The 53631-nt window shown below is 58.1% G+C and carries 75 protein-coding genes and 1 pseudogene (2 of these 76 cut by a window edge); 46 read left to right on the top strand and 30 right to left on the bottom strand.

What is annotated here, in order from left to right; all coding sequences use genetic code 11:
• From AC6H34_RS27250 to AC6H34_RS27225, 6 genes are all read left to right on the top strand, one after another.
• On the top strand, positions 1-1386 hold the final stretch of the coding sequence (locus AC6H34_RS27250; RefSeq protein WP_497540922.1) for an endonuclease toxin domain-containing protein. Its footprint begins 3063 nt before the window's first position; 1386 of the gene's 4449 nt are visible here — the last part of the coding sequence; its start codon lies off the left edge, out of view; its stop codon occupies positions 1384-1386.
• Positions 1387-1395: 9 nt separating this feature from the next.
• Positions 1396-1827 (top strand): hypothetical protein, encoded by a 432-nt coding sequence (locus tag AC6H34_RS27245; RefSeq protein WP_497540921.1) that lies wholly within the window; start codon positions 1396-1398, stop codon positions 1825-1827.
• Positions 1828-2185: 358 nt separating this feature from the next.
• Positions 2186-2764, top strand: a complete 579-nt coding sequence (locus tag AC6H34_RS27240) for an RHS domain-containing protein (RefSeq protein ID WP_497540920.1) — start codon at positions 2186-2188, stop codon at positions 2762-2764.
• Positions 2765-2826: 62 nt separating this feature from the next.
• Positions 2827-3228, top strand: a complete 402-nt coding sequence (locus AC6H34_RS27235) for an RHS repeat-associated core domain-containing protein (RefSeq protein ID WP_497540919.1) — start codon at positions 2827-2829, stop codon at positions 3226-3228.
• Positions 3229-3435: 207 nt separating this feature from the next.
• The gene (locus AC6H34_RS27230; protein WP_497540918.1) at positions 3436-3783 is read left to right on the top strand and encodes a DUF7668 domain-containing protein; all 348 of its coding nucleotides are present in this window, start codon (positions 3436-3438) and stop codon (positions 3781-3783) included.
• A 347-nt stretch (positions 3784-4130) separates the two neighbouring features.
• A complete protein-coding gene (locus tag AC6H34_RS27225; RefSeq protein WP_497540917.1) occupies positions 4131-4643 on the top strand; it encodes a hypothetical protein in 513 nt (170 codons plus the stop codon).
• Between the two features lie 78 nt (positions 4644-4721).
• Here the strand turns inward: AC6H34_RS27225 and AC6H34_RS27220 are convergent, their stop codons facing one another.
• Both AC6H34_RS27220 and AC6H34_RS27215 read right to left on the bottom strand, forming a co-directional pair.
• Positions 4722-8477 (bottom strand): vitamin B12-dependent ribonucleotide reductase, encoded by a 3756-nt coding sequence (locus AC6H34_RS27220; protein WP_497540916.1) that lies wholly within the window; start codon positions 8475-8477, stop codon positions 4722-4724.
• Between the two features lie 520 nt (positions 8478-8997).
• Positions 8998-10278: an NAD(P)/FAD-dependent oxidoreductase gene (locus AC6H34_RS27215; protein WP_497540915.1), complete on the bottom strand. Its 1281-nt coding sequence runs from the start codon at positions 10276-10278 to the stop codon at positions 8998-9000.
• On the opposite strand from AC6H34_RS27215, the gene AC6H34_RS27210 reads away from it, so the two are divergent.
• The 4 genes and pseudogenes from AC6H34_RS27210 to AC6H34_RS27195 form a co-directional block, all read left to right on the top strand.
• On the top strand, positions 10277-10888 hold the full coding sequence (locus AC6H34_RS27210; RefSeq protein WP_497540914.1) for a DUF1003 domain-containing protein: 612 nt from the start codon (positions 10277-10279) through the stop codon (positions 10886-10888). The genes AC6H34_RS27215 and AC6H34_RS27210 overlap by 2 nt on opposite strands.
• Positions 10889-10969: 81 nt before the next feature.
• Positions 10970-11908 carry a nucleoside hydrolase gene (locus tag AC6H34_RS27205; RefSeq protein WP_448147886.1) on the top strand — a complete coding sequence of 313 codons (939 nt, stop codon included), beginning with the start codon at positions 10970-10972 and terminating at the stop codon, positions 11906-11908.
• 89 nt (positions 11909-11997) lie between these two features.
• Complete coding sequence (locus AC6H34_RS27200) at positions 11998-12405, top strand: NADH:ubiquinone oxidoreductase subunit NDUFA12 (RefSeq protein ID WP_448147885.1); 408 nt, start codon at positions 11998-12000, stop codon at positions 12403-12405.
• Positions 12406-12488: 83 nt separating this feature from the next.
• Positions 12489-12932 (top strand): annotated as a pseudogene (locus AC6H34_RS27195) (DUF2155 domain-containing protein); the annotation flags it as partial.
• A 254-nt stretch (positions 12933-13186) separates the two neighbouring features.
• Here the strand turns inward: AC6H34_RS27195 and AC6H34_RS27190 are convergent.
• Both AC6H34_RS27190 and AC6H34_RS27185 read right to left on the bottom strand, forming a co-directional pair.
• Entirely contained in the window at positions 13187-14044 is an 858-nt protein-coding gene (locus AC6H34_RS27190) for a helix-turn-helix domain-containing protein (protein WP_448147884.1), read from the bottom strand.
• A 326-nt stretch (positions 14045-14370) separates the two neighbouring features.
• Positions 14371-15204 (bottom strand): helix-turn-helix domain-containing protein, encoded by an 834-nt coding sequence (locus AC6H34_RS27185; protein ID WP_497540913.1) that lies wholly within the window; start codon positions 15202-15204, stop codon positions 14371-14373.
• Positions 15205-15968: 764 nt separating this feature from the next.
• Here AC6H34_RS27185 and AC6H34_RS27180 point away from each other — a divergent pair.
• Positions 15969-16193, top strand: coding sequence for a hypothetical protein (locus AC6H34_RS27180; RefSeq protein WP_448147882.1), 225 nt, complete (start codon positions 15969-15971; stop codon positions 16191-16193).
• Positions 16194-16289: 96 nt separating this feature from the next.
• Here the strand turns inward: AC6H34_RS27180 and AC6H34_RS27175 are convergent, their stop codons facing one another.
• The 23 genes from AC6H34_RS27175 to AC6H34_RS27065 all read right to left on the bottom strand — a co-directional run bounded on the left by AC6H34_RS27175 (position 16290) and on the right by AC6H34_RS27065 (position 32978).
• Positions 16290-16955: a helix-turn-helix domain-containing protein gene (locus AC6H34_RS27175; protein ID WP_497540912.1), complete on the bottom strand. Its 666-nt coding sequence runs from the start codon at positions 16953-16955 to the stop codon at positions 16290-16292.
• Between the two features lie 872 nt (positions 16956-17827).
• The gene (locus AC6H34_RS27170) at positions 17828-18091 is read right to left on the bottom strand and encodes a hypothetical protein (RefSeq protein WP_497540911.1); all 264 of its coding nucleotides are present in this window, start codon (positions 18089-18091) and stop codon (positions 17828-17830) included.
• Positions 18091-19716: a hypothetical protein gene (locus AC6H34_RS27165; RefSeq protein ID WP_497540910.1), complete on the bottom strand. Its 1626-nt coding sequence runs from the start codon at positions 19714-19716 to the stop codon at positions 18091-18093. The genes AC6H34_RS27170 and AC6H34_RS27165 overlap by 1 nt, the downstream gene beginning before the upstream one ends.
• 2 nt (positions 19717-19718) lie before the next feature.
• Positions 19719-19970, bottom strand: coding sequence for a spike base protein, RCAP_Rcc01079 family (locus tag AC6H34_RS27160; protein ID WP_497540909.1), 252 nt, complete (start codon positions 19968-19970; stop codon positions 19719-19721).
• Positions 19971-20024: 54 nt separating this feature from the next.
• A complete protein-coding gene (locus AC6H34_RS27155; RefSeq protein ID WP_497540908.1) occupies positions 20025-20279 on the bottom strand; it encodes a hypothetical protein in 255 nt (84 codons plus the stop codon).
• A complete protein-coding gene (locus tag AC6H34_RS27150; protein WP_497540907.1) occupies positions 20276-20728 on the bottom strand; it encodes a hypothetical protein in 453 nt (150 codons plus the stop codon). Before AC6H34_RS27150 ends, AC6H34_RS27155 begins: the two co-directional genes overlap by 4 nt.
• Positions 20725-20946, bottom strand: coding sequence for a hypothetical protein (locus AC6H34_RS27145; RefSeq protein ID WP_497540906.1), 222 nt, complete (start codon positions 20944-20946; stop codon positions 20725-20727). The genes AC6H34_RS27150 and AC6H34_RS27145 overlap by 4 nt, the downstream gene beginning before the upstream one ends.
• A gap of 3 nt (positions 20947-20949) precedes the next feature.
• Positions 20950-21150: a hypothetical protein gene (locus tag AC6H34_RS27140; RefSeq protein WP_497540905.1), complete on the bottom strand. Its 201-nt coding sequence runs from the start codon at positions 21148-21150 to the stop codon at positions 20950-20952.
• Positions 21147-21851: a DUF7168 domain-containing protein gene (locus AC6H34_RS27135; RefSeq protein WP_497540904.1), complete on the bottom strand. Its 705-nt coding sequence runs from the start codon at positions 21849-21851 to the stop codon at positions 21147-21149. Before AC6H34_RS27135 ends, AC6H34_RS27140 begins: the two co-directional genes overlap by 4 nt.
• 62 nt (positions 21852-21913) lie before the next feature.
• Positions 21914-22597: a helix-turn-helix domain-containing protein gene (locus AC6H34_RS27130; protein WP_497540903.1), complete on the bottom strand. Its 684-nt coding sequence runs from the start codon at positions 22595-22597 to the stop codon at positions 21914-21916.
• Positions 22598-22740: 143 nt separating this feature from the next.
• Entirely contained in the window at positions 22741-24312 is a 1572-nt protein-coding gene (locus tag AC6H34_RS27125) for an SNF2-related protein (protein WP_497540902.1), read from the bottom strand.
• 7 nt (positions 24313-24319) lie between these two features.
• Positions 24320-24589, bottom strand: a complete 270-nt coding sequence (locus tag AC6H34_RS27120; protein ID WP_497540901.1) for a PDDEXK family nuclease — start codon at positions 24587-24589, stop codon at positions 24320-24322.
• Positions 24580-24831, bottom strand: coding sequence for a hypothetical protein (locus AC6H34_RS27115; protein WP_497540900.1), 252 nt, complete (start codon positions 24829-24831; stop codon positions 24580-24582). The genes AC6H34_RS27120 and AC6H34_RS27115 overlap by 10 nt, the downstream gene beginning before the upstream one ends.
• Positions 24828-24998 carry a hypothetical protein gene (locus AC6H34_RS27110; RefSeq protein ID WP_497540899.1) on the bottom strand — a complete coding sequence of 57 codons (171 nt, stop codon included), beginning with the start codon at positions 24996-24998 and terminating at the stop codon, positions 24828-24830. The genes AC6H34_RS27115 and AC6H34_RS27110 overlap by 4 nt, the downstream gene beginning before the upstream one ends.
• Positions 24999-25077: 79 nt before the next feature.
• Positions 25078-26427 (bottom strand): DNA cytosine methyltransferase, encoded by a 1350-nt coding sequence (locus AC6H34_RS27105; protein ID WP_497540898.1) that lies wholly within the window; start codon positions 26425-26427, stop codon positions 25078-25080.
• Positions 26424-26888: a hypothetical protein gene (locus AC6H34_RS27100; RefSeq protein WP_497540897.1), complete on the bottom strand. Its 465-nt coding sequence runs from the start codon at positions 26886-26888 to the stop codon at positions 26424-26426. The genes AC6H34_RS27105 and AC6H34_RS27100 overlap by 4 nt, the downstream gene beginning before the upstream one ends.
• Before the next feature lie 56 nt (positions 26889-26944).
• Positions 26945-28912, bottom strand: a complete 1968-nt coding sequence (locus AC6H34_RS27095; protein WP_497540896.1) for a hypothetical protein — start codon at positions 28910-28912, stop codon at positions 26945-26947.
• Between the two features lie 11 nt (positions 28913-28923).
• Positions 28924-29220: a hypothetical protein gene (locus AC6H34_RS27090; RefSeq protein WP_497540895.1), complete on the bottom strand. Its 297-nt coding sequence runs from the start codon at positions 29218-29220 to the stop codon at positions 28924-28926.
• 74 nt (positions 29221-29294) lie between these two features.
• Positions 29295-30014, bottom strand: a complete 720-nt coding sequence (locus AC6H34_RS27085; protein WP_497540894.1) for an ssDNA-binding protein — start codon at positions 30012-30014, stop codon at positions 29295-29297.
• 17 nt (positions 30015-30031) lie between these two features.
• Positions 30032-31282 carry a DUF2800 domain-containing protein gene (locus AC6H34_RS27080; protein WP_497540893.1) on the bottom strand — a complete coding sequence of 417 codons (1251 nt, stop codon included), beginning with the start codon at positions 31280-31282 and terminating at the stop codon, positions 30032-30034.
• Positions 31249-31677 carry a hypothetical protein gene (locus AC6H34_RS27075; protein WP_497540892.1) on the bottom strand — a complete coding sequence of 143 codons (429 nt, stop codon included), beginning with the start codon at positions 31675-31677 and terminating at the stop codon, positions 31249-31251. Before AC6H34_RS27075 ends, AC6H34_RS27080 begins: the two co-directional genes overlap by 34 nt.
• Before the next feature lie 236 nt (positions 31678-31913).
• Positions 31914-32129, bottom strand: a complete 216-nt coding sequence (locus AC6H34_RS27070; RefSeq protein ID WP_497540891.1) for a hypothetical protein — start codon at positions 32127-32129, stop codon at positions 31914-31916.
• A 399-nt stretch (positions 32130-32528) separates the two neighbouring features.
• Positions 32529-32978 (bottom strand): hypothetical protein, encoded by a 450-nt coding sequence (locus AC6H34_RS27065; protein WP_497540890.1) that lies wholly within the window; start codon positions 32976-32978, stop codon positions 32529-32531.
• Positions 32979-33124: 146 nt separating this feature from the next.
• Between AC6H34_RS27065 and AC6H34_RS27060 the strand changes: the two genes are divergently transcribed.
• From AC6H34_RS27060 to AC6H34_RS26920, 29 genes are all read left to right on the top strand, one after another.
• Positions 33125-33460: a hypothetical protein gene (locus AC6H34_RS27060; protein ID WP_497540889.1), complete on the top strand. Its 336-nt coding sequence runs from the start codon at positions 33125-33127 to the stop codon at positions 33458-33460.
• 88 nt (positions 33461-33548) lie between these two features.
• On the top strand, positions 33549-36158 hold the full coding sequence (locus tag AC6H34_RS27055; RefSeq protein ID WP_497540888.1) for a virulence-associated E family protein: 2610 nt from the start codon (positions 33549-33551) through the stop codon (positions 36156-36158).
• Positions 36159-37250: 1092 nt separating this feature from the next.
• Positions 37251-37436, top strand: coding sequence for a hypothetical protein (locus AC6H34_RS27050; protein WP_497540887.1), 186 nt, complete (start codon positions 37251-37253; stop codon positions 37434-37436).
• 85 nt (positions 37437-37521) lie between these two features.
• Entirely contained in the window at positions 37522-37665 is a 144-nt protein-coding gene (locus tag AC6H34_RS27045) for a hypothetical protein (protein ID WP_497540886.1), read from the top strand.
• 40 nt (positions 37666-37705) lie between these two features.
• A complete protein-coding gene (locus tag AC6H34_RS27040) occupies positions 37706-37972 on the top strand; it encodes a hypothetical protein (protein WP_497540885.1) in 267 nt (88 codons plus the stop codon).
• A 5-nt stretch (positions 37973-37977) separates the two neighbouring features.
• Positions 37978-38244, top strand: a complete 267-nt coding sequence (locus AC6H34_RS27035) for a hypothetical protein (protein WP_497540884.1) — start codon at positions 37978-37980, stop codon at positions 38242-38244.
• 66 nt (positions 38245-38310) lie between these two features.
• Positions 38311-38508 (top strand): hypothetical protein, encoded by a 198-nt coding sequence (locus AC6H34_RS27030; RefSeq protein WP_497540883.1) that lies wholly within the window; start codon positions 38311-38313, stop codon positions 38506-38508.
• A 2-nt stretch (positions 38509-38510) separates the two neighbouring features.
• Positions 38511-38795, top strand: a complete 285-nt coding sequence (locus tag AC6H34_RS27025; protein ID WP_497540882.1) for a hypothetical protein — start codon at positions 38511-38513, stop codon at positions 38793-38795.
• 2 nt (positions 38796-38797) lie between these two features.
• Positions 38798-39046: a hypothetical protein gene (locus AC6H34_RS27020; RefSeq protein WP_497540881.1), complete on the top strand. Its 249-nt coding sequence runs from the start codon at positions 38798-38800 to the stop codon at positions 39044-39046.
• A gap of 89 nt (positions 39047-39135) precedes the next feature.
• On the top strand, positions 39136-39417 hold the full coding sequence (locus tag AC6H34_RS27015; RefSeq protein ID WP_497540880.1) for a hypothetical protein: 282 nt from the start codon (positions 39136-39138) through the stop codon (positions 39415-39417).
• A 33-nt stretch (positions 39418-39450) separates the two neighbouring features.
• Positions 39451-39843, top strand: coding sequence for a hypothetical protein (locus tag AC6H34_RS27010; protein ID WP_497540879.1), 393 nt, complete (start codon positions 39451-39453; stop codon positions 39841-39843).
• 50 nt (positions 39844-39893) lie between these two features.
• On the top strand, positions 39894-40337 hold the full coding sequence (locus tag AC6H34_RS27005) for a hypothetical protein (RefSeq protein WP_497540878.1): 444 nt from the start codon (positions 39894-39896) through the stop codon (positions 40335-40337).
• Positions 40338-40341: 4 nt separating this feature from the next.
• Positions 40342-40635: a hypothetical protein gene (locus AC6H34_RS27000; protein WP_497540877.1), complete on the top strand. Its 294-nt coding sequence runs from the start codon at positions 40342-40344 to the stop codon at positions 40633-40635.
• A 6-nt stretch (positions 40636-40641) separates the two neighbouring features.
• Positions 40642-40791: a hypothetical protein gene (locus AC6H34_RS26995; protein ID WP_497540876.1), complete on the top strand. Its 150-nt coding sequence runs from the start codon at positions 40642-40644 to the stop codon at positions 40789-40791.
• Positions 40792-40852: 61 nt separating this feature from the next.
• On the top strand, positions 40853-41164 hold the full coding sequence (locus AC6H34_RS26990) for a hypothetical protein (RefSeq protein WP_497540875.1): 312 nt from the start codon (positions 40853-40855) through the stop codon (positions 41162-41164).
• Positions 41161-42390: a helicase HerA-like domain-containing protein gene (locus AC6H34_RS26985; protein WP_497540874.1), complete on the top strand. Its 1230-nt coding sequence runs from the start codon at positions 41161-41163 to the stop codon at positions 42388-42390. The genes AC6H34_RS26990 and AC6H34_RS26985 overlap by 4 nt, the downstream gene beginning before the upstream one ends.
• Before the next feature lie 68 nt (positions 42391-42458).
• Positions 42459-42746, top strand: a complete 288-nt coding sequence (locus AC6H34_RS26980; protein WP_497540873.1) for a hypothetical protein — start codon at positions 42459-42461, stop codon at positions 42744-42746.
• A gap of 390 nt (positions 42747-43136) precedes the next feature.
• A complete protein-coding gene (locus AC6H34_RS26975) occupies positions 43137-43331 on the top strand; it encodes a hypothetical protein (RefSeq protein WP_497540872.1) in 195 nt (64 codons plus the stop codon).
• Complete coding sequence (locus AC6H34_RS26970; protein ID WP_497540871.1) at positions 43328-43531, top strand: hypothetical protein; 204 nt, start codon at positions 43328-43330, stop codon at positions 43529-43531. Before AC6H34_RS26975 ends, AC6H34_RS26970 begins: the two co-directional genes overlap by 4 nt.
• Positions 43528-43845, top strand: coding sequence for a hypothetical protein (locus AC6H34_RS26965; RefSeq protein WP_497540870.1), 318 nt, complete (start codon positions 43528-43530; stop codon positions 43843-43845). Before AC6H34_RS26970 ends, AC6H34_RS26965 begins: the two co-directional genes overlap by 4 nt.
• A 163-nt stretch (positions 43846-44008) precedes the next feature.
• Positions 44009-44212: a hypothetical protein gene (locus AC6H34_RS26960; protein WP_497540869.1), complete on the top strand. Its 204-nt coding sequence runs from the start codon at positions 44009-44011 to the stop codon at positions 44210-44212.
• Positions 44212-44379 carry a hypothetical protein gene (locus AC6H34_RS26955; protein WP_497540868.1) on the top strand — a complete coding sequence of 56 codons (168 nt, stop codon included), beginning with the start codon at positions 44212-44214 and terminating at the stop codon, positions 44377-44379. The genes AC6H34_RS26960 and AC6H34_RS26955 overlap by 1 nt, the downstream gene beginning before the upstream one ends.
• A gap of 68 nt (positions 44380-44447) precedes the next feature.
• Positions 44448-44780: a hypothetical protein gene (locus AC6H34_RS26950; RefSeq protein ID WP_497540867.1), complete on the top strand. Its 333-nt coding sequence runs from the start codon at positions 44448-44450 to the stop codon at positions 44778-44780.
• A gap of 18 nt (positions 44781-44798) precedes the next feature.
• The gene (locus AC6H34_RS26945; RefSeq protein ID WP_497540866.1) at positions 44799-45581 is read left to right on the top strand and encodes a hypothetical protein; all 783 of its coding nucleotides are present in this window, start codon (positions 44799-44801) and stop codon (positions 45579-45581) included.
• A gap of 133 nt (positions 45582-45714) precedes the next feature.
• A complete protein-coding gene (locus tag AC6H34_RS26940; RefSeq protein ID WP_497540865.1) occupies positions 45715-46173 on the top strand; it encodes a hypothetical protein in 459 nt (152 codons plus the stop codon).
• Between the two features lie 63 nt (positions 46174-46236).
• The gene (locus AC6H34_RS26935; protein ID WP_497540864.1) at positions 46237-46635 is read left to right on the top strand and encodes a hypothetical protein; all 399 of its coding nucleotides are present in this window, start codon (positions 46237-46239) and stop codon (positions 46633-46635) included.
• Between the two features lie 353 nt (positions 46636-46988).
• Positions 46989-47942 (top strand): hypothetical protein, encoded by a 954-nt coding sequence (locus AC6H34_RS26930; protein WP_497540863.1) that lies wholly within the window; start codon positions 46989-46991, stop codon positions 47940-47942.
• The gene (locus AC6H34_RS26925) at positions 47932-48534 is read left to right on the top strand and encodes a hypothetical protein (RefSeq protein WP_497540862.1); all 603 of its coding nucleotides are present in this window, start codon (positions 47932-47934) and stop codon (positions 48532-48534) included. The genes AC6H34_RS26930 and AC6H34_RS26925 overlap by 11 nt, the downstream gene beginning before the upstream one ends.
• Positions 48531-48800: a Y16D family protein gene (locus AC6H34_RS26920; protein ID WP_497540861.1), complete on the top strand. Its 270-nt coding sequence runs from the start codon at positions 48531-48533 to the stop codon at positions 48798-48800. Before AC6H34_RS26925 ends, AC6H34_RS26920 begins: the two co-directional genes overlap by 4 nt.
• 6 nt (positions 48801-48806) lie before the next feature.
• On the opposite strand, the gene AC6H34_RS26915 is transcribed toward AC6H34_RS26920, so the two are convergent.
• From AC6H34_RS26915 to AC6H34_RS26905, 3 genes are read right to left on the bottom strand one after another with little or no spacing between them, the layout of a single operon-like run.
• The gene (locus AC6H34_RS26915) at positions 48807-49052 is read right to left on the bottom strand and encodes a DUF982 domain-containing protein (protein WP_497540860.1); all 246 of its coding nucleotides are present in this window, start codon (positions 49050-49052) and stop codon (positions 48807-48809) included.
• Positions 49053-49101: 49 nt separating this feature from the next.
• Positions 49102-49380 carry a hypothetical protein gene (locus AC6H34_RS26910; RefSeq protein WP_497540859.1) on the bottom strand — a complete coding sequence of 93 codons (279 nt, stop codon included), beginning with the start codon at positions 49378-49380 and terminating at the stop codon, positions 49102-49104.
• Between the two features lie 50 nt (positions 49381-49430).
• On the bottom strand, positions 49431-50690 hold the full coding sequence (locus AC6H34_RS26905; RefSeq protein ID WP_497540858.1) for an ISL3 family transposase: 1260 nt from the start codon (positions 50688-50690) through the stop codon (positions 49431-49433).
• A gap of 266 nt (positions 50691-50956) precedes the next feature.
• On the opposite strand from AC6H34_RS26905, the gene AC6H34_RS26900 reads away from it, so the two are divergent.
• From AC6H34_RS26900 to AC6H34_RS26875, 6 genes are all read left to right on the top strand, one after another.
• Positions 50957-51193, top strand: a complete 237-nt coding sequence (locus AC6H34_RS26900; RefSeq protein WP_497540857.1) for a hypothetical protein — start codon at positions 50957-50959, stop codon at positions 51191-51193.
• A gap of 170 nt (positions 51194-51363) precedes the next feature.
• Positions 51364-51786 carry a deoxycytidylate deaminase gene (locus tag AC6H34_RS26895; protein WP_497540856.1) on the top strand — a complete coding sequence of 141 codons (423 nt, stop codon included), beginning with the start codon at positions 51364-51366 and terminating at the stop codon, positions 51784-51786.
• Between the two features lie 13 nt (positions 51787-51799).
• Complete coding sequence (locus tag AC6H34_RS26890) at positions 51800-52456, top strand: hypothetical protein (protein WP_497540855.1); 657 nt, start codon at positions 51800-51802, stop codon at positions 52454-52456.
• Positions 52457-52489: 33 nt separating this feature from the next.
• Positions 52490-52738, top strand: a complete 249-nt coding sequence (locus AC6H34_RS26885) for a hypothetical protein (protein ID WP_497540854.1) — start codon at positions 52490-52492, stop codon at positions 52736-52738.
• Positions 52735-53043, top strand: a complete 309-nt coding sequence (locus AC6H34_RS26880) for a hypothetical protein (RefSeq protein WP_497540853.1) — start codon at positions 52735-52737, stop codon at positions 53041-53043. The genes AC6H34_RS26885 and AC6H34_RS26880 overlap by 4 nt, the downstream gene beginning before the upstream one ends.
• A gap of 226 nt (positions 53044-53269) precedes the next feature.
• Positions 53270-53631: the 5' portion of a DUF3310 domain-containing protein gene (locus AC6H34_RS26875; protein WP_497540852.1), read on the top strand. Its footprint extends 58 nt past the window's final position; only the first 362 of its 420 coding nucleotides appear in the window; its start codon is at positions 53270-53272; its stop codon lies beyond the right edge, outside the window.

Here is a 53631-nt window from a genome sequence, read left to right as displayed (position 1 = left end):
GTCGCCTGGAAGTCGACGCCCGGCGGTGTGGTGCAGACGGCGCGAGGCCCGCGCGGCGAGAGGCTGACGCTCACCCACGACAAATGCGGCCGTGTGATCGAGCGCCGGGTGGAGCGCGACGGCTTCCGGACGAAGGTGTGGCGCTACGAATGGGATGCGCATGACCGGCTGATCCGCTGCGTCACGCCGAAGCGGGAAGCCTGGCGCTATGGCTACGATCCGTTCGGGCGGCGGGTGTGGAAGGTCAAGGAGTTCAGCGAGGCCGAAGCACGGGGCTATGTCCACAGGTTCCCGAGCCTGATCGATCCCAAGCGTTTGCCGGATCGGGGCGCCACGCTGGCAGAGGCACAGCGTTCCCGCCTCGACAGCGGCAACCACAATAGCCCGGACAAGTCGCCCATCGTCGGCACGCATTACCTCTGGGAGGGCGATGTACTGGCCGAGGAGGCTCCGCTTCGGCTCGACGGCAGTGTCGATTGGCACAAGGCCACGCGCTGGCACTATGAGCCCGGCAGCTTCCGGCCGCTGGCGAAGGAAACGCCCGAGGGCGACCTCCTCTACATCGTCACCGACCATCTCGGCACGCCGAGGGAGATGTTCGACGAGAAAGGCGCTGTGTGCTGGGTGGCGAGTTACACCACCTGGGGGCTGATCAGGGGCATCCGCGAGGCGGTCCCGCAGGCAGCGAACGACGATCATGCCGCCATCGGCTGGGCACCGGGAAGGGGCGGCGGAGGCAATAGTCGTAGCACCTCCGGCAATCTGGCGCTCAAGCCGGTAGCGGAGGACTCACTGCAAGCCTATGCCTGCCCCATCCGCTTCCAGGGTCAATGGCAGGATGAGGAGACGGGATTATACTACAACCGCTACCGGCATTATGATGCGCTGGCGGGTCAGTATATTAGTCCCGATCCAATTGGATTGAAGGGGGGAGATAGGCCGCAGGGATACGTTGAGTGCCCGTCCATTTGGTGCGATAGTCTTGGTTTAGAAGGAAGCGTTTGGAATAAAGGAATAGGGCCGAGAGGAACTGAAATAGAGCAAAATTTCGGTCAAAATTTACCTCAGAATTTTCCTATTATAGATAAATTTTCTAACGGAAAAGCAACAAGTATTAAAAGCATAGATCTGAATGCGCCAACGTATTCAGACATTGTAGTTCTTGCACGAAAAATTAAGGGATACATTGATAAGGTATCTAAATACAAGGGAACGGGTCCAAACGGATGGGCTGGTGTAAAGATTGATCCAACCCAGATAACGTCACGTGGCCTCGATTTGGTTATACCTAACGCTGGGACTCCAATGCAGCAGGCTGTAATTAATTTGGCTGTAAAATATGGCACAAATGTAGGTGTTGAAGTAAATCCTATTGTTCATCCATAAGGTATCGCTATGAAGATGGCTTCTACTTATCTCATTCGAGGAAAAGTGTTTATGCAAGCATACTCTCAAACAACGGAAGGTATTTGGATTTCTGATGGGCCTGTTTGTACCGTCGATGCAACCGAATTCAACGAACTATCAAAACTTATTCGTTCGACACTTCGTAATTCTAGGCAAAATATACCTCATCCTGGAAGTTCGCAATGGAAAATAATACAGCAGCCTCTGTTGGCTGCAGTGGGCGCGCGATCATGGAAGGCTATGGCCAAATCTGCGCTGGCCGTTGGTGTTAAATGTAACGATGATATTGTTACGTTTACGCCAGTTTTAAATTACAAGCATGAAGGAGGTGAAAGTTATTCGGAAGATTTTGTGTGCCCATTATATGATGAAAATATTGGAAGCATTCTCATAGATGCGTACAAAAAGGCAAGTTTATGATTGTTGTATTGTGTATTTTTGGTTAAATTTTCTTATCAATAGAGTTTTGGTGGCGGATAAAAATTGTTTGGCGGGAAGGTGGAGTCTGTGAATTGAAATGTGCCTTTGGACGGTATTTTAAACGATCTACGCTTCGAGCATGATGAGCGGGCGTGTATCGCCTGCGGTATTGGAATGAATTGCGGTTGCCTGCTCGGCTCTGCTGCTGACCTATCTTTTTTTGCGCAATGTCTGGTGGAAGAGTCGAGCCCTAGCGGTGTGGTGCAGAGGGCCGGGTAGGGAGCGTCTTGCCCTCACCCACGACAAATGCGGGCGTGTGATCGAGCGCCGGGTGGAGCGCGACGGCTTCCGGACGTAGGTGTGGTGCTACGAATGGGATGCCTTCGACCGCCTCGTCCGCTGCGTCACGCCGAAGCGGGAAGCCTGGCGCTATGGCTACGATCCGTTCGGGCGGCGGGTGTGGAAGGTCAAGGAGTTCAGCGAGGCCGAAGCACGGGGCTATGTCCACAGGTTCCCGAGCCCGATCGATGCAAGCCGCCTGCCGGACAGGGGTGCGACGCTGGCTGAAACACGGCACTCTCGGCTTGATTGCAGCGCGCAGGAGGAAGCGGATAGATCCCCCATCGTCGGAACGCACTTCTTGTGGGATGGTGATGTGCTGGCCGAGGAAGCCCCGCTTCGGCTGGATGGCAGTGTCGATTGGCGTAAGGCAACCCGTTGGCACTACGGGCCCGGCAGCTTCCGGCCGCTGGCGAAAGAGACGCCCGAGGGCGACCTCCTCTACATCGTCACCGACCATCTCGGCACGCCGAGGGAGATGGTGGATGAGGCGGGCGATGTGCGCTGGGCGGCAAGCTATACCACCTGGGGGCTGATCAGGGGCATCCACGGGGCGGTCCCGCAGGCGGCGAACGACGACGAGGTCGACATTGGTTGAGTCCTCGGGGATCCGGTGGAGGTGGGGGCTGCGCCACCTTCGGTAATCTGGCGCTTAAGCCGGTGGCGGAGGATTCTCCGCAAGCCTATGCGTGCCCGATCCGCTTCCAAGGGCAATGGCAGGATGAAGAGACGGGGCTGTATTACAACCGCCACCGGCACTACGAGCCGTTGGCGGGGCAGTATGTCAGCCCAGATCCGATCAAACTTGAGGGTGGAGATAGGCCGCAAGGGTACGTAGAAAGACCGGTAACATGGGCTGATCCGATTGGACTACGTGTATACGGGCCAACAATCACTCAACCCTATGGAACACTCCGGGCGGCGGGTCTCAAGGATGCTCATCATGGTATACAAGATGCAGATGTTCGCGATCTACCAGGGTACAGTACCAAAGATGCCCCTGCGATTCGTATAGACGAGCCGTCAACAAAAATAGGATCTCCTCACTACAAAGCAACGTAGGCTCAGAGGGTTTCTGAAGGAGGCACCTATGGCGCAGAGAAAGGGGTAGCCGCAGATGCTTTGCGCGCAGCAGGGCTGAATGAGGGACAAATAAACCAAGCCCTTAAAGAAATAGACCGATATTTTAATAATATAGACGAAAATAACTGTATAGTTACCAGGATACCCGGGAATCGAACAATCGCCCCATAGTCAGGATGTGTGCGGATGCCGAATCACGAAGTTTATCTCAGCGAAATAGTCTGGAATGTTGTGCGTTTTCTATCAGGAGAAGGGCAGGATGACTATGATATATACCGTGAGGCTCGCGTACAATCAGCAGACTTCGATAGAGCTATTCGAGAATATGGAAGAAATTTAACGATCCCCCCATTTGAGGCATATAAAGCTTTGGATTTTATACCCATTCAAAACGATATCTTATATTCTTGGGCAGTTGCTGCTCCGTTATGGACAAAAGAGGAGGGTCGATCTGATTTGTCCGTGGAGTTAACTATATCTATAATAAATGAAGTTAATGTAAAAGTATATCTTGATGATTGTAGGGTCATGTAAATAGTTTATATTTTAGATTTATTCGTAATTATCTTGTAAAAATCGTAAATGACGCCACAGTGGCGAAACATATTTTAATATAATGGCAATAGTTTCGGGGAAATACCATTTTAATTCAAACTTTTGGTACTTTGTTGGCGGTATTTCTCCTGCTTTGGCCGAAGATTATGCTTCCCGTGCAAGAGAAACTTTGCCGGATGATGAGTCTAGACTTTCTAAAAATTTTAAATGATGAATAGAATACATTTTTTGCAACGCCGCCTGATGTTGCCTCTTTGTTAACTAGAGTAGAACCAAAATATAAATTAGTGCGCTAATTCGTTCGAGTGCTGTGACGCCTACGGCAGGTGAGCGAGGCCCGCTTCGGCGACCAGCTTGTCGAGAAGTTCGCCTATGATGCCGCCCGCAACATGGCGGGCGCTTCCTCCTCCGGGCCGCAGGCGATCTCGGGGCTGGGGGAGGACATCGGCAAGTTCGTCGCCTGGAAGTCGAGCCCTGGCGGTGTGGTGCAGACGGCGCGAGGCCCGCGCGGCGAGAGGCTGACGCTCACCCACGACAAATGCGGCCGTGTCATCGAGCGCCGGGTGGAGCGCGACGGCTTCCGGACGAAGGTGTGGCGCTACGAATGGGATGCCTTCGACCGCCTCGTCCGCTGCGTCACACCGGATCGGGAAGCCTGGCGCTATGGCTACGATCCGTTCGGGCGGCGGGTGTGGAAGGTCAAGGAGTTCAGCGAGGCCGAAGCACGGGGCTATGTCCACAGGTTCCCGGGCCTGATCGATCCCAAGCGTTTGCCGGATCGGGGCGCCACGCTGGCAGAGACGCAACGCTCCAGAAGGCACCCGAAGGGTGCCTTCTGACTCTTTGTTTCAATGTGCTTTTCTGGCAGCGGGGCAGGGTAGGCGAGGGCCTGCGCTACAAATGCGCCCAGCCGCTTCTCAACTGCAGCCCGTCGTGCCGCCGCAGGTGTCGCATTTCAGGCAGGTGCCGTTGCGCACCAAGGTGAAGTTGGCGCATTCGGGGCAGGCTTCGCCTTCGTAGCCGCGGAGTTTCGCTTCCTTCCGGCGCTCGGAAGCCGGCTTCACGGCCGGGGCGGGAGCGCTCCAGGCGAGGCTGTCCAGCGCTTCCTCCTCCTTGAGGGCCGTGGCGCCGACGGTGGCACCAGGGCCCGCCACCACGCCGCGAGCGAGGCCCGCACCGGCGACGGCGGACGAGAGGGCGGAGATGGCCCCGCGCGCTTCGCCCGAGACGGGAGCGAGCGAGTTGCTGGCAGCGGCGACGCCGCCCGGCATCACCACGAAGCGCTCGGTCTTGGAACGCACGAGGCCCTTCGAGATCGGCGCCGCGACCGGTGCGCCCGCGGGAGAGCGGCTCTCGCCGCCGCCGAGCGTCGCATGGCTGTCCTCGTCGGGGACGACATGGGCGAGGTCGTAGCGGCCGAGATAGGAGATGGCGAGCTCGCGGAACACATAGTCGAGGATCGACGTGGCGTTCTTGATCGAGTCGTTGCCCTGCACGAAACCGGCCGGCTCAAAGCGCGTGAAGGTGAAGGCCTCCACATACTCTTCCAGCGGCACGCCATATTGCAGGCCGAGCGAGATCGCGATGGCGAAATTGTTCATCATGGCGCGGAAGGCGGCGCCTTCCTTGTGCATGTCGATGAAGATCTCGCCGAGGCGCCCGTCGTCATACTCGCCGGTGCGCAGATAGATCTTGTGGCCGCCCACCGTCGCCTTCTGGGTGTAGCCCTTGCGGCGATCCGGCATCTTCTCGCGCTCACGGGCCACTTCCACCCGCTCGATGATGCGTTCGACGATCTTCTCGGCGACCTGCACGGCGCGGGCCGGCACGGAGCGTTCGAGATGCTCCTCCACCGCATCCTGCTCGTCCTCGTCGGCCAGAAGCTGCGAGTTGAGCGGCTGCGAAAGCTTGGAGCCGTCGCGGTAGAGCGCATTCGCCTTGAGGGCCAGGCGCCAGGAGAGCTGGTAGGCCGCCTTGCAATCCTCGACGGAAGCATCGTTCGGCATGTTGATGGTCTTGGAGATCGCGCCCGAGATGAAAGGCTGCGCGGCCGCCATCATGCGGATATGGCTGTCGACCGAGAGGTAGCGCTTGCCGAGGCGTCCGCACGGATTGGCGCAGTCGAATACCGGCAGGTGCTCGGCCTTCAGATGCGGTGCGCCTTCCAGCGTCATCGCACCGCAGACATGGACGTTGGCCTTCTCGATGTCGGACTTGGCGAAGCCGAGATGGGCGAGAAGGTCGAAGGCGGGATCGTTCAGCTTCTCGGTGGATACGCCGAGCTTGCCGGTGATGAAGTCCTCGCCCAGCGTCCACTTGTTGAAGACGAACTTGATGTCGAAGGCGGAGGCGAGGGCCTTTTCCACCTGAGCCAGCTTCTCCTCGGTGAAACCGCGGGCGAGCAGCGAGGTGTGGTTGATCACCGGAGCCTGACGCAGCGAGGCATGGCCCACCGCATAGGCTTCCATCTCCGCGATCTCGGCTTCCGAATAGCCGAGCGTGCGCAAGGCCGAGGGAACGGCGCGGTTGATGATCTTGAAGTAGCCGCCGCCGGCCAGCTTCTTGAACTTCACCAGGGCGAAATCGGGCTCGATGCCGGTGGTGTCGCAATCCATGACGAGGCCGATCGTGCCGGTGGGAGCGATCACGGTGGCCTGCGCGTTGCGATAGCCGTGCTTCTCGCCGAGGGCCAGGGCTTCGTCCCAGGCCTTCCCGGCGTGTTCGGCGATGGCCGCCCCGTTCTCGCCGAGGCCGACGAGGGTGGCGAGATCCAGCGCGACGGGGGCGGTGGCGAGCGCCTCGTAGCCCGTGTCCTCGCCGTGAGCGGCGCGGCGGTGGTTGCGGATGACGCGCAGCATCGATTCACGGTTCGGCTCGAAGCCGGGGAAGGCGCCGAGCTCGCGGGCCATCTCGGCGGAGGTCGCGTAGGCAACGCCGGTCATGATCGCCGAGAAGGCGCCGCCCAGCGCGCGGCCGGCATCGGAGTCATAGGGAATGCCCGAGGTCATCAGCAGGCCGCCGATATTGGCGTAGCCCAGGCCCAGCGTGCGGTAGCGGTAGGACAGTTCCGCGATCGCGCGGGAGGGAAACTGCGCCATCATCACCGAGATTTCGAGCACGATGGTCCACAGGCGCACGGCGTGTTCGTAGGAAGCGAGATTGAACGAGCCGTCTGCATTGCGGAACTGGAGCAGGTTCAGCGACGCCAGGTTGCAGGCCGTGTCGTCGAGGAACATGTATTCCGAGCATGGATTCGAAGCCCGGATCGGGCCGGAGGCCGCGCAGGTGTGCCAGTCGTTGATGGTGGTGTGGAACTGGATGCCGGGATCGGCCGAGGCCCAGGCGGCATAGCCGATCTTCTCCCAGAGATCCCGGGCCTTGAGTGTCTTCACCGTCTTGCCGGTGATACGGGCCTTGAGCTCCCAGTCGCCGTCCTTCTCGACGGCATTGAGGAAGGCATCGTCCACGCGCACCGAATTGTTCGAGTTCTGGCCGGAGACCGTCAGATAGGCTTCGGAGTCCCAGTCGGTGTCGTAGGTCTCGAAGGAAATGTCCTTGTAGCCCTGCTTGGCGAACTGGATGACGCGCTTGATGTAGTTGTCGGACACCAGCGCCCGGCGGGCGGCCTTGATCTCGCGCTTGAGGGCAGGGTTGCGCTCCGGGTCGAAGCAATCCTCGCCAGGGCCCTCGCACTGCACGCAGGCGCGCATCACCGCCTTCAGGTGCTTCTGCACGATCTTGGATCCGGTGACAAGAGCGGCGACCTTCTGCTCCTCCTTCACCTTCCAGTCGATATAGGTCTCGATGTCGGGGTGATCGGCATCGACGACCACCATCTTGGCCGCGCGGCGGGTGGTGCCGCCCGACTTGATGGCGCCGGCGGCGCGATCGCCGATCTTGAGGAAGGACATCAGGCCGGAGGAGCGCCCGCCGCCGGAAAGCCTCTCGCCTTCGCTGCGCAGGGCCGAGAAGTTGGAGCCGGTACCCGAGCCATACTTGAACAGGCGTGCCTCACGAACCCACAGGTCCATGATGCCGCCCTCGTTGACGAGGTCGTCGGCGACCGACTGGATGAAGCAGGCATGCGGCTGGGGGTGCTCGTAGGCCGAGGTCGACGAGGTGAGCTTGCCGGTCTTGTAGTCGACATAGAAATGGCCCTGGCCGGGGCCGTCGATGCCATAGGCCCAATGCAGGCCGGTGTTGAACCATTGCGGCGAGTTGGGGGCCACCATCTGCATGGCGAGCATGTAGCGATGTTCGTCGTAGAAGGTCTGGGCGTCCTCCTCCGTATCGAAATAGCCGCCCTTCCAGCCCCAATAGGTCCAGGTGCCGGCGAGGCGGTCGAAGACCTGACGCGAATCCGTCTCGCCGACGATGCGCTCGGCCTCGGGGAGAGCAGCCAGAGCCTTCTTGTCGGGAACGGAACGCCATAGCCACGACGGCACGGCATTTTCTTCCACCTTCTTCATGATGGCGGGCACGCCCGCCTTGCGGAAGTACTTCTGGGCCAGGATGTCGGCCGCGACCTGACTCCAGGCTTCGGGCACGGCAATGTTTTCGAGGCGGAAGACGATGGAGCCATCCGGATTGCGGATTTCGCTCGTGGCCGTTCGGAACGCTATGGACGCGTAGGGGGACTGCCCCTTCTTCGTATAAAGACGTTCAATCCGCATCGCGGTATTCCCCGAAAATTGGGCGCAAAAACACGCGCCGTGCCAAGGCAACGGCTCGGTTCACGCTATCTGACTTGCCTGTTTCACTGTGTCTTATGGGGTTCATTGCCCCCGTCCGCAGTGGAAGCGCAGGTTCGAAAACCGCGCCGCTACCCCCGGAGTTCCCCCCGCCGCCGACGTTTCAGACTATGAGTTCAAGGTAGGCATCCAGGTCGGTGACGTCAAGATTTTGTGCCGGCAAAATCAGGACTATCTACATATGGTGTGGACCTGTGGAAAAACTTGAACGGCGTGAGCGATCGGCGGCAAGGTTCGGGAATCTAACGCAGAATCCCGGACACAAGCCCGTCGCCGAATTGCCATGTTCCGGTCATGTTTCATTTACCATGTCCCGAGATGGCACAAAACGGCACCCACAAGAGCTTGTGGGCAAGCACCGGATGCTGACGTTGGGGTAGGCCCATGGAAGGAAATCGCCGGCCGAATCGAGGGGACAGCGCTTCCCACGCGGCGGGAAGGTTCAGCCGGACCGTGATTCGTTCTCGCTCTCGACACCCTGGGTGATCAGGCGCGCGCTGCGCTGGTTGCGTGCGTGGATCCAGAGCCAGTTGATGGCCACGCTGAGGCGCGTACGGACCCCGATCAGGAAGTAGATATGGGCAATGCCCCAGATCCACCAGGCGATGGCGCCGCGCAGCCTGATCCAGCCGAAATCGATGACCGCCTTGCGCTTGCCGATCTGGGCAAGGCTTCCCTGGTGGCGGTACTTGAAGACGCCCGGCGCCGAGCCGCCCTGCAATCGGGCCCTGACGGTCTTCGCGACGTGGATCCCGGCCTGCTTGGCGGCCGGCGCGATCCCGGGGACCGGCTTGCCGCCCGGGCCCGGCAGGCTCACCGTATCGCCGATGGCGAAGATCTCCGGATGCCCGGGAACCGTCAGGTCAGGCTGGATGATGATTCGCCCATTGCGGTCCGAAGGTACGCCGAGCCACTCGGCGGCAGGGGACGCGCGCACGCCGGCGGCCCAGACGATGGTCTTGGCCGCGAGCGTCTTGCCACCATAGACGACGCCCTCGGCGTTGCATTCGGTAACCGCCGCTCCGAGCTCGACCTCCACGCCAAGCGCTTCGAGCGAGCGCTTCGTGTAATCTGTCAGGTCTTCGGGATAACCTGCCAGGACACGCGGGCCGGCTTCGATCAGCACCACGCGCGCCTTGTGGGTATCGATGTTGCGGAAGTCGGGCGGCAGCGTGTCGCGGGCGAGTTCGGCGATGGTGCCGGCGAGTTCCACGCCCGTGGGCCCGGCGCCGACGATGGCGAAGGTGAGCAGCGCGTCCTGGACCTGCGGATCCGTCTCCATCTCCGCCTTCTCGAAGGCGAGGAGGATGCGTCGGCGAATCGTTGTCGCATCCTCGATGGTCTTGAGGCCGGGCGCATAGGGCTCCCATTCGTCATGGCCGAAATAGGCATGGCGCGCGCCGGTCGCCAGGATAAGCGTGTCGTACGGCACGCTGCCGCCCTCGCGCAACAGCACCCGGCGTGCCTCCTTGTCGATGCCCGCGACCTCCGCCAGCAGCGTGGTGACTTCCGGCCGTCCGCGCATGATGTGGCGTATCGGCCAGGCGATCTCGGAGGTTGCCAGCGAGGCCGTCGCCACCTGGTAGAGAAGGGGCTGGAAGATGTGATGGTTGCGCTGGTCGATGATGGTGATGGCGGCCGGAGCACCCTTGAGGTGGTTGACCGCTTCCAGTCCTCCGAAGCCGGCACCGACGACGACGATGCGGTGAAGTCCATCAGCCATGATTCATCTCCTGCCGGCCACCACCATAGACCATCCGGCGACGGCGGGAAAAAGCACCAAGAGGACACTGAGTTCCTGTACCATCGCGGCGCTGGGTATCCCGAAAGACATGATGATGAGTTCCTCCACAAAACCCCATCGGCTGCACGACGACGAACTGGCACTTCTCCACAGGCTGCGCTGGCAGCGGCGCGAGCATAGGCCGTTGCAGCCGGGGGAGCTGCCTCTCGGTGCCCGCGTCGCCGATTTCGTCGCCGCGATGATGGGAAGCTGGCCCTTCATCATCGTGCAGTCGATCATCCTGATCCTCTGGATGGTGCTGAACATCACGGCATGGGTGCAGCATTGGGATCCCTATCCCTTCATCCTGCTCAATCTTGCCCTCTCGTTCCAGGCTGCCTATGCCGCCCCCTTCATCATGATGAGCCAGAACCGCCAGGCCGCCATAGACCGGGCCGCCGCAACCCACGACTATGACGTGAACACCAAGGCGGAACTGGAGATCGAACTCCTGCACCAGAAGGTCGACCTCCTGCGCGAGACGCAGGTCGCCGAACTCATCCAGCTCGTGAAGCGGCTCGAGGAAAAGCTGGACATCAGGCCACAATGACAGCCTGCGCCGAGGCGCTTGCGCCCCGGCCTGTGCCGGTCCATGGTCCGGCGCCTTGTTCCATGTTCCCCTGAGTCTGCCATGCCCCGTTCCATCATCATCGACACCGATCCTGGCCAGGACGATGCACTTGCCATCCTGCTTGCGCTCGGCAGCCCAGATGCCCTGGAGGTGATCGGGATCACGGCCGTGGCGGGCAACGTGCCTCTCGCCCTGACCAGTCGGAACGTGCGGGTGATCTGCGAACTGGCGGGGCGCCGCGACATCACCGTCTGCGCCGGTGCCGACCGCCCGCTCCTGCGGCCCCTCGTGACCGCCGAACACGTGCACGGGAAGACCGGCCTCGATGGCGCCGACCTGCCCGAACCCACGATGCCGCTCGACCCGCGCCATGGTGTCGACTTCATCATCGAGACCTTGATGACCAGGGCCGCCGGAACGGTGACGCTCTGTCCTCTCGGGCCGCTCACCAACATCGCCATGGCCCTGATACGCGAGCCTCGCATCGCATCTCGTATAAAGGAGATCGTGCTGATGGGGGGAGGCTGCTTCGAGGGAGGCAACATAACCCCTGCAGCCGAGTTCAACATCTTTGTCGATCCCCATGCCGCAAAAGTGGTTTTCGGCGCAGGGGTCCCCATCACCATGATGTCGCTCGACGTCACCCACAAGGCGCTCACCAGCCGCTCGCGGGTTGCGAGCATCAAGGCGATCGGTTCGAAAGTTTCAGATGCCGCAGCAGGTTGGCTCGATTTCTTCGAGCGTTTCGACGTTCAGAAATACGGTTCGGAAGGGGGCCCGCTGCACGATCCCTGCGTGATCGCCTGGCTGATCAGGCCCGAACTCTTTTCCGGGCGTCGCTGCAACGTCGAGATCGAGACCGTCTCCGAACTGACCATGGGCATGACCGTTATCGACTGGTGGGGCGTCACGGAGCGGCCGAAGAATGCCCATGTGCTGGGCGATGTCGACGCGGATGGTTTCTTCGCCTTGATCGCGCAGGCGATTTCGCGACTATAAATCGCAAGGCGGACGGTGGGTAACGGTGGACATCGCCGCCGCTCTTGGCCATAAGACATCTCGATACGACATCGAGAACGGCAGCCAGTATGAACACGCTTCTCCAGATCTTCACGTGGTGGAACGGCTCCACGATAGGGACCCGTTTCTGGACCTCGCGCAAGGGCGAGCGCGTGGGCGAGGACGAGTTCGGCAATGTCTACTACCGCACCAAGGGCGGCGCCGTGGATCCGACCATCGGCGTGCAGCGCCGCTGGGTGCAATATAACGGCTATGCCGAAGCCAGTGCGATCCCCCCAGGCTGGTGGGGCTGGATGCATCACCAGATCGATACGCCGCCGAGCGAGACCGAATACAAGCCGCGCGAATGGCAAAAACCCCATCGTCCCAACCAGACGGGTACGGTTAATGCCTACCACCCCAAGGGTTCGATGCTGTCGCATGGCCACCGGTCTGCCGCTACCGGCGACTACAAGGCCTGGACGCCGGGCGAATAGGGCCGAGCAAGAGACGGCGCGCAGCCGTCTTTTTGCCCTGATGGGGCAGTATTTCCCATTGCGCCCCTAGGACACGGACCCGTTTGCTCTTGAGTCTTCTCGCTTCATCATCTCCGCAAAGCCATGTGCGCTGCCTTCTGGCGGGACTGGCGCTGGCCGGCCTGCTCGCCGGTGCCGGGGTGAACCAGGCTCGCGCGGAGCGCATCTCGAATCCGACGGCCGTATTCACCGGTCTCGACAAGATTTCCGGGGAGATCAGCACGTTCGAGGTGCCCGTCGGCCAGACGGTGAAGTTCGGTGCGCTCAGCGTCACTCCGCGCGTGTGCTACTCGCGTTCGGCCAGCGAGGACCCGCAGACCACGAGTTTCGTGGAGATCGATGAGCTCACGCTCAACAAGAAGGTCGAGCGATTGTTCAATGGCTGGATGTTTGCCGCCAGCCCCGGCCTGAACGGTGTCGAGCACCCCGTCTATGACGTCTGGCTCAACGATTGCAAGGGAGGCAAGGGCACGGAAACGCCTCCTCCCGTCGTCGCCAATGCCCCCGCCAAGCCCGGCAAGAGCAAGAAAGGCAAACCGCCTGTCGATGACACGGCACCGCCCCCCGACGCCGGTGTCCCGCCTCCCGATACCGGTAATGGCGACTTCTTCGACCAGCCCATGGATCCGAACGCTCCTCAGGATTGAGGGCCGTCGCTGCGCGGCGATGGCGCCGTTGCGATCTCCATGGATCATCGGCGCTGCAATATCGCGATCCGATGGATTTGCGCCGGGGTTACGAGCTATTTGAGCTGCAGCTTGCGTATGTGTCCCGGTGTCGTGCCGCGCCATTGCTTCATGACGCGCGTGATATGGCTTTGACTCGCGAAGCCGCAGCTTTGCGCGATGAGCGACAGCGAGAAATTCGTTTCGACCAGCAGGCGCTCCGCAGCTTCGATTCTCAGCTTGAGAAGATACTGGTGCGGCGGCATGCCGACCGTCTTCTGAAAGGCTCGGCGAAAGTGGCTTTGGGACAAGTTACACAGCCCGGCGAGTTCTTGGAGCGTGATGCGATTGGCCAGGTTTGCCCGCATATACTCGTCCACCCTGCTCCAGACGTGCGGCGACAGGCCCGAATAGCGCCGGTCCTCGGGCGCTTCGGGAATGGACGAGTAATTCCGGAGCAGGTGTATCCAGTAGATGTTTGCGAGACTGTCGAGATACAGCTCGTTCATTCCATCGGGTGAGAGCAGGGCGGGTTGCAGAAGCTTTCCGATTCGATGGGCGACCTCATCGCGCGTGCCCGGCGTGGGAGGATACAATTCTGTGGGGGACCTGTCGAAATCTGCTTCGGCAAGATCCTGAATGGATTTTCGAGGTGCTCCGAATATAAGGCTCGTTTGCGTTACATTCCATTGAGCGAAGAAATCCGAATTGGGGGGTATTATTTCCAGAGTTCCGGGCGGTGCGCTGAATTCAAACCTTCGGTTGCCGGATAGAGCGGTTATTCTGTGAGGTTGAGGCGTCAACAAGATCAGGCCGTAGTAGCTATTGGTGGCAGCAATATTTATCGCTCCCGCATCGGTCTGCGTGAGCGAAACAGCGCCAAGATTCAAATTGAATACGCGCCCCCAGCTTTCCGGCAAAAAACGTAACGGCATCTCGTTTTTATACAATCCTCGCGACCACAGCATGACGTAAGAGCGCTGGGACGAGATCTAATATAACGCACGGACATTCTTGTCCGCTGGAAAGCCAGTGTCTTTGATGAAAAACGATCGTTTTGTGAAATTGAGGGGCGTATTTTGTAATTTAACTTTAGGTGATATGCGATAAGAGTACGTATGAATGCGTATGTCACTACCCTTCAGATGCAAGTAGCCTCACTTCGTTTTTCGCCGATGTGGCCTACCTTGTGAAAGTTGGACGTCTGCATCGCGGTAGCCACCTCGACATGCCCCTGCATCGCGGCCGAGGCAGGGGCAAACTACGCGGCCTGCCCGCAGGCAAGCGCAGCCTGCCGTGTCGCCGCGTCGTAATTCAATGAGAGTAGGGGCGAGAGACTCGGATTGTCTGTCTCCATGTGATTCCAGGCCTTGGCGCGTGTTCGGCGTATCTGCCCGGGAGTGGCTCCGCAAAACTGCTTCATGACTCGGGTGATGTGACTTTGGCTCGCAAAGCCGCAGCCCTGTGCGATTTCCGAAAGGGTAAACTTGGTTTCCACGAGCAGTCTTTCTGCTGTCGCGACCCTTAGCTTGAGGAGGTAGTGATGTGGCGGGACCCCTACGGTCTTCTGGAAGGCACGACGAAAATGGCTCGGGGAGAGATTTGCGATCGAGGCCAGTTCTTCCAACGTAACCCGGTTGGCTATGTTGGAACTCATATATTCCTTCACCCTTGTCAGGAGGTATGGCGGTAAGCCTGCGTAATGCCGCCGCCCCTGAGTTTCCGAAATGGAGAGATGCTTTCGCGCAGCGTAAATCCAATAGACGTTGGCGAGGCTCTTGAGATAGAGCTCATTCATGCCTCCCTGCGACGCCAGGGCGGAGTGGAGCAGCTTCTCAATCCATTGCAAAAATTCGTCTGGTTGACCCAGGGATGGGAGCTTGATGTCCGCTTGGGCGGGGTTGTCATCTCTCAACAAGCCCTCCACGGTGTTTCGTGAGGCAAGAAAGATGCTGTCTGCCTTGCCGGGGAGGGCATTGCCAAGATGCGTGTCTTCCTCTCGGCAGAGCGGCGCTCTTTCGGAGACAAGGCCACCTGCGCTGTCGGAAGCATACCCGATCTGATTCGAGTTCTGCATGTAAACTTTGCTTTTCATCGTTCCGCTTCTAGAAAGTTCACAAAGAGGTATGCGTCCCGAAAGCGTACGCTTTCGAGATTCAATGTATAATTTCGATTGTTACTTAGAAGAGTCTTGCGACCTTGAACGTACTATTCGCCGTGACGTTCATGAAGATCTTCCCGGTTTGGGCGTGTGAGATAGCCTAAGAGATCAGAAGGCTATCAGATATCGGAAGTGCAATATTCGACATTAATATGATACCACATAGAGCGGTGGACGATATTTCCAATTGCAGAGCACCATGCTGCCAAAGTGGCATCATCGGTGAGAGGCCGAGATGGGAGACTCTGAAGCCCGGGCTCACCGATCCGCGGCGCGGCGCCATGGCTCCTGAAGACGGCGCCGCGCCTGCTGTCGGACGATATGCAAAGCCGAGGTGGAACTTTGAGCATGAAAATCGAAAGTTTTTAGGCACGTGCGGACTGATCACTCATATATGCCGCAAAGTCAATCGCGCCGAGAGCATGATGAGTCGTCATCGAAAATCGGGGACAGATCCCTCTTCTTTCTTCGAAATTCCGGGATGGGAGAGAACGGATGCCCGGATATCTCTATTTCCTTGAGGGCGTCATTGCTCTCCAAGCAACTTCCTTGGGATCAGTTTGTGCAATATGAGATAATATATTGAAAGAATGATACTATTTCGTGCATTATTTCTTTAGCATTCCCTAATATGTGCGCTTTCGCACAGTCGAGAAGATCGGAACTCGGCCAAGATCTTTCCTTAGGGAAGGATTGGAATGAGAGACATGCTGCGAAGTGAAACGCTGTTGGATCTTATGGAGAGCCGACGGGGGATTTTGATATCGCCGCCGGACAAGGGTCGGCGGTTCAATTTCGCGATTTGCGCGGTTGGCATTCTTGTCGGAGCTACGCTGGTCTCGGCAGCGGCCGGGTATTTCGTTTCTCCACCCGATGCGAGCCGCATTGTGCTGAATCCCGCGCCTCTCGCCTTGATGCGGTGACGATACGTTCCGCGTCCTGATTTCTTCGGCTCTCGGCCCTATGCATGAAAGGCTGCGCCAGGTGGTGCGGCGCGGATGCTCGTCGGATTGACGGCGTCAAGCCCGGCCGTTTTGCATCGCGCGTATGAGCCCTGGTGTGGCGCCCCGCCATTGCTTCATGACGCGCGTGATGTGGCTCTGGCTCGCAAAGCCGCAATTTCGTGCAATCTGTGCGAGCGGCGTATCGGTCTCCACCAGCAACCTCTCCGCCGTCTCGATTCTCAGCTTAAGAAGATATTGATGCGGCGGCATGCCAAGAGCATGGTTGAACGAGCGTCTGAAGTGGCTCTGGGACAGGTTCGATATCGCGGCAAGTTCCTCGAGGGAAATTCGCCGGGACAAATTGCTGTGCATATAGTCCTTTATCCGCTTCAGGACATGGGGAGATAGCCCCGACGAGAAACGGCCTTCGGGTATTTCTGAAATGGAGGAATATTTTCTTACGACGTGAATCCAATAGATATTCATGAGGCTGTCCAGATACAGCTCGTTCATGCCGTCGGTCGACTGCAGGGCGGGTTGCAGGAGCTTGCCAAGCCGGTGCAGTTCGTCGTCGCGGGAACCGGGGGCCGGCGGATGCAGATCCGGCAACGATCTGTCGAAGTCCGTCTCCGCCAGACTCCGGAGAGCCCCTCTCGGCGCACCGAGAATGATGTTGGTCTTCGCCACATTCCATTGTGCGGAAAAATCGGTATTTGCGGGAATGATCTCGAACGCTCCCACCGGGGAGGCGAACTCCGCCTTCCGGCTGCTTGCCAGGGCTATGATCCGTTGCGGCTGCGGCGTCAGGAGAATGAGGCCATAGACGTTGTCGATCGGGGCGAGAGTGATCGCCCCGGCCTCGGTTTGGGTGAGGGAGACTGCGCCAAGGTGCGAATTGAACTTGGATCCCCAGCTATCCGGTACAAATCGTAGTGGCATGGTTGCTTGCCGAAATGTTGTGCCGACCATTCTGTAGGGGCTTCGAGCACGCAGATTGTGATCTGGATCAAAGAGATCCTGGACCTGTCATTCCCTTCATCGAAGCCTGCAGCCTTCGCAGATCCCCTAAGCGGTAACCTCGTGCCAGCCGAAACGAGCGATCTGCCGGGAGTGACGGGACAGTACTTGTTCACTTCCCGAGATTCACGAATTCCAACGAAGGAAATGATTCACATCAACAACACTACAGTACTCCACCCCCTCGTTATGTACGATGATTTTAAAGAAAGTGCCAGCCCATCGATCTGAAGAATTTTTATTCTGTCATAATGATTTTACTGAATGATTAAATGTCCTTGCTGTACCTCTGAGTAATATATTAACTTATATACATGTTGAAATTAATACTCATCCTTCTGGGTATTAATTTGCATATCAAAATCGTATAATTTGAGCATTGCGAAAGCCGCGCAATTTTCAAGGACGAATTGGTGCGGACGGCGCTCTCTACAAAAATGACCTATGTTGTTGACTTGAAATATGTTTCTGAGTTCGATTTTCGAACTTACTCCTATTCCTACTCCCAAAGTGACGGTTGAGAACCGGAATTGTTTTTGGAAGCGGAAAAGGCCGCCCCAGCGGCCCTTAGAAGGCACGTCGGTGACGTCCCGAGACTATATGATCACCGGTAGAACCAGCAACTCGCTCTCGACCGTGTGGATCTGGTAGCTCTCGAAAAAGTCGTAGAACCCCGTGTAGGCCGGGTCATTCATCAGCAGTGCTGGGACGAAGAACTTCCCGACGAGGGTACCAAGCCCTAGCTGGTTGGCTAGGGGGTTGTTGATGGGAATCCCCAAAACCATGGCTTCAGGCGTATTCAATGCCTCTGCAGCCGTTTCCTGATCCTGGTCGAGAATGAAGAAAGCTTGAACGGCCATTATGCTGCCTGTGCTCCGATTTTGGTGAGTGCATTCACCGCGATTGAATTAAAGTCCACTTCCTGTTGGTCGGTCAGGCTCGCCCCCGACCAGACAAAGGCAACCCGGTCTGTGCTAAAATGTATAGCCGCCCCGTTTGACAAGGCTAACGCCATATGTACTTGGGTTGTGAAACCTCCGACAGACGCCTCGCCGGGATCCTGTACAAGAACGCCGTTCTTGATATAGCGATTTGAGTTGGCGGCCCTGCGATTGCCTAGAGCGAAACCCTTGGCGTTACCAACAGCCATGGGAATGTTAGGTCCGACACCGGAGTCACAGGTGCGTGCCCTGTGAACTAACGGGGCGGTCAACATAGGGTAAACATTGTGCGCGGAGTGTGAGCCCCAAACACAAGAAGTGTTGTTGCCTGTTGTACGCGAAGTATTTATGTACGCACCGATACTATTGTTGTTCTGGCTCCCATTGACCATCGAAATGGCGGCCTGGACACCGTCGGTCAAGTAAGAGCTTGTACCGTTTCCTGTGTATCCGCGGTCTCTTGTGAAAATCGGCGCGTTGACAGGCGCCAACGGTCCAAGCGGCTTGATCGCATTTCTCTGTGCTGCTTGCGCATCGTAATTGGCAAGAAGGTGGAACTTGTCTCCCCTCTGCCAAATGCCGGTGGCCTTGAGCGGCTTAATCCAATCAGCGTCATACCAATCGGCGTAGCTGGCGGAGCCGTAAGCAGTCTGCAACTGAACGTCGGATGCAATCTGATCGAGGTAGTTCCAGGTTTCAGTCTCGTACTTGGCCCAAAGGTAGTTCAGGAAGGTTGTGACTGCAGTGTTAAGGGTGGCGTGCTGAGCATCTGTGAGGTTTCCACCCCAAGCCGCGAAGCTAATCTGGTCAGCGGAACCCTGAACAGCCCCATCGACGTTGGTTGCCCCAACATAAAAGTTCTGATTAGCCAATGCGAGAGATGCGGCGTTGCTAGTCGCTAGCTTAACGCCATTCTTGTATACCCGCATATCAGTGGCGCCACCGCGTGAGCCCGCTGTTAGGCCGACCCTAGAAGCTACAGCGCCGCCGCCGCCCACTGCGTTATTGCTGTTGATGCGCACATACACACTGCCATCGGTATACTGAGGGATGATCAGCGCCTGATTGCCACCAGTAGTCTGCGAGCCGATAGGAGGCCTGTTGGTCCCGGCAATTACTGTAGGAATGTACACGGCCATAAAAGCGGAGTTCTGGGCGTACTTGCAACCGGGGGCGGTAGTGGGATTGAATCCGCTGTCAAGCCTGGTGGTCGTGTTGGTTGCGCCAGTGTACCCGCGCCTTGTCTTGAAGACATTCGGGATAGCAGAGCCGTTGTCTAGATTGTAAGCGTTCTGCCTCCAATTGAGGAGGCCATCTGCTGCATTGAAGCCAGCGTTGAAGTATATACAGTCGCACTGTCCGAAAGTGCCATCGGACTTCATTGTGACGAAGAACTGATTGATCGCGGCCTTGTCGTCTTTCGACAACTGTGCGGTCATTCGGGAAAAGAGGGCTGACGCATCCGGATCGTAGATCTTGCCCGCGCGCCGATTAACGACGGGGATCGCGAAATCAAAGCTGAATCCGAACGGGGCTCGCGACATCGTCAGTGGCTCACGATGTCGGCGGCCGTGGTTCCTGTCGCAAAAATCTTCACGGCCCGCATCGGCATCCAGCCTTGGGCGTTCTTGTAAACAAGGGTGGAGCCGCCAGCCAACGTGACCTTGAGATCGCCCGCCGTGCCGACCCAAAGTACCCTCGACATAGATGCGAGGTCGTTGTTGTCATCTGGAACGACGGCTACGCCGGACGAAACAGGTGCACCGGCTGTGTAGGAATAGTCTCGAACTGCGGCCATCGCTAGGTTCCTCTACGGAAGTAGCGGTAGCTATTGCATGTTACGGTAGAATTTTCAACCGACGCGTGGAGAAAGCGCAGCTTGGTCCAGCCAAGTGGTCCACGCGCGCTCGACCGCCTGTTTGGCCGCTCGGATCGACTTTACGTCGCCATACCCCTTGGTGATCCACCTCGTATGAACGGCGTCGAGTTTATACCAGAAGCTGCCATCCTGCCGATTGCCAACCATGCCGACAATCAGATCACCGGAATAGGCCCACCAGGACTCGATATTGCCGTACTGCGGCTGCTTTTCCCAACGAAGATTCATTTGTTGAAATACTCACGCATGGTGGTTCGAACTGGACCGTCGAGCTTTGATCGCATTTCGGCACCGGTCTGAGGATCAGGATGCGCACCCTTGGTTTTCAGATCGATATGAAGCTGTTTGTCGACGATGGTGTCCTTCACCTCAATGGCGCTGTAGCTATACTGGATGTCCTCGAGATGCGTGCTTAGCGTACTGATGGATTTGTCAGGAATTTCGGCCGTCAACTGATCATATCCGTCAGGTTGTGGGCCTTCATCAAACTCCTCGTCATAGGGTGGTGCGCTCTCACTCCACTTGAGATACTCGCGACCAATGCGCTGCATCTCACGCTGGAGATATAAGACCGTTTGTTTGGCGATCTCCTCGTCGCGCACGATACCTGCGATTCCTTCACGGCGATCGCTGTACTCACCGTAAGTCCACTGGATGACGTAAACGGTCTCGGTCATTGTTCGAGTTCCTTCAAGAGATTTTGCACCGCCGCAACCGCCGACGGACCGAGTGCGCGATATTCACCGTCGCTCTCGCCGAGCAAAACCATGCGTACGGGGTTGCCGATCTGGGCGAGCCAACCCTCGTCGCCGTCATCCAGATAGTGGAGCGCGAACTCCTTGTCGCCGTTCTTCCGTTCGATGCACTTGGCGATGAGGTCTTCGAGGGTGCTCATTGCTCAGTTCTCGACCTTTAAGCGTTCGTAGTGTTCTTGGAAATCAGGATAACAAGACAGCAGTTCATCGCGCTTAGCCTCTAATCTAGGAAGGAAACGTAAGCGCTTCAAACCTCTGTTATGCTCGATAAGGTCCATCGTGCGACGGTACTCTTGGAACTTTATAGCCTTTGCATAAAATTCAATTTGGTTATTGCCTGTCATCGCCCAATCCTCCTCAACCCCTCGGTCGGCCCGCGCAGGCCCTCATTCAATCCGACGCGGTCACCGGCCGCAACACCGTCGCCGTAGGACTTCTCGTAGTCCCGGCTGCGACGCGCATCCATCTTCTCTGTCTTCAGACCGGCATCCTTCATCGCCTGCGCTACCAACTCGTCGTGGAGCACGATCAGACCGGTACCTGTCGGGGCTGGCGGCTTCAATGCTCGGATGCGCTGCCTGAGCCTGTCGGCCATGCCATCCAGAAAGGGCAGGACATGCCGGCGACGAGCGGCTGGCACCAACAATGCCACGCCGCGCTCGAGGCGCCTGTACTCCTGCCGCATCGCCCTGGCGCAGATCTCCAAAAGGTAGCGTGCAACGTCGACCTCGTGGTCGAATCCGAAGAATGTGATTTCGATCGGCCACACGCCCTTGCGCGACTGCCAGTAGCGAGCGCCGGTGAGGTGCGCAATGCCGTCGGCCACCTTCCAGAGGCGCTCGCCGACGGGGTCTTCGTGATATTCCGTATGCTTCTTGAAGGCGCTCTCCCGCATCTGCACCTCATCGATCGTGAGGTTGTAGCGGGCCAGCATCTCCGCGGCCTTGGCCGCGGCGGCAATTGCCTCATCTTCGGTACAGCCGTTCTCGACGGTCTTCGCGAGCAGAGCGCGAATGCGAGCGGCGATCTTGTCTTGGTCGATCATGGTGGGGCCTCATGTTCGAAGCACCCTATCCAAACACTATGGAATAGTCAACTGAGAGTTGATTAACGCTTCTTCGGCTCCTTGCCATTGATGTCCATCAGATCCACGAGCTCGCGCAGGCGATCGTGTTCAACCTTGAGTTCGATGTGGCCGCCGCGATGGTTGCCCTCGTTGGCGATCAATTCGTTCGGAATACGCCATGCCCGGATGCAGAGAGGTGAGTCGGTCTTCTCGATCAGGATGACGGTGCGCCGCTCGTGGTTCGGAGCAATTGCAACGGTTGCAACGCCGGCCGGGTCATTATAAGCGACCTTGACTTCGATCCGATGAGCCTTGCCGCTGATAATGGCGAGGATGTCGAACTGTTCGTCGGCGTCCGGAAACGAGATGTGACCACCGGCCATCTGAATGAGACCGGCCAAAGCGTTGGTCGCACCGGAAGCGGTCGCATTCCGCTCGACGGCTTCAGCCTTGGTTTCCACAGGTGTGGAACCGATCGACAACCAAGCTTCGTCGACGTTGAGCACCCTTGAGATGTTCTCGATCATGTCAGGCTTCGGGCGGCTCTCGCCATGAAACCACTTGCGGATAGCCTCGGGCGAAACGTTGACGTTCAGGCGCTCCTGCAAACGGTCGTGGATCCACTTTTGTTGGCCGTGACCGTCAGGGGCGGCGGGATGGGCTGCGACCGCCTTTTGTAGGCGAGCGGCGAACTCCGGATCTTTAATGCGGTTTTCCTTCGACATGGGCATTGACCTTTTAACGGACGTTTGGGGCACGAGAAATCTCCTTCTGTTATTCAACGGTTGGTTGAATAATAAGCCGATGATTTGCGCATGTCAAATTAAACGGACGGTTGAAGAATCAACCTGCCGCTACCGCTTTCAGATTATGCCGCGAGCAATTGGACTCTAACCGCTTGAGTGATGTCGTCCTGTTCTGTGCCCTTGCGCCTGAGAGCTTCCAGGACCGCCTCATCAACGGTACCTTCCGCTATGATCATGTAGATGAAAACCGAATGGTGTGTTTGCCCCGGGCGGGCGAGGCGACGATTGAACTGGTCCCACAACTCAAGAGACCATGTCAGACCGAACCAGATTTGTATGTAACCGCCGAACTGTAGATTGAGCCCGTGCCCGATAGACGCCGGGTGAGCCAACCCTATTTGGATTTTTCCTTCGTTCCACAGTTTAACGAAGTTCGGCTCCTCGTCGAACACCACAGCGTTCGGGTAGCGCTTTTTGATACGATCGAGGTCGAAGCGGTAGCTGTAGGCGATCAGGACATTCTGTCCGGCCGCCTCCTCGATAATGCGTTCGAGTGCATCGAGCTTGGCGTCGTGGACATGCACCACCTCCTTTTTGGGAGGGTCAGTGTGCGGGATCGGTCGCCAAAGCGAGCCGTTGCAGAACTGCAGGAGCTTGTTTGTGAGGACGCCGCGGGATACGGCTTCGACGTCGTAAGCTTCGGCCACGAGCGTCTTTTTGAACTCGCGGTATTCCCGCATTGCCTTGACTGGCAATTGGACCTTTACGGGGTGGAATATCTGGGGCGGCAGATCGACGTAATCCTCGGCACGCAAGCCGATCATCACGTCCTTCATGCGCTCCATGATCTCGCCCTTGGCGCCGTCCTTGGCCTCAACCTTGTAGGTGTAGGGATCCTGGATGAACCACCGATCGAGGAAATCCTGCTTCGTCTGGCCGAGCCTGAACCCGCCGTCGAGAATGAACGCTTGGCCGCCCAGATCGATAACCCCGTTGGGGCTCGGCGTGCCTGAGAGAAGAATGATGCGAATGAATTTGCTGCGGACATGAGCCAGCACGCCGAAGCTGGACAAAGGTGCGGCTTTTTTCGTCCCCTTGCCGGCGTTCTTGCCGCCCTTGGTCCGCTTGTTCCATCCCTTCAGCCTGCTCGACTCGTCATAGATGAGGATATTCCACCGCCAGAACCCTTTGCCGCCCACGGCCTTCAGCAACCAAGGGAGGTTTTCTCTGTTGATGATCGTTACGTCAGCGTCGATGGCGAGCGCCTTCTTACGCTTGGTCTCATCGCCGACGAGCACCGTGTAGGTGAGCCCTCGGAATTGCTCCCACTTCTCGATCTCCTCCGGCCACGTCGACCTGGCGACCTCAAGGGGCCCAACGATCAGGATGCGATTTCGCGAATCCTGCCGCAGCACACGAACTGCGCCGGTGAGAGAGGATGCGGTCTTGCCCAGGCTCATTTCTGCCGCTGCGAGCAGGGCAGGCATCTCCTCAATCTTGTCGGCGAGATATCGCTGGTATGATCGAAACGTCGCTTCGCTGAATGCGGGAGAGGGAATGATATCGAGCTTCGCAGGGACGTCACGAAACAAAAGCTCAAGTGCATGACACCAAAGGGCATCGTCTGCCGGCAGATCGGCGGCATTCAGATGCGACGGTAGATCAAGCACCTCGTCCAACAAGAATTCGAGCAAGCAAGCATCAGGCAAAGAGGTGCTTTCCTTTGTCGATGTCGTTGATTACCCACACCGTGGCGCCGGCCGCCCGCAGTTCATTGTGCCGTCGTGCCTGCTGCAGCGTTGCGTCTTTTGTTGGCCGCTTGAATTCCACGAAAATAACGTGTGAATTGCGTATGAAAATGCGATCGGGGGCACCGGTCACGCCGATGAACTTCAGCTTCTTTACGTACCATCCGCGGCTCTCGGCAAACCGGACCACCTCTTTTTCGACCGGCCCCTCGATCATTGGCATTTGACCTTTGCCCAGCGGACGTAGTCGTGCCCGTCATTGTCGGGATAGGTCGACCTGAAGATGTCACCGGACTGCTGCCAGGCCCAATTGGTGATCTGCTTGCCGTCCTCATCAAAAGAAGCGCAGCACCGCGTGCAGAAATGGTGGAATGGGCGTTTGTATACGAGTGGTTTCCTGCCGCAGCACTGACCGGCGTCGTTGAGCTTGCGGCCGGCGAGAATGAGATGCGGTTCGTCGGTCATGGCGTTATCTCGTAAGCTGCTTCCGTCTTGGGCCGCCTCGCATGCGAGCCCTGGTAAACCGTGACCGTCAGCCGATCCCTGACAGCTTGTTCGTCGCCGCCAAGGAAGATCGGCAGTCGATCGACCATACGTTCGCAGAGCGACTTGGGGTCGGCGGCAATCGCCACTTGAGTTCCCTCACTGGCGTCGCCGCAGTTCCAGAAGACAGTGTATACCGGCATAATCCACCATTGGTTGATTTAAGAGTCAAAGCAAGTGGGCGAAAGGAGAATCGTCAGCAGGATCTCCAACGGAGCTCGCCCACTGATGCGCCGCGATGAATTCCGCCGCGACCCACGGGTTGATCGCGTTCCCATAGCCTTTGAGCATTCCCGCGCGGTCTTTGCCTTCAAAGGGGCTACCCGATCCCAGCTTGAAGGATAACCCATCAACCAGCGGGAATGTGCTGGATTCAACTGGCCGCCACTTGGCATCCCGGCAGAATAACCAATCAGCATCTCGCCAGATGCCGTTAACCGGGCCGGGCCGTCCTCCGTCGACCATCTCATTAAATCCGCCTGCTCCGGCAGGTAGAAATCGCCCGGATGTCGAGTGGTGGTGGTGTCTACCGACCCCTTGTGATCGTTCGCGCGCGGCGTCTTCCAACCCGCTAGATCCGCTGCCGTCTGGATGTTCAGGCCGCCATCCCGACCTTCCGCCCCGGGCCCCGTAGTCGCATTCGCATGTGCCGTCGGCCAACCCGCAAGCTGGGCAACAGGATTGAGGGCCACTGTCGCTTTCGAGCCGTTCGGACGTCGGCCGGTCGCACTCGCATCCTTCGCCGCCTGCGATCCCGTGGCATTTCCGACCGTTGCCGTCGGCCATCCCGCCAAATTCGCCTGTCGGGGCAACTGGTCGAGGCGTTCCTTCCCGTTGTCCGGACGAACCGCTAGATCCGCTCCCGAGTCCTTCCAATCCCGAGCAGCAGCAGTTGTCCAGCCCGCCAACTGCACCGTATCGTTCAGGTTCGCCATTCCGTGGCCGAGGGCCTTCTTCGCTGCGATGTATTCCTCGGTGTGGGCCGGAAAGCTGTCGCGCGCCATCGCAGTCGGCCAGCCGCTCTCCGACGAAGTACTGTCGCTGTCGGATGTTCGGCGAGCCGATGCCCGCAGAGCAGAGATCGAACGGCCTGAAGGCGTAACCCTCACCTTCCATGTCAGCTTGTACAAGGTCGATCCAAGTGAGGCCGTCCTTGCTCGCAACCTGCTCTCCATAAGCAAGAACAGGTCGGAGCGCTCGGAGGATATGGAGGGTGGCTGGCCATAGGTGCCGCTCGTCAGCAAACCCTTTTCCTTTGCCTGCCGCGCTGAAAGGTTGGCATGGACAGGAAAAGGTGAAGACCTCTCTCTCATCGGGGAACCCGGCGAGCCTGAGGGCATATGACCATCCACCGATCCCGGCGTAGAAATGCCATTGTCGGAAGCCAAAAAGCTCATCAGGTCGAACATCGCGGATGTCTCTCGTGTCAACGATGCCCGGCGCGATCTGGCCGTCGGCAATCAGGTTGCGCAGCCATTGGGCGGCGTAGGGGTCGAACTCGTTGTAATATGCGGTCATGCTGCCGCCCTCGGGACACGAGGTCTGCTCAGCCCGTTCTTCGAGAGGTAAGACCTTGTGCTCTCGTAGTTGAGGCACAGTTTGATCGATATGTACTTCGGCCCCAGCCCCACATCGACCATGCGCTCGATCTCGGCATGGTATCTGCTGAGCGGCTCACCTCGTTTGGGGTGCTTGCTCAGCCCGACGGAACGGATGTAGGTGCAAACTGCGCTCCTGGTCATGCCGATCTTCGCTGCAATGTCGGCCGAGCTCACACCCTGCTTGTGCAACGTCTCGACGAGATCGCGATGTTGTTTGATCGTCGGCCGAGGCTTCGGCACCTTGAGTCCGCTCTTCACGGCATAGTTCTGCAACCGCTTGCGGTCGACGCCGAGCACGCGCGATATGTGTCCAAACGAAAGCCCGGCAGCGATGCATTGCCGAATATAGTCGCGGTGAACGTGATATTTGCTCTGCATGATGGGCAACTCGTTTGTCGGGAAAATCTAAGGCTCACAGAAAGATAAATCAACCATTAGTTGATTATGGATTGGAGAAAATGCTCCATGAGTGAGGTCTGCTCGCGCCATCCGACGTTTCTCAGGATCTTGTAGGCGGCATTCACATAGGCGCGGTAGTCGATATCGTCGGGCCACGCGTCCTCGAGATCCATCATCGGCCGGCACCCGTCAGTCAACGACACCTTCTTGAAGTTGCCAGTCGTGGGGTGCGGCTTCCGGTAATAGATGGGCTCGCCGCCGTGGGCCCAAATGTACCGTACGACTTTGCCGAGGTAGTCCCCGCGCCAGGTGCCGCCACCGGTGACGTTCACCACCGTGACGAACTTGGTGATGTCCCGGCTGGCCCGAATAGTCTCTTCGACCGGGGTGCCGTCCAGGAGGAATTTACCGACCGCCTCCGAACAGATGTTCATCGTCGGGTTCTTCTTCATCATGTTGTAGAAGTCGTTGTCGGCCCAGGGGTTGGCGAGCGTCTTCCCCTTATACTTGACCTTTCCATCAGCCTTGATCGCGAGGTATTCGTTCACGCTGGCATTGTAGAATCCGCGGTACTCAGCAAACTCCAACTTGAAGCTCGTGACGGCCTCCCACCAATCGGTAATCTCCTTCAGCTTGCCGCCCTTCAGCCGGACACCGTCGACGCCTTCGTGCTCGCTGCGCTTCAGCTTGAAAACCACGCCGTCGGTGTTGCCCGACATGACGCTGATGCCGGCCGCCTCGGCGCGCTCGATCAGCATAAGGAGCGATAGCTGCCCGGTGAGCGTGACGGCCAACATGAGGTGAGGGGCGAACAGGAAGCTGTAATAGGAGCCGAGTTTCCCATACACGCCGTTCAGCGCGATCTTCCCGGACTGATCGCGGACCTTGTCCTTCGCGTCCTTGGCCTTCAGTCGATCGGCGATAATGCCGCGGTAGACGTCGAGGAAGACAGGGCCAACGGCCTTGGGGTAGAGGCCGAGCTTCGAGATGATCGAGGGATATTGGGACGCCACGTCGGCATCGACCAGGATCCACTCGGCGTCCGATTCCAGCGCACGGCAAGACTCCTTCGAGTGGAGGCCGCCGATGCCAAGCTTGTATTCCGACGAGCCGATCTTGATCTCGATGTCGTCAAACGACTTCGGGAACTCGACCTTGTCACCGTTGCCCATGCGAAACGTCGTGTTGCGCACGGTCTCGAGCACCGCCTGCAACTGCGGCGTCTCGAAGTGCATCCACTCCGGCACGGCATAGGTGAACTCGAACGGGTGATCGTCCAGGCGCTTGATCCGGCGACCGGTGATCGCCTCGACGCGCTTCTTGACGATAGCCTCACCGATCTGGGCGTCCGACTTGCTGCGGACGTCCATGCCGATGATGTCGCCGATCGCCTCGCGTAGCTTGATCGGTTCCTGAAGACGATGGAACAGCAGCGCGGTCGCCGGCACGTCGGCATTGGCGCAGTAGTCCATCAGCTTGTCGATTTCGTCGTCGGTGAGGATCCTGTCGGGGTCGTATGGGAGATCCTGCATGCGCTTGCCATGCAGGCGGCCGTTGAGGGTTTTCAGCCCTTTTCCGACGCTCGGGTTGTTGTCGAAGCAGTCGATGTGGTCGATGGCCGGGATCGTGATGCCGAGTTCGCGCTCGACCTTCCAGTACTTGATACGCTCATTGATGATGCGATCGGACGCATCCTTCAGTTCCGAACAGGTAGCACCGTCAATGCCCAGAAAGATGAGCGGGACGTCATATGACTGCCCGTTGAAGGTCACGATGGTGTTGCGCGTCATCAGTCGACGGACGCGCTCCCAATCGATCGTCGAGCGGTGGCTTTGCTCGAAAACCACCACCTTACCGTCGCGTAGGCGATGAAAAACGATGCCGAAGACGTTGCGATAGCACTCGATGTCGACGAACAGGTAATCCTTGCCCGTGCTGCTGATCGCCGTCGAATTGCTAAGGTATTCGGGCAGGGGGCTCCCGACGTTGTCCGGCAACAACATATGCCGAGGCCTTAATCGCGCATATCGTAAGGGGAGATGTCCTGGTCGACGAGTGTCTCGGTGATCTTCACCTCAACAGCGAGACCCACCTTATAGGCCGGGCTTCCCTCCGTGACTTCGAGCCAACGCACTTCGGCCACCGGCTGACCTTCCTTCGGCTCTGCACGGTTGCCGCGGGTGCTAATGAAGGCGTTTTTCATTCCGGAGATTTCGCCAGCCTCTCTTGCCAGCAGACGCAATAGCTCGTGATCTTCGAACTTAACGGTGGCCGTGCGGGTATGAACTTCGTGAATTTTCGGGGGTGCCATTCGATCCTCCATTGGGAAAACCCTCGGCCCGAAGGCCGAGAGTGTCGCAAATCAACTGTCAGTTGAAATTTAGGTCAAATGTCGTCGTAGTCGTCGGCCGGAGCAGACTTCTTCGACGTGCTCGGGCTGTCCATGTCGTCAGCTTCGCCGGGCCCTTCGTCATCGAACGCCGAATCGGCATCAATCTGGCCGGCACCGAAGCGCTCGCCGTGGCCCATGAACTGCACGGCCTCTAGGCTGGCGCTGATGCGGTCTGGATATTCGCCCTTGCCGTCGTAAGCGTAGACTCGGATGATCACGTTGGCATAGCAACCGCTGTAGATCTTGCCGTCCCGCTCTTTGAGGCGGGGGAAAACCATCTTGCCGGTCTTAGGGTCACGAACCTTGGTTCGATCACAGATTTGAACGGGGTTGTCGACAGGTTTGCCATTCTCGTCGATCTCGACCGGACGATTGGCCGAAATGTACATCTGCCCCTTCGACCCGCTATAGACCTCGACGATTTCGCCGTCGTCGTCCACAAGATCGCCGTCACGCATGCACTTCTTGTCGGGCTGAAACTGCTTCTTCTGACCGGGCCACTTTGCGTCGCGAACCTCGATCATTGCCTTTTTCACAAGGTCGATCTGGGCCGCATCGGTCTTTTTATCCAACAAGACGTTGGTCGAAAAATTCCACCCGATGACTTTCTTGTCGTCGTTGCGCCGCGGCTCGCCGCGGAAAACCTTGCAGTACGACAGCCGCACATTCTTCAGCTTAACTTCCACATTCGTCCGTTTGACTTCGTCAGCCATAATCCGTCCCTCGTGTCCTAGATGTCCATGTCATCCACCATGTCGTCGAACTTCTCGTCGACCGTCTTCAACGGCTTCCGAGCATCCTCGATGGGCACCAGGGTCGGCTTCGCCTGACCGTGTTCGACAAGTGCCCGAGGAAGGGGATACCCCTTCCCGAGTATCTTCTCACCCTGCGAGGGTGAAATCAACTTTCTGTTGAAAATCTTCTCGGCGTCAATGCGCTGCTCAAGCCATGCCTCGGCCGTCGCGTCGTCGCGCCACTTGCGCGGCGGGTGCCGTCCTTCGACAACCTTGTGGCCCGGGGTAGGGCGGTTCGCCAGCGCATCGGCGATCGTGTCGGCGTGGAGCTTCTCCAACCAACGCTCGATCGACTTGCGCACGCGCACGATATGGCCGCGCCGCTCCGGCGTCAGGCTGCTGATCGCGGGCGGCTTCCACTCGACGCCTAGATCGACGCAGTCGTCGACATCGTCGAACTTCATGTCGATCTGGTCCGCCATCCACTGATGATGGGTAGGACAACCGCCGTGCCTGTTCGGGACGTTGGCGGCGTCACACCATGAACACTGCTTTTCCCCGGGGGTCAGCGGCGCGTTGGGATCGAGGGTGAGAGCGGCTCGCTCGCGCACGTATTCGCCGAATTTCTTGAGCTCGTCGAGCGTCACACGCCAATAGCCGCCGCCAGCACTGTTGCGGGGCTGGTCGATGATAATGAGGAAGTCAGTCGCGTCGGTGATGTGTCGGGCGAATTGCTTCCAGAACGCTAAGGCGTAGATCATCTGTTGGGTGTTTTTGACGGCCTCGACAGCAACACCCATACCGTATTTCAGGTCGGACAGTACGATCAGCTTCTTGCCGACGATCCCCGCATCGATCGTGCCGAACTGGCGATTGCCGTCGGGGTCCAAGCCGGTCCACGGGGTCGTGTCCACTTGCTCCTCGACGTAGAGCGCCCCTTCGTATTCCAGGATCTCGTCGATGCCCGGTTGCAGGTGCTCGCACATCGCTTCGTCGACCACGATCTCGAAGCCGTCCTCGATGTGCTTGGTGCCGATGAAGTCGTAGGGGTCGAGGCCGAAGCGGAGGCAGTTCTCGCGTATCGTGTGTGCGACCGTCCCTTCGGCCGAATAGAACTGGTTCTTCTGCTTGGGATAATTGGCGGTGAAGTTGACCGAGCCGGAACAGTTCAGCCATCTGCCGGAATCTGACGGACCGAGGCGAGCGTGTCCGGTCATGGGAGGGAGGGTTTCGGCGGGATCAAGCAACCTTCGGCCTTCCGCTGCTCAAACCAACGGTGCAACTGGTCGATCTGTTCTCGCTCCTCGATGTCGGAGATTTTTGCGGCACCGATACTCTTAAAGAAATCCACGAGATGTTCGACGCGACGACGCTGTTCCGGATCGTCGTTTGGAAACTCGGTCAACCACAGCTTGAGTGGTTCTTTTAGTTCTGCAGCAGTCTTCTTCGGCTCATCCAACTTGGCGCGTACAAAACAATCCTTTGCCTCAAGCAGACGTCGCAATCCGGCCGATTTCTCCGGTCCGTCTGGAAGACTTTCGTCCATCTCATGAGCCAGATCACAAACACCTCGGCTCACGGAGCGCAACGGCTCGCGGAGATGCGTGTAATCGAAGTGCTTCATGATTGGGTCTTTGCTCATGGCAATATCCAGTTGATCTGAGGATCCAGCGGCGCCTTCGCGCGTCGCACTCGGCCGGCACGTTCCATCCTGGTCAACGCGGCCCGCATCCATTTGGTGTCGACGTCGTAGCCGTGGTGAAGGTCACGCACACAGCTTGCGATGACCCAAGTCCGCATTGGTCGCCCGCGTCCGAACCGTCTGACGACATCGAGGATCACCTCCTCGGAGCATGGGTATCGGACGCGGGCCACTGCTTACGACTCGAGGCTTGCCAGGACGCGCTTGCCGGCTTCGGTGATGACGGCGTGGCCGTATCGGGTGATCCGGTCGCCCTTGCGGATCTCGCCTTCGATCTCGACGAGGCCATAAAGGCGAAGCTCGCCGAGGGCCTTCTTGCCGAGACTTCCTGAGGTGTCGTTGCCCTCGGCAATGGCCTTCAGGCGAGCAGTTTCGGTCGCGTTCATACGCATTGGTAGTCTCCTGGTTACGGGGCATTCCGGGGAGCCGTCGACACCGGTAAACGAACCTGTCTCCCTAGCCGTGCACGGCGTTAGAACGGAAAACCCGCCGACTACGACGGCTCGCCGGAATGCCTCCCCGCCGAAGCAGGGAGGGAAGGGTTCAACTGAAGAAGTAAAAGCCGAGCGCAACCACGGCGATGATGCCGACGCCGATCAGGACGTAAGTGACGGTCGACTTGTTCTTGGAATTGTCGTTGTCGCGGTAGCTCATGGTCATTCTCCTGTTTGAGGGCATTCCGGTGAGCCGTCGCCTTGGGAGGGAACGCCACGGTCCCGACACCGCAGAGACATCTCCTGTGCGACGGCTCGCCGGAATGCCTCCCAGCCGAAGCAGGGAGGCGACACCGATCAGATGTCGTCGTCTTCGCCGGTGGAGGCTTCCTCGGGCGACCACTCGGGCTCGACACGACCCTCGGCGACACGCTTCTCGATCCATGCGGCGACGCGATCGATGTTGGCCTGGTCGGTGATGCCGCTGATGGACTTCTCGCCGATCTTCTCGAGGGCCTTCTGAAGAGCGGCGCCGCGACGCTTGGTCTCCGGATCGTCCTTCGGGAACTCGCCGAGCCATGCGCCGACCTTCGGCTTCACGGTGGCGACGGTGTTGCCGGAAGCCTCGGTCTCGGCGGCCTTGTCTTCCTTCGGCTTGCGCGTGCGGGTCGCCGGCTTGTCGCTATCGCCGGCATCCGCACCCTTCGCGGCAGCGGCGGCATTGGCCTTGGAGACAAGCTGCTCGAGCAGGGTGTTGTTCTTCTCGAGAAGATCGGAATTGCGGTTGATGGCGTCTTCGAGCGACATGGAAATATCCTGTTGCGGGGCGTGAAAAGGGCGGCGGGAGCGCCGCGACGCCCCTTTCAAACCACACGTTGTTGGAGAAGTCAACTGTCAGTTGATTTCTTTTACGATGACAGGTAGGTTGGCCTCACATTATGAGGAGCCTCCCCTTGAACACCCAGACCGTGAAGACCCCTGTCGAAGCCTCGAAGCGCCGGAACGGGCGGCGCCGGCATATGCGTGGTGAACTACACGAGATCCTGAGTCGCGGCCTGCCGGACATGTGCGACCGGACCGTCACTCCTCCGGTTTGCAATATCCACACGCTCGCCGAGGCGCTCGGGGTCACCTATCAGAACATCTACAAGATCCTGTCGCTGGACGGTAACCAGAAGATCACACCGCAGCGCGCCGAACAGATCATCGATCTCTCGAAGACTCAGAAGAGTGGCGGCAAGGGCTTCAAGCCTCTGACGATCGCGGACTTGTGGCCGTTCGTCGGCTGAATCGCACGTCTTCGCCGGTCCATTTCTAGTCTTTGTCGGAGCGCTTGACCGTGCTGGTAGCGAACTCGTCTCTTTTCGGGGGCATCTGATGTCCCATGATACCCTCGATATCCGCCTCGCGACCGTCCAACGAAACGACCGCGGCAAAGCCAAGAACGTAACCTGGACCTGGTCGCGCCTGATCGAGCGTCTCAGCAAAGTGGAGGTCGATCACGACCACACGGTCGAGCAATACAAGGCCGCATCGCCGGATCGAAGGTCAAAGCTGAAGGACGTCGGGGCATTCGTTGGCGGGCCGGTCAAGGAGGGTATCCGCAAGCGCGACAACATGCTCGAGCGCACGCTGGTGACCCTCGACATCGACGACGCCAATCCTGGGCAGATCGAAGACCTGGAATTCGGGCTTGGCGGGCTCGCCAGCTACGAATGGTTCGCATACACCACGCGCTCGCACACGCCTGAAAAGCCGAAATACCGCATCGTCCTGCCGCTGACACGCCGCCTGACCGCCGAAGAATACGGGCCAGTGTCGCGCATTCTGGGCTCGAAGGTTTTCGGGACCGTCAGCGAGGCCATGGATGCCGTCGACGACGTGTCCTTCCGCGTTGCGCAGATCATGTATTGGCCCTCGCGTAACAGCGACGGGGAGTTCAAGACGATTCGCAACGAAGGTGCGCTCGTCAATCCCGACAAGATCCTTCGTGATTTCGGCAACTGGCAGGATTGGACGCAGCTTCCGTACTCTGAAAAGCGGGGTATGAAGCGTCCGTCGGTCAAGAAGGCCGAGCATCCACACCAAAAACGCGGCATCGTCGGAGCATTCTGCCGGGCCTACACCGTTCCAGAGGCCATAAAGACCTTCCTGCCGGACGTCTACGAGCTCGGCGACGATCATTCCGCCAAGCCTCGCTATACCTATAAGAAGGGCTCCGGGGCCAACGGTGCGGTCGTCGAAGACGGCGGCCTCTTCCTTTACTCCAACCACGGCACCGACCCCTGCAGCGAACGCCTGGTCAACGCCTTCGACCTGGTACGCATCCATAAGTTCGGCGATCTCGATCGCGAGGCCGGCTTTAGCGAAGATGACGGTCAACCGAAGGCCGCGCCGTCCTTCAAGGCGATGTCGGAGGAGTACAGTCACGAGTCGCGCGTGGCGGGCGAGCTCGTCAAAGACCAATTCGACGCCGACGCCATGTTCGACGATTACGACGACATGGAAGATCGGCCGAAGTCGGCGCCGTCAGTGTTCGACGAGTTCGAGCTAGAGGAAGACGATATCCTCGCCGATCCGGGGCCCCAGAAATCAACCGACTGGATGACCAAGCTCGAGCGCGAAAAGGACGGCTCGGTCAAACCGACGGTCACCAACATCGCTCTCATCATCCAGAACGACCGGCGCCTGGAAGGCTGCATAGAGTGGAACGCCTTCGCCGAAGAAGTCGTCACCCGACACCCGATCAAATCGAAAGACAAGCTCCTCCCGCGGATGCCGATCACCGACCATGTGAATGGTGACCTCTGGATCGATCGCCACGACAACTGTGTCCGCGCGCTGATCGAAGCAGAGGCGGGGAAGGGGAAGAAGGGTTACGGGCTGAAGGTCTCTGATCGCGATATGCGCGCCGGTGTTGACCTTGCAGCCGCCAAACTTGCGTTCCACCCGGTTCGCGATTACCTCGACGGCGTCAAATGGGACGGCCGGTCCCGGGTCGAGCACCTCTTCATCGAATATCTCGGTGCCGAGGATGTCGCCTATACCCGGGCCATCGGGCGGCTCATGATGATTGGTGCCGTCACCCGCGTATTCGAGCCGGGGCACAAGTTCGACTTCGTTGCCATTCTGGAAGGCCTGCAGGGCAAGCGAAAGTCTACCTTCATCGAAACCCTGGCTCGCCACTGGTTCGTGGAAATCAAAGGCGACCTCCATGACCGTAAGGCCCTTGTCGAACAGATGCAGGGTGCCTGGATCATGGAGATTCCAGAACTCTCAGGCTTCAGCAAGGCTGAGGTCCAGGAAATCAAGGCGTTCATCTCTGCCCGGAAGGACAAGGTGCGCCTGTCCTATGATCGGCGGGCAAAGGAATTCAAGCGCCAGTGCATCTTCATCGGCTCGACCAACGACAACGAGTATTTGCGTGACCAAACGGGTGGCCGGCGCTTCTGGCCGGTCGTTTGCGAGCAAGGTGAGATCGACATCGCCAAGCTGGAACGCAATGTCGACCAGCTATGGGCCGAGGCCGTCCATATGTACCGTGAGATGCGGGCAAAGCAACCCAAGGGCACCTTGCCGCTCTACCTCGACGACGAAGTCGCCAAATCGCAGGCAGAGGTGATGCAGGAAAGCCGCCGCATGACCACGACCGAGGATGCCTATGTCGGCAAGTTCGAAGACTGGCTCGACACTCCGATGGACGACCCTGCATCGAACGGTATGGACGACGACACGGGTACGCCGCAGAAGTTCTGGCGTACCGAGACCTGCGCTCTTGAGCTTTGGTGCGAGGTTCTGGGCGGCAGCGTGGCGACCTACAACAGCGTAGCAGCAAGAACGATCAATCAGTCGCTTCGTATGATGCACGGTTGGGAACAAAAGACTTCCCGCAAATTTGGCGGCTACGGCAACCAGCGGATCTATCGACGGCGAGGTTCGTGGCAACATCCAATCGAACCGATCCCCGGTCCCGAAAGCGACATTTGAATGTGCCCCAACCCCCGGATCACCTCCGGGGGTTTTCATTTGGAGAGCCTTGTCGGTCCGAAACTACAGAAAACTACAAAGTCACCTCACTTTGTAGTCGGTTTTGTAGTCGTGCAAGCCGTTGATTTCGCGTGCGTATTTCGAAAAACTACAGAAAACTACAAAACTACAGCGTTTTCCCCACACGGCTGCGTCCAGAGTGCCTGCATTGAACGTTTCGTATCCGTAACTATCGCCTCGGACTCTTTCTACGACGCCGTTATATGGAATTGTAGTTCTTGTAGTATCTGTAGATCCTCAACGAAATCAACGGCTTGCACGACTACAAAGTCTGCCACGGCTTGTAGGTTCTGTAGTTTCGGCCTGATTTCACCTCCAAAATCGCAAAATCTGCATATGGTTCGCTCTGAAAGTGGCTCAGCGGTCAACTAGCAGTTGAATTCACATTCAAAAAATGTGGAATAGTCTGCCGACCCCCGGCTCAGCGCCTCCCCCCGGCCGAACCATATGCGCGGAAGTACCTTGAGCGAACCATATGCATTGACATTGTGAGCGAACCATATGCAAATCATCAATCAACCAACGCTTGTTCAATCCACTAACAAGGCATGTACATTATGAGTGAACCAGGCATTGAGCTCTATGAGGGTAGGCCATGCAATGATTGTGGATGCACTCGCCGCTATCGATCATGCCGCTTGTGCGTCCAATGCGTTGCAGTGAGGAACGCGCGCAAGGCTACACACAATCGGGATACAGCGAGGCTACGGGCCAAGGCTTGGCGCGAGGCTAACAAGGCTCATACTGCAGCCTACAGGCAGGCACGGCGCCATGCCGTCCAGGACAGGCAGAGGGAAAGCGATCGTGTTGCCTACTGGCGCAAGCGAGGCATGGAACGGCCGCACGTGCCGGCCCTGCTAGAGGCCTTGGTATGGCCCATGCTCGAGCGCGCATTGCTCGAGGCCGCTAACCAATGAAACGATTTATCTTCCGATCATACTCAACTGATAGTTGACTAATCACTTTGGATTATGCTTTGCTTGTCGTGCAACGAATCCATGGCAAGAGCCGATAACCCGAAGGAGAAACGGCATGGATGCAACAGAGAAGCTCAAGACAATTGAGGAAGATGTGAAGGAAGAGCTTGACCTGCTAGACACGCTGGCAAGGCGTGCCGATCGGTATGGCGATAATGCCGCCTACCAGGATATGCGGGACTCGCTCTATCGAGACATCGGACGCAAGGTTGCAAACATCTTGAGGCACGATTCCGAATAAATCTTTGTCTCATTATTCAACTATCAGTTGACTAATCCTCAGACTCCCTCTAGTGTCAAGTCACTGACCTAGAGGGAGTTTTTTCATGTTTGAGACGAAAAAAGTCGGCGGCATTCGCTTCATTCGTATCGGCAGCTACGTGTTCACTTTCTGCAAGCGCCGCAACAACCTTTCCCGCCTTGTCGTCGAGGGTGCCACGGCTCGTGTTTCCCGTTGCGGCAAGTTCTAGGCTTGTCTGAAAAATCAACCGTACAGAAGGAAGTCAACCAATGACGCGTTTCAACAGGCCTGCAGCCGTCATGCTCGCCGCTTCGATAGCCTCCGCTTTCACCATGGGCGGATTGATTGGCGCCGCGCTGGCAGAGGTAACGGCAATCGAGCCGGCCGGCTCATCCTACAGCCTCATAGTCTCGCGCGAGGGACAGGATTACCGCGAAGACTTCAACCTTACCCTGGACGATTGCAGGCAGGCGGTTGACGTCGCCATGGGCGGCGACTTGCCCATGAATGACGGCGCGCGTTGCGAGGCGGAGTAGGGGACATGGCAAGTCGGAAAAACGTTTGGCGCCGTCGCGGCAATTTGGAATTTCGTCGCGCGACGTGGCGCCTCCACGATGGCACGCCATGGGGTGACGTGCTTTGGATTCGAACGGGCGAAGTGAATGGCGTCCGACGCGTCGCATATGTCCTGGACAGGAAGGAAGGCAAGGGCGCCGAGCTCGGCCTTTCCATCTACCACAAACCAAACTCGCGTCGGGATGCCGTCGCGTGCGGCAAAGCCGCGTTTCAGCACCTCAAATCCAAGTGACGCCATACCCTGCCAGTGCGAGCCGCTGGCAGCAATGACGACATTCAACCTAGAGGAGACGCCGCTATGGTGAAACCGACAATCTACGCCGTCATATGGTGCGATTTCATTCCGCTATCACTTCCGTGCGTCAGCGCGGATGAGGCGATTGAAAAGGCCAAGGCCATGAATCTGAAAAGCAAAAGCAACGGCGTCGCCTTGCGGCATCTGCGCGCCGTTCGGCTCGATGCGGCTGACGTGTTGCACACTCTTTGGGAGGCATGATCATGACCGATCCGCGCCGCACGATTGTAACCTACAGCGGCAATTCCCATAGCCCGCGCGCACGCAAATGGTATCGCGTCGCTGAGGCATGCGAGTTTGACGGCACGCTGTACATGCATCGGGACTATGTGCAAACCGCCGTCGAGCACATACCAGGAGTCAATGGCGCGTCGCCACACAACAGGCTTGAGGTAACGAAGCAGGCCAAGGCTTATGCGGCAGCGAGCGGCTTTCCGTTCGTCGGGATTTACGTTGGCGTGCACGGCTACCCGATGAGGAAGGCCTAGCCATGAATGCCTATCTCAAGGCCTACAACACGCACCGCGCGGCCGCTGAATCGGCCTATGAGGCTTTCGTGCATCATTGCGAGGATAAGGCGCCAATCCGCGTACCTGGCATGGATACCGTCATCCGTCTCGCATGGCGCATCGAGTGCGGCCGAACGGTCGAGGAAGCGGCAGCGCGGGAATATATCTACCGCTGGAATCTGGCGCTGCGGAGTCCGGTTTTCGGGGTGCCGCACACAATCGGCATGTAGCGATTTTCCTGCTTACTTATTCAACTGAAAGTTGACTAATCCATGGATTCAGCCTAGTCTCACGGCATAGGCAATCAAGGAGTCACGCCGTGCTAACCTTCTTTATCGTCAAGTCGCAATTCCACAAGCTCAAGGCGACCATGACTGTCGACCTAGACGACTTGCGAGCGCCCAAAGTGTCGCTCGTTCTCGCGTATGACCGGCGAATTGTCGTCATGGAAGATTTGAGGGCGGCAGACGCCTATTCCATCCGCTCGCCGCAAGAGGCCGAAAAGTATCTGTCCCGACAAGTTCAGGTCACGGCAGACGGTACCATGGGTTTCGTTGAGGCAATGGAGCGGCGCTACAGGCTCGAAAGCCTCGCCGCTTAATTACAAAATCAACCAATAGTGGAATATAAGACAATGTCCGATATCTATGAACTTCACCGCAAGGCGTTTGATCGGGTTTCCGCATTCGTTGTCATGAAGGGCGGCGAACGTGTCGCGACTATCGCGCTCAAGTTTCCAGCAGACGGCGCCGGCCGACTCTACGCCTATGTGCATCTGATCGGCGGCGAAATGCAGCGCGCTCACGTGAGCGGCTACGGCTATGACAAGCGAAGCGCTGCCGTTGCTCGCGCTATCCGGATGCTGCCGCGTTATGGTCTCGCTGCCTGCGAACCGAACGATTCCCCATATGCCCGCGCCTATGAGGAAAACCGCGCTGCCATGCTTGGCGCCGTCGGCGACATGGATTCCGGCTCATGGGATAGAGCGCTGGAAAAGGCAGGCTTCACTATCTTGCAGGCGGTTTAAACCGCGCCGTTCGTTTGTCCAAATAATCAACCGATAGTGGATTTTAGATCATGAGTACTCTTGAAGCCATGGCAGCGCCGTCACCTCTACCTGGAAAATCGGCAGAATGGCATTTCTTCCGTTCCTATGTCGGGACCGCGCTTTGGTCCAGCATAGATGATGACGGTAATCCCCTGGACGATGGCCGCGACGAGTCTGACGTTGCGTCCGACACTCTCGACGCAATGCGCGCCGATTGCGCCGCATTCTATGACGCCAATTCAGAGCACATCCATTGCGATGGCGCGCCGTTGTCCAGTGACATGGAAGGCTCGATTGCCGCGCGCGAGGCGGCAATGGCTGGCCATGATTTTTGGCTCACCCGTTGCGGCCATGGTGCGGGCTTCTGGGACGGCGATTGGCCGGAACCGGCCGCAACCACTCTCGACAATGCGAGCAAGGCTTTCGGCAACGTCGACCTGTATTTGGGCGATGACGGGCAGATTTGGAGCTAAGGCAATGGCGCATTTCATCCTCAACGCCAGCGACGATAGAGGCGGATTCGGCAAGCGCAAATGCGATGCCACGGAAGCGGCTCTAGTCGGCCGTCTCGATAGCGCGGGCAAGCTTTGGAAGCCCGACTATCATTCCGTCATGCTCGCGCTGCCTCACCGCTGGCGCAAGGCGTTTGAGCGGAGCGGCGGCAATTTCTGGTTTGACAAGTACTGCCCCGAAAAGTGCGTGCCGTACCTTTCGTTGAGCGACAGGCGCGGCCGATACATCACGACAATTTATGCATTCTTTGCGGAGTGAACGACAATGCTTATCGAAAAGAACATATACGGCGCTTGGGTTATTTCCGACATGGTTGACGGCGCTCTGTTCACGCGCCGTTACTATGGAGTGACAAAGCGTGAGGCGATTGCCGAATTCAAGCGCGAGCTAAAGCAGCGGCAACCCTGGAAGTGACGGCATGCGAGCGGCGCCACATTGTGCGCCGTTGTCGTGCTTTCATTTTGGAGTATCAAAGATGTATGAATCCGGGACAAAGCTATATTTTGTACCTATTCGGTATTGGGAAGATAAACCTATCGAAACCGGACATGTAGCGGAACATTCCACGTTCCATGGTCAATGGCTTCCTAGTTGGAGTCCGGAACATGTCTACGCTTACCATGATGATTATTGCCACAATGTGTATATTCAGCGTGCCAGAACATGTTTGACATTGCAGGCGGCGATTGAATTGAAAGCCAAACTTGCGGCAGAGTACAAAGCGCAAGAAAAGGCAGAATTTGATTCATGGTGGAATGCCGCCAAACAAAGGTTTTTCACAAAATGACGTTCGCACGCCTAAACACCACGGCCGGAATTCCCCTCCGCTACGCAAACCGTCACGGACTCATCAGCGGCGCCACGGGAACAGGTAAAACCGTGACGCTCATGAAGCTTGCGGAGGAATTCAGCAAAGCCGGAGTTCCTGTATTCCTAGCTGACGTCAAGGGGGACATTGCCGCTCTATCGCGTTCCTGTCCGGCCGAATTGCTCGATTTGTTCGGCCGCAATGGGCGGCAGATTTGCTTGCCGTTGCATGCCATGGGGGCCGATCTAGTGGCGCGGGCATTGGAATTGACGGACGCACAAAGCGGAGTCGTGGAAGCGGCTTTTGGGCTTTGGGCCCATGGCGTTGCGCCGCTCGATAGTCCGGCCGATTTCCGGGCCATGCTCCAATACATGCTTGCCCGCAAAGCGGAACTAGCCGGCAGTTATGGGCAAGTGACGGCCGCGTCAACCGGAGTCGTCGTGCGGGCATTGAACCGCCTGGAGCGACAAGCCGGGCCGCACTTCTTTCAAGGTGCCGCTTTCGACGTGGCAGACCTATTGCAGGAACGGGACGGCAAGGGAGTCCTATCGATCATTGCCGCCGATCAATTGATACAGGCGCCGCGCCTCTATGGGGCGTTCCTGCTTTACGTGCTCAATGATCTATATGCCCGCCTGCCTGAAGTCGGCGACCTGGAGCGACCGCGCCTTGTCCTGTTCTTCGATGAGGCGCATTTGCTCTTCCAGGATTGCCCGCCGTCCCTGTTGCGGAAGATAGAGCAAACCGTGAGGCTCATCCGCTCCAAGGGGGTAGGCGTCTATTTCGCGTCGCAGAGTGCCGCCGATATCCCGCGCGTGATTGCGGCCCAATTGGCCCATACAATCGAGCACGATCGATCAATGCCAGTTGGGACGGCGCGCGTATCCACCATGGATCAAAGCGGCCGGCCGTATGATGCCGGGCTGCAGCGCATAGACAAGCCGGATTGCCCATTGGGCGCGCTATCGAGACAGGAACGGCCGCGCGTTGAGCCTGTCCAGCCCGTGAGCGCGCCGCGCGTCTCGAGTCCGGCTTACAAGCTAGGGAAGCTAGTAGCGTTCGGGCTGGCAACAGGGTGGATAGCCTCAACGGCCGCACTAGGCTGGCAATTCGTGCAACCAGGTGCACCTATCAGTATTCCCCTGTTGTTCGCATGGGGGGCGTTGACGGCAGCGCTTGCGAAGTCAGATAGGCTATTCAACTGAATATTGACTTTTGTCGTTAAGCCCGCCCATTGTGGCGGGCTTTTTGCGTTCTAGGGGAGGGGTAACAGATGAGGAAGGGAATTCTGGCGGCATTGGCAATGTGCACCTTGTCGACCATTCCAGCCCGGGCCGCTGCCGACTCCTTTGTTGCCGTCGTTACAATCTTGACGACGGAGGGTAACGTAACGCGTAACGAGCTCACCTCAACCGCCAAAGGCGTCAGCCTGACAGAGTGCGAATTGCGGCGCGAAGCATGGCTAAAGGAGTTTGGCGCGCGCTTCGATGCAAGTGTTGCCAGCATGGCGAAAGACGGAAAGTATCCAGCCTATCGCGTCACCTGTGAACCGAAACAATAGTTTCCCGTTCCAGCATTGATCCAAAGCCCGCGTTGCGCGCGGGCTTTTCTTTTGAACATATTACACATACAAAATATGTATTACGTAACGTAATCACATGAAAACCCGTGAATAGGGCTGGACGATCGAGCCGGCCGGCCCGACCAGGCGCAGACCGATCGGTCTCGACTACCACGCCGCACCCGACCCGCCAGAGGGGGCCGTCGCTTTGGAGCTCCAAAATGATCCGCGGCACTTTTCCGTTTTCGATTGGAATCCGAAACGCGGGCCCGTCGCTTTGGCGCGTGGAAATGATCCGCGGCATTTTTCCAGTTGGAATCCATTTCTGGCTTGACTAATCAACTAACAGTTGATTTTATAATATGGATCCCAGATACAAGGATTCCAGAAATGGACAACAGGTTCAACTCGAGCCGCTACGACGACGAGTACAACGACGAAGAGGCTCGGCACGATCGCACCTACAACCTCGGTTGGCGCAAGGGTTTCAATTGGGGCCTGGTAACGGCCGTCGCCCTCGACTTCCTGCTCTGGACGCCGATCGTGCACTACGGGTGGCCGGTCATTCGGAGCATGATCGGATGACCACCAAGGGTATCGTGCCGAAGGTCGGCGATCATGTGCTGACCCTCGGTCCCAACGGCCACAAGCCGCGCAAGGTCGCTTGGGTGGGTGACGCCGGCTTCAAGGTCTTCATCGACATCGGCGGCACAGAGGTGGAGGGCATGTCGCTCCTGCCGTTCTGGCGCATCACGTCGATCGTCAAGCCGGAACAGGTGTCATGAGCCGCGCAGTCGTCAAGAAGGCCATTTTCATCAATGACGCAGCTTGCACGCAAGCGTTAGCGGCCCCGAACGTCGTGTGGTCGGTATTCGTTTATCCCGACGGCTACGGCAAGCTGATGTTCAACCGGCAGTTCGTTGGCGGGCGCGAAGCGCTGTATCGGGTTAACGTCAGACCTCGCGCTCAGTTTTCCAGGAATGACCGACTTCGCCCCTCAGTTTTGGAGGCAATGCCGACTTCGGTGGCCGCGGAATCCGGCTCCTCAGTTTCTCAGGAAAGGTCGGCTTCGCCCATTCCCTTGGATTGGAGGATGTGATGGATCCGTTCTTGACCCTCGTCGCACTTTTCATAGTCGCGGCGGTAATTGGCGTCTGCGTAGAGCTCCGCATGTGGAACTACGAGAAACGCTTGCATGAACGGGCCAGGCGCCGCCGCGTCGAGGAGATGTGCAGACACCTCGACAGCAAGCGGAGGGGGCGATGAGCACCGATCCGGACGAACGCCTCGCGCGCTGTGACGAATGCCGATTTTGGGTTCGGGAGCAGGAGACGCGGCACGGTAAATGCCGACGCTTTCCACAGTGGGTCCACACCGAATTTAGGGATTGGTGCGGTGAGTTCCGTCCGCCTGCGCCGTCGCCTGAAGAAATCAAAAAACTCTATCAAGAATTGGGGATGCGCTGATGCTGAAATTCATCACGAGCCGCCGCTTCAGCTACGTCGACGGTGCCGTAACGACTCTGGCGACCATTTCCTTCTACGACGGCCAATGGGCGCGAGGTTTCCTCATCCTGCTCTTTGGCACGGTCATGTCGTCGCTGCTCGAGACGATCGCCGCTAGCCGGAAATAGTCCCGCTCATTTTTGCAGGACATGCCGGCTTCGTCGGCCATTCCACAGCTACAATCTGGAGAATTAACATGCGTACGATCATCACGCATCCTGAGATGGGCATCTTCCTCGGTTGCGCGCTCGGCCTCGGCTTCTGGAGCAAGCTCGACACGGTCGGCCAAAGCATGGCGTGCACCTTCAAGGACACCAGGGATGCCGCGGAGTTCATTGCCGCATGGGACGGCGGCAGCGACCCGGCAAACTACATCTTCGTCGAAGGTGAGTTCAGCCAGTACGCCACGGTCCCGCAACTGATGGCGGCCGGTCTCACTCCCATGCTCGGCGAGATGGAGGCTCATTACCTGCGCGACCTCGCCTTCGAGGGCCATCGCGAGGCGGTTGGTCAGCAATTCCTCAACTGAAACAGAAAGGACACCCCAATGTCGACGATCGATCTGAGTAAAGCCAAGACCGGCGATAGGTTCAAGACACGCGACGGACGCATCGCGGTGTATCTTTCCTACGATCCGGACGTATCACCGTATTCGCACCACTTGACAGTTAACGGCCTGACCATGACCTACACATTTACGGGCTACTTCTGGGGGCGCAATGTTAAACATGATGCCGACCTCGTAGAGGCCTTAGCGCCCGCCGCTTCCGACGGTCCGACGATCAAGAAACTCAAAATTCGGCTGCTCGAACTCGAGGTCGAACTGACACAAGCCAAGCTCGACGAGGTGCGCAAACGGCGCGCAACCGACGTAAATTTATTGGTCATGCAAGGCATTGGCACCGTATCCGGCGACAAGCTGACCTTGGACAAGCTGAAAGCCCGGCTCGAAAGCTACGATTCTACGAAGCGCGCAGCCGACCTCGTGCGTCGATCATTGAATGCCTCATACGGCAAGTTCGCCTGTAGCGGCGAGCTCCCTGTACTTCCGAGCATCACCGAAGAGTCATTCAAGATCCCGCACGGCTGGCACCTCTCGCAGCTTCGGCAGCGTCATTATCGACCAACCTACGCGAGCGCGCGTGTCCCGGTCGAAAGCCCCGATGGATCTTGGGTCGCAGCCTTTCGTCGGTGCTCCGACGGCGTCAGAGTGAAGGGTAGGGGGCACAGTGTGGCCCAGGCGCTCGCTCATGCCCGCAGCAAGGTCGTGATGCTTCGTTCAAAGCGTCCATCGAGCGATCCCGACGCCGACAACGAATTCGTAGATTAATATTCAACTAACAGTTGACTAATCCATAGATTCGCGATACCAAATGCTCACGGGCGGCGGAAACAAGTGTCCCTTCAGACGCCGCCCGATCTTAAAATCAACCAACGATGGAATATCAACAGGAGACCCCGCCATGTTTCGCCGAGTTTTTCTTGCGGTGCCGGCCGTACTGATCGCCGCAACGCTTTCGACCACAGCATTCGCCGGCAGTAGCCGCGGGCACGGAGGCAGCACGCCGAACCCCGGTTCCAGCGCCAGCGCGTCGGCAACCGCCAAGGCCAATGCATCAGCTTCCTCGAGCTCGACTAGTTCCAACCGCAACGTGAATCGCGCAGCCGCTTCGATCGGCGGCGCCGGACTCGCGGCGGCCGACGGCACCTGCCAGGGATCGTTCTATCTCAATGCCGTTGGCGGCATCGCCGGACTTGGTTTCGGCAAGACCTACGACGTGACGTTCTGCAAGAAGATCCAGCAGGCCGAGGCCATGCGCCGCTTCGGCTACAACTCGGTCGCCCTACGCATCCTGTTGCAGGATCCAGACATCGCCAAGGCCTGGAACGCCACCTACGAGGCCAATCAGCGCAACCGCTGAGCTTTGAGTGCCGCTCTGTCAGAGGGGGCGGCATCGGTAAGTTCAGATTTGCGAGGATCTCGTATGACCGTTGACAGAGCCACAGGCTTTTATTGGGTTTCAGAAAAGGGCGAAGAGCAACCTGTCGTCGCGTTTTTCGAGCCCGATCTGGGATGGGGAATTTGGGGAAGGTACGAGGAAACCCCGGATACTGAGGTGACGGTTCTTTCCGGCCGGCTCGAACTCTCCGCGCCGGTGGCAGAGGTGGAGCTGCGCGCGGAGGTGGAACAACTGCGGGCACAGGTATCGGCTCTGGAAAGTCTGCGCCCTCATTGGGCTCAAGGCTACACCAGCGACAGCATAGCGGCACAAACCACGACAGCCGCACTCGCGCATTTATGGGGATTGCTTGGCGCCAAAGATCAAACTGAGGCATCTGCTAAACTCCGCGCCGCCCTCGCCGCCGATAGGGAGGGGGAGTGATGGATTGGCCCTCTTTCATGCTTGGCGTTTCAGCCGGTGCGATTGTCACGTTCTTTTTATGCGGAGCCATTGCTGGGAGATTTTGGTGAACAATATGAACGTTTCCCCGGAACTAAAAAGCTGCCCATTCTGCCTCAAACTGGTAGACCGCGCCGCCCTCGCCGCCGCCGATAGGGAGGGACAATGAGGTCGGCATTAACAGACCGTCAGCGGAAGCACCGAAAGGCCACCAGCGAGGCTATGAAGCGCATGACATATCGTTGTCCGCAGTGCGGACGTGGACAGAATAAAAACCCTACCGACGTATCAGGCGCGGGCGATCTTGTGTGGTCATGCCGATACTGCGGTCACGAATGGACGTCGAACAATCGGAGCACAAAGCCATGACGCCATCCCCCCGTGCCCGCGAGTTGGTGGACGATTACGGCCAAGCGATGCTCACCCTCGGACGAGAAGAGGTGACGCTAGCCCGTGACATCGAGAAAACTCAAAAAACACATGGTAATCTTTGCCGCTACATCGCCACCCTCGAAGCCTCCGCCACCGCCCCCAAGGGCGAAGCAACCGTTGAGGCAATTGCGGCTTGGCTTCATAGCGAAGTCGAATGGCCCGATCCAGATTTTCCGCAACACTCTTGGCCAGAGCACGAAGACGACACAGGCCAGCGCGGCGACGGTTGGCTTAAGATCGTGCCGAAGGATACGCGCGAGCAGTTTCGCGACATAGCAAGGCGGCTCGTTACATTCTTCGCCGCCCCCAAGGGCGAGGCTGTGGCGTGGTGCCAACCAACGGATTGCGGCAAGCCGACACCTCGCCAATTTATCGTCAGATATGCGGACCAAGATGTACCCGACGCCGTGTTCGATGATGAGGCCGAGGCTTACGATCATTGGGAGCGGGCCAATACCGCGTGGACTTGCTGGCTGTTTGGAGCGATGCCGCTTCGCACCGCCCCACCATCCCCCAAGGCCGAGCCGAAACCGAGCGCGGTGGAGGCGGTAGAAAAACTGGTTCATGAGGTGGTGGAGAGCGCGTATCTGGATGGCCGCAAACGAACGGGTATCACAAGCGAGAAGACCCGTGGACTGATGCGCGCCGTACTTGCCGCCGCCCTCGAAGCACACCGGCAGGACATCTCGCCGCCAGCAGAAGCCGCCGAGTTGGCGAAGGAAGACCAACTCTTAGTCATCAATCGCTACCTGTCGTCTACCGCTGACACCACGACACTTGAGCGCCTCCATGACGGTGGGTTTGAAATCTCGCGCCGCTCCCGCGCCGCACTCTCAGGAGCCACCCATGACCGCTGAGACCGAGAAGGCGAAGCTGCCGGGACCGACGCCATTTATCGCCATGCAGGGGATGGGCGTAGTGCGATCCGTTGTCGCCGATGCTGACGGAGCTACAATCTTCAGCAGCACATTGTTGGGCTTGCAGACGATGGAAGCCTTCGTCGCTTGGATCAACGAATCCGCCATCGCCCAAGCCCTATCCGCCCCGCCAGCCGCGCCGGAGACAGATAATCGCGACGAGAACGGCCTTGCACCGACATGGCGATTGGACCTGGCTAAGCGGAATGTGAGCGCCAAGATCTACGCCGCACAGCAAGGACCGCTGGAAGTTTCGTTGGGTTGGCTTAAAGGCCTCGCGAGTTTTCTGGACAGCCTGTCCCAGCCAGCCGCCAGCGTGGGAGAGGTCGAGAAGGCCGCGAACAACCTGTGCGCTTGGGCGGACGACTTCAAAACACAAGTGGCGATGTCACTGCCATTCGCAACCGACTTCGATAATACGGAAGCTCTGAACAGAGCGGCACGGGCGATAGATCTAATCCCCGAGGTAACTGTAGCGATTGAAGGCGTCGAAGCTGCCATCCGCGCCCGCTCCGGAAAGGCCACGACATGACGGAGCGCATAATCATGGCTGCGTGGAAGGAAGGCGACGCTATCTACGTCGTCGAGCGGCCCGGTAGACATCACCATATCGCGCATAACCTCCGTGCTGCCGGCCGGTTGGCTCCAGGGCATCCGCTGCCGCCCACGAGCGGCTTCATCACGAGCGAGGGCCGCTACGTCGATCGGGAAGAGGGGTGCCACATTGCCCGTGCAGCGGGACAGATCGTCCAGAAGCACGGGCCCGAACGCGAACTCTTTTCGGAGGACATGTGGTAATTTGGGTCATTCGACCAAATCGAACCGTCCCTCTTCCAAGGCGTCAATGAAAGCCTCTCGCGCTTTCTCCGAACTACCTTTGCCACCGAGCACGTCTCGGCAGATCTCGGTGGCTTTAATGTGTGCTTGGCCTTCAAGGTACGGCCATTTGTGCTCGAGGAAATAGAGCGCTTCCTCGGTACTGGCTATGTGCCGGACAAATCCTGGCCCGGCTATGAATTTCACTGTGTGAGCGAAGGGTTTGACGTTCATGACTCACCTCCGCGGACTCAACCACGGCGACCGGCCGCCTGTTCCGGACTCACTCGTCCAGACCGGGGGTGGCCAGGATCTCGTAGTTCACCCATCGCTCGGCGAATTGCTTGTTTGGCGGCACGAACGCATGGCTCTGTTTGATATTGCAGGTCGTGCATTTCATCCGCTTAGCGATGGCATAGATGGGCCGCATATCACCCTTGCCGCCGTGTGACGAGATTTTCGCCATGGGCACCAGCGTGCGTCGATGGCAGCGAGTGCAGACCACGCCGAGGTCTGTGCCATAGCAGTGAAGGGTGTGGACGTTATCGTTCGGCCCGGTCATGTTCTTATTTTGTTCTGGTCATCTGGTCGGGTATTCGTAGCGGATGGTGGTTAGGCGGCGAAAACGCGACGCGCCTCAAAACAACGGATGATGGCTGTCATCCATAAATGCACCCTCTGTCGGAAAGTCTTGGCTTCCGCCCTCGTAGCCAGCAGCAACTTTCCGCGAATGACGTCAAAAGAGTAGCCTCGACCGGCTCGATGAATATCATCAATCACGCGGTTCACGCTTTCGATATAGCCAGTTGTGTATGGATGCTCGAAGTAAGCCAAGACAGTAGGCATCCAAAAAGGCGTGATGCCGCAACAGCGCTTGAAAATATCCTTGATCGACGCCGGGAGCGTCTTGACCCAATGGCGGTAATACGCATCGGCCTCATGTGGCAGATGGCATACCTCATAAAGTTCGAAATAGCGCTCCTTTGCCCAATACGCTTCCGACAGCACCGGATGGCGAAGAGCCAACTGACGCATCCGATCTCTCGCCTGATCGTTCATCTTGGAAGATCGCATATTGAACAGCCGCTTGGAGTTGCGGAGTTCGTTGCGAGCAGTGCCATCTAGCGACGCCGCATAAGCCGATCTGACCTTGTCCATCGCATAGTTGGCGCGGCGTACAACATGAAAATGATCCGTCACATGTACGGCGCCTGGTAGATAGCGGCGCTGCAAATGGCGATAGGCCGAATACATGTCGGTACAGAAAACCTCCACTCTTTCCCGGTCTTCCAACTTTTCAAGGAACGAGTGCAGAGACCAATCGCGATCCGGCAGAACATCCAGGAGGGTTCTGGCCTCAACATCGCCGAGGACAGCCCGATACTGCCGCAAAATGGTCTTTTCATCGAGGCCAAGCACACGAGGTGTGGCTCTCAGGCGTCCCTTAAGATTCTCGGCAATGTACTCGCCGACAACGGAGCGAGCTGTGCCCTCGCTGACATAGCAGGCCCTGGCAACCTGAGAATTTGTTTCCCGGAGGCAGCGCTTCGCAATGTACTCGAAACAGCGATTGGTCATATGACGGTCAGGCCTAAAATGCTCAAAAACCTCGGAAATTCCAGCCTTACCGCAAGCCTTGCACTTGGCTCTATGAACCTTCATGCGGATGAGAACCGCCCTGCCACCGTGCGGAGTGTCATTAATAAGTCGACGAGTAGCACGAGTGCCGTCTCGGCGCAGATCTACGAATAGACAACAGGGAGGAAAGGTCGGGTCTACTGTCTCTGCTTCGATCTCAATTGTCTGTGGCGTGTCAGTTATTGCGGTCGTCCTGATCCCCGCAATTCCGAGAAAGTCTAGCCTGTCTGTCACGTCTTTTGATCTCCCGGTCGATAGCCGACCGGATGAAATCAAGTCGCACTTCGGAACCTTCAATAAGTGAATCAATCTTTGCCGTTGTCCCTTCGGCCAACGGGAGCTGAATGCGCTCTGTCCATTGTTTCTTGCGTCCCATACGCCGGGTTTTGCCGTGTATATGATTTAGAGTCAATGTCGCACCTTTTCGTGTATATGGTATTGACTTATTATCATATACACGTTATACCGTCAATCAGATACACGATACGGAGGCCCATTAGATGGCGCGCATGACCCGGTACGAACATGCAAGAGGAACCGCGGATTATGCGAAGAGCATCGGGCATAAGGAGGCGTACGACCTCGCTCTCCAAGCCCTGTGGGACTTTGACTTCGCCATGTGCGCGGACAAGCGCGGCGAGCGGAGCCGAGCATGGACTAAGCGCTCCGCCGGTAATCGTGCGCTCAAGAAGGCCCGCGAGCTGTTGGAGCTTAGCCGCGTCAACGGACCGACCTAGGGGCGCGTGCCTACGCGCCACCATCCGTTACGAAGTTCGTAAATCAAGGATGAGCGGATCTACCACCATCCGCTACGAATACCCATCTGGTCTTGTCAACGAGCAGAAAATTTCCTTGCGGTTAACATTGAAATCAACTAACAGTTGATAAAGGTATTGGAGGCGAGAAGGTGTATTGGGAATCCTATTTCATGCGGCTCGCCGAAATGGCCGGTACCAAATCCAAGGACAGTACCAAGGTTGGTGCCATCCTGGTCGGCAATTATCGTGACGTTCGTCTGACTGCCTTCAACGGCCCACCTCATCGTGTTGCCGATACCCCTGACCGGTTCGAGCGGCCCCGCAAGTACCTATTCGCCAGTCACGCCGAACAGAACCTCATCGCGTTCGCGGCCCGGGTCGGAATCCCGACCGACGGGTGCACAGTCTACACCACGAACTATCCATGCGCGGCCTGCGCACGCTCCCTCATCCAGGCCGGCATCACGAAGATCGTAACCCGACCCAACAAGACATCGATGCCGTCGGAAGAATTCGAGGCTGCACAGCAGATGCTCGAAGAGGCCGGCGTCGCTGTCTCCATTCAAGAATGAAAGGAACCATCCCATGGGAATGCTCGACGACGATCTCGCCGAAGGTATGCGCGACACACAACGCATTATGCGCGAGCAAGGGCTCAGTTACGAGGCCGCACGGGCTAAAGTGACCGGCGAAGGCTTGCCGCTGAGCGAACATCAGATTGACGGCCCGAGACCGGGTCAGGGGCTCAACGACTGGATCAATGAGCGCGTAGCAGAAGCCTCCGTTCCGGATTGGAACGGCAACGGGAAGGGGGCCTGGGTTCGTCCGGACATTGCGGCCGAACTTGCCCGCGCTGCCGTTGTGCTAGCCATAAGCCAGAAGGCCACGCTGATCGGCAACCTGGTCAACGAATGCCACAGCGCCTCGCGCAGGGCAGGGTGGTACAACGATCCTCGCACCGGCGCCGAACTGCCGCGCAACGTCGGCGAGATGCTGGCACTCATCCACAGTGAGGTCAGCGAAGCGCTCGAGGCGTATCGCAAGGATCTGATGGACGACAAGCTCCCGACCCGCAAGGGTATCGAGGTCGAGCTCGCCGACGCTGTGATCAGGATCTTCGATCTCGCCGGTTATCTCGGTCTGGACCTCGGCGGCGCGTACGTCGAGAAGCGGGCATACAACGAAACTCGCGCAGATCACCGACCGGAGAACCGCGCCAAGGCAGGCGGCAAGGCTTTCTAGCTCCATAAAATCAACCGACAGTGGAGTTTTGATATGAGCAAGAGCCGCTTGGTTGTGACCGACCACGCTCTGTTGCGGTACATCGAGAGGGCGATGAAGGTCGACATCCAGAGCATCCGTGCTCACCTCAGCAAGCAGGTCAAGCCGATCCACGATTGCGGCGCCAGCGGTGCTTGGGTGGACGGCGTTTGGGTGGTCCTGGAAGGCAATCGCCTGATCACGGTACTGCCGAACAAACCGTCCATCCTCTCCCGCTCGATGGATAGGAGTTTGCCACGATGAGCCGGGTTGTAATCGTTCATCGGCAGTTCGGAATCTACAATTGCTGCGACTCCGACATGGCCTATTTCACCTTGGCTGAGAATTTCAAATCCGGCGACGTGGCCGCGGTGTTCTCAAGCCGGGAGTTTGCCGAGAAGCTGATTGGCGATTGGGGTTTGTTTCCCGATCTGTCCGAATTTCAGTTCGTCCCGGTCAACACCAGAAACAACGTCGCGACGATCGTCGATCTGCGCTGGGCCGGCGTTATCTCCCCGGAGCAGTTTGCGCTTGTCGAGCGCAAGGACAGCAAGGCTACAGTGCATTGAGTAAACGACTACCCCTGACGACCCGGCAAATACGCGAAATCGAGCAGGCTCGCGCTGCCGGGTACACATACCAACAAATCTGCGAAGCCTTCGGGGTCTCGATGACAACCGCCATGCGGCACGGAGACCCGAAACATCGAGACAGGATCGAGCGGCACAACCAGCAGCGTTATGCAGCGCTCAGGGAATTCACCAGGCTGCGAAGAACCGATCGAGGAGAGCCTTGATGTCGACACTGAAAGAAGTGACTTCCCGCCAGGTCTCGGGCGACCATTACGCCGTCATGGGTATGAGCCCGTTCGAGTTCGCCCATCGCAACGGTTGGGATGCCACGGCATTTTCCATCCTGAAGTACCTTAGCCGTTATCGGCGCAAGGCCGGGCTTGTTGATCTCGAGAAGTCGCGCCACATCGTCGACATCAGGCAGACCTTGCTTGTCAGCTTCGGCAAGCCGCTCGTGCTAGCGGAGAATGCGCAGATGGTGACGATGGGTGCCTATATCCACGAGAACGACATCAATGTGGAGGATGGTACCGCCCTTCAGGCCCTCGATGCGTGGGTCCGCGGACTCGGATCGGCGACCGTGAC

This window comes from Labrys sp. ALF-8 (assembly GCF_059699065.1).
Note: the sequence above shows the minus strand (reverse complement) of the source record. Positions and strands in the feature narration are given on the sequence as shown.

Bases quoted from the DNA above. Each gene is read 5' to 3' on its own strand.
- AC6H34_RS27245 (WP_497540921.1), top strand. From the start codon at position 1,396: ATGAAGATGGCTTCTACTTATCTCATTCGAGGAAAAGTGTTTATGCAA.
- AC6H34_RS27230 (WP_497540918.1), top strand. From the start codon at position 3,436: ATGCCGAATCACGAAGTTTATCTCAGCGAAATAGTCTGGAATGTTGTG.
- AC6H34_RS27220 (WP_497540916.1), bottom strand. From the start codon at position 8,477: ATGCGGATTGAACGTCTTTATACGAAGAAGGGGCAGTCCCCCTACGCG.
- AC6H34_RS27210 (WP_497540914.1), top strand. From the start codon at position 10,277: ATGATTCATCTCCTGCCGGCCACCACCATAGACCATCCGGCGACGGCG.
- AC6H34_RS27215 (WP_497540915.1), bottom strand. From the start codon at position 10,278: ATGGCTGATGGACTTCACCGCATCGTCGTCGTCGGTGCCGGCTTCGGA.
- AC6H34_RS27205 (WP_448147886.1), top strand. From the start codon at position 10,970: ATGCCCCGTTCCATCATCATCGACACCGATCCTGGCCAGGACGATGCA.
- AC6H34_RS27200 (WP_448147885.1), top strand. From the start codon at position 11,998: ATGAACACGCTTCTCCAGATCTTCACGTGGTGGAACGGCTCCACGATA.
- AC6H34_RS27190 (WP_448147884.1), bottom strand. From the start codon at position 14,044: ATGCCGTTACGTTTTTTGCCGGAAAGCTGGGGGCGCGTATTCAATTTG.
- AC6H34_RS27185 (WP_497540913.1), bottom strand. From the start codon at position 15,204: ATGAAAAGCAAAGTTTACATGCAGAACTCGAATCAGATCGGGTATGCT.
- AC6H34_RS27180 (WP_448147882.1), top strand. From the start codon at position 15,969: ATGAGAGACATGCTGCGAAGTGAAACGCTGTTGGATCTTATGGAGAGC.
- AC6H34_RS27170 (WP_497540911.1), bottom strand. From the start codon at position 18,091: ATGGCCGTTCAAGCTTTCTTCATTCTCGACCAGGATCAGGAAACGGCT.
- AC6H34_RS27165 (WP_497540910.1), bottom strand. From the start codon at position 19,716: ATGTCGCGAGCCCCGTTCGGATTCAGCTTTGATTTCGCGATCCCCGTC.
- AC6H34_RS27160 (WP_497540909.1), bottom strand. From the start codon at position 19,970: ATGGCCGCAGTTCGAGACTATTCCTACACAGCCGGTGCACCTGTTTCG.
- AC6H34_RS27155 (WP_497540908.1), bottom strand. From the start codon at position 20,279: ATGAATCTTCGTTGGGAAAAGCAGCCGCAGTACGGCAATATCGAGTCC.
- AC6H34_RS27150 (WP_497540907.1), bottom strand. From the start codon at position 20,728: ATGACCGAGACCGTTTACGTCATCCAGTGGACTTACGGTGAGTACAGC.
- AC6H34_RS27145 (WP_497540906.1), bottom strand. From the start codon at position 20,946: ATGAGCACCCTCGAAGACCTCATCGCCAAGTGCATCGAACGGAAGAAC.
- AC6H34_RS27140 (WP_497540905.1), bottom strand. From the start codon at position 21,150: ATGACAGGCAATAACCAAATTGAATTTTATGCAAAGGCTATAAAGTTC.
- AC6H34_RS27135 (WP_497540904.1), bottom strand. From the start codon at position 21,851: ATGATCGACCAAGACAAGATCGCCGCTCGCATTCGCGCTCTGCTCGCG.
- AC6H34_RS27130 (WP_497540903.1), bottom strand. From the start codon at position 22,597: ATGTCGAAGGAAAACCGCATTAAAGATCCGGAGTTCGCCGCTCGCCTA.
- AC6H34_RS27120 (WP_497540901.1), bottom strand. From the start codon at position 24,589: ATGCCAATGATCGAGGGGCCGGTCGAAAAAGAGGTGGTCCGGTTTGCC.
- AC6H34_RS27115 (WP_497540900.1), bottom strand. From the start codon at position 24,831: ATGACCGACGAACCGCATCTCATTCTCGCCGGCCGCAAGCTCAACGAC.
- AC6H34_RS27105 (WP_497540898.1), bottom strand. From the start codon at position 26,427: ATGACCGCATATTACAACGAGTTCGACCCCTACGCCGCCCAATGGCTG.
- AC6H34_RS27100 (WP_497540897.1), bottom strand. From the start codon at position 26,888: ATGCAGAGCAAATATCACGTTCACCGCGACTATATTCGGCAATGCATC.
- AC6H34_RS27095 (WP_497540896.1), bottom strand. From the start codon at position 28,912: ATGTTGTTGCCGGACAACGTCGGGAGCCCCCTGCCCGAATACCTTAGC.
- AC6H34_RS27090 (WP_497540895.1), bottom strand. From the start codon at position 29,220: ATGGCACCCCCGAAAATTCACGAAGTTCATACCCGCACGGCCACCGTT.
- AC6H34_RS27085 (WP_497540894.1), bottom strand. From the start codon at position 30,014: ATGGCTGACGAAGTCAAACGGACGAATGTGGAAGTTAAGCTGAAGAAT.
- AC6H34_RS27075 (WP_497540892.1), bottom strand. From the start codon at position 31,677: ATGAGCAAAGACCCAATCATGAAGCACTTCGATTACACGCATCTCCGC.
- AC6H34_RS27070 (WP_497540891.1), bottom strand. From the start codon at position 32,129: ATGCGTATGAACGCGACCGAAACTGCTCGCCTGAAGGCCATTGCCGAG.
- AC6H34_RS27065 (WP_497540890.1), bottom strand. From the start codon at position 32,978: ATGTCGCTCGAAGACGCCATCAACCGCAATTCCGATCTTCTCGAGAAG.
- AC6H34_RS27055 (WP_497540888.1), top strand. From the start codon at position 33,549: ATGTCCCATGATACCCTCGATATCCGCCTCGCGACCGTCCAACGAAAC.
- AC6H34_RS27050 (WP_497540887.1), top strand. From the start codon at position 37,251: ATGGATGCAACAGAGAAGCTCAAGACAATTGAGGAAGATGTGAAGGAA.
- AC6H34_RS27045 (WP_497540886.1), top strand. From the start codon at position 37,522: ATGTTTGAGACGAAAAAAGTCGGCGGCATTCGCTTCATTCGTATCGGC.
- AC6H34_RS27040 (WP_497540885.1), top strand. From the start codon at position 37,706: ATGACGCGTTTCAACAGGCCTGCAGCCGTCATGCTCGCCGCTTCGATA.
- AC6H34_RS27035 (WP_497540884.1), top strand. From the start codon at position 37,978: ATGGCAAGTCGGAAAAACGTTTGGCGCCGTCGCGGCAATTTGGAATTT.
- AC6H34_RS27030 (WP_497540883.1), top strand. From the start codon at position 38,311: ATGGTGAAACCGACAATCTACGCCGTCATATGGTGCGATTTCATTCCG.
- AC6H34_RS27025 (WP_497540882.1), top strand. From the start codon at position 38,511: ATGACCGATCCGCGCCGCACGATTGTAACCTACAGCGGCAATTCCCAT.
- AC6H34_RS27020 (WP_497540881.1), top strand. From the start codon at position 38,798: ATGAATGCCTATCTCAAGGCCTACAACACGCACCGCGCGGCCGCTGAA.
- AC6H34_RS27010 (WP_497540879.1), top strand. From the start codon at position 39,451: ATGTCCGATATCTATGAACTTCACCGCAAGGCGTTTGATCGGGTTTCC.
- AC6H34_RS27005 (WP_497540878.1), top strand. From the start codon at position 39,894: ATGAGTACTCTTGAAGCCATGGCAGCGCCGTCACCTCTACCTGGAAAA.
- AC6H34_RS27000 (WP_497540877.1), top strand. From the start codon at position 40,342: ATGGCGCATTTCATCCTCAACGCCAGCGACGATAGAGGCGGATTCGGC.
- AC6H34_RS26995 (WP_497540876.1), top strand. From the start codon at position 40,642: ATGCTTATCGAAAAGAACATATACGGCGCTTGGGTTATTTCCGACATG.
- AC6H34_RS26990 (WP_497540875.1), top strand. From the start codon at position 40,853: ATGTATGAATCCGGGACAAAGCTATATTTTGTACCTATTCGGTATTGG.
- AC6H34_RS26985 (WP_497540874.1), top strand. From the start codon at position 41,161: ATGACGTTCGCACGCCTAAACACCACGGCCGGAATTCCCCTCCGCTAC.
- AC6H34_RS26980 (WP_497540873.1), top strand. From the start codon at position 42,459: ATGAGGAAGGGAATTCTGGCGGCATTGGCAATGTGCACCTTGTCGACC.
- AC6H34_RS26975 (WP_497540872.1), top strand. From the start codon at position 43,137: ATGGACAACAGGTTCAACTCGAGCCGCTACGACGACGAGTACAACGAC.
- AC6H34_RS26970 (WP_497540871.1), top strand. From the start codon at position 43,328: ATGACCACCAAGGGTATCGTGCCGAAGGTCGGCGATCATGTGCTGACC.
- AC6H34_RS26965 (WP_497540870.1), top strand. From the start codon at position 43,528: ATGAGCCGCGCAGTCGTCAAGAAGGCCATTTTCATCAATGACGCAGCT.
- AC6H34_RS26960 (WP_497540869.1), top strand. From the start codon at position 44,009: ATGAGCACCGATCCGGACGAACGCCTCGCGCGCTGTGACGAATGCCGA.
- AC6H34_RS26955 (WP_497540868.1), top strand. From the start codon at position 44,212: ATGCTGAAATTCATCACGAGCCGCCGCTTCAGCTACGTCGACGGTGCC.
- AC6H34_RS26950 (WP_497540867.1), top strand. From the start codon at position 44,448: ATGCGTACGATCATCACGCATCCTGAGATGGGCATCTTCCTCGGTTGC.
- AC6H34_RS26945 (WP_497540866.1), top strand. From the start codon at position 44,799: ATGTCGACGATCGATCTGAGTAAAGCCAAGACCGGCGATAGGTTCAAG.
- AC6H34_RS26940 (WP_497540865.1), top strand. From the start codon at position 45,715: ATGTTTCGCCGAGTTTTTCTTGCGGTGCCGGCCGTACTGATCGCCGCA.
- AC6H34_RS26935 (WP_497540864.1), top strand. From the start codon at position 46,237: ATGACCGTTGACAGAGCCACAGGCTTTTATTGGGTTTCAGAAAAGGGC.
- AC6H34_RS26930 (WP_497540863.1), top strand. From the start codon at position 46,989: ATGGACGTCGAACAATCGGAGCACAAAGCCATGACGCCATCCCCCCGT.
- AC6H34_RS26925 (WP_497540862.1), top strand. From the start codon at position 47,932: ATGACCGCTGAGACCGAGAAGGCGAAGCTGCCGGGACCGACGCCATTT.
- AC6H34_RS26920 (WP_497540861.1), top strand. From the start codon at position 48,531: ATGACGGAGCGCATAATCATGGCTGCGTGGAAGGAAGGCGACGCTATC.
- AC6H34_RS26915 (WP_497540860.1), bottom strand. From the start codon at position 49,052: ATGAACGTCAAACCCTTCGCTCACACAGTGAAATTCATAGCCGGGCCA.
- AC6H34_RS26910 (WP_497540859.1), bottom strand. From the start codon at position 49,380: ATGACCGGGCCGAACGATAACGTCCACACCCTTCACTGCTATGGCACA.
- AC6H34_RS26900 (WP_497540857.1), top strand. From the start codon at position 50,957: ATGGCGCGCATGACCCGGTACGAACATGCAAGAGGAACCGCGGATTAT.
- AC6H34_RS26890 (WP_497540855.1), top strand. From the start codon at position 51,800: ATGGGAATGCTCGACGACGATCTCGCCGAAGGTATGCGCGACACACAA.
- AC6H34_RS26885 (WP_497540854.1), top strand. From the start codon at position 52,490: ATGAGCAAGAGCCGCTTGGTTGTGACCGACCACGCTCTGTTGCGGTAC.
- AC6H34_RS26880 (WP_497540853.1), top strand. From the start codon at position 52,735: ATGAGCCGGGTTGTAATCGTTCATCGGCAGTTCGGAATCTACAATTGC.